We start from the raw sequence: 55,959 nt of genomic DNA on the forward strand, positions 1-55,959 counted from the left end.
CGGCAGCCCTGGAGACCCGTGACCGAGACGACCCTGCGCTACGACGCCCCGGCGTCGGCCTGGACCGAGGCCCTCCCGCTCGGGAACGGGCGGATCGGCGCGATGGTCTTCGGCGGCGTCGCGGTCGAGCGGCTCCAGCTCAACGACGACACGTGCTGGTCGGGTTCCCCCCGATCCCGGTCGGCGCCCGACGGCCCGGCCGCCCTGGCCGCCGCGCGCGGTGCGCTCGAGCGCGAGGACGTCCGCGAGGCCGGTCGTCAGGTGCAGCGGCTCCAGGGCGGCTTCGGGCAGGCGTACCAGCCACTCGTCGACCTCTGGATCGAGCAAGCCGCGCCCGCGGGGCTCGACGGCTACTCCCGGTGGCTCCACCTCGACGAGGGGGTCGCCGGGCACTCCTGGACGTCGGGCACGCAGGAGGCCTTCGTCAGCCACCCCGCCTCCGTGCTGGTGCTGCACCGCACCTGGTCCGCCGGGTCGGGCGACGTGCGCGTGAGCACCACCTCGGCACACCCCCTGGACGAGCCGGTCGGCGGCGACGCCCGCTGGTCGGCCACCCTGCGCATGCCGTCCGACTCGCCGCCCGACTACGTGCCCCGCGCGCGGGTCCTGCGCGACCGGACGCGGGGCGCGAGCGTCACGGCCGCGGTGGCGCTCGCGGTGCGGACCGACGGCACGGTCGACGCCGGACCGGACGGCCTGCGGCTGCGCGACGCCACCTGGGCAACCCTCGTCGTCGCCACCGCGACCGACTACGCCGGCGCCACGGCACCGCTGCACGGCGACGCCTCCCGGCTGCGCGCAGCGGCGACGGCGACGGCCGACGCGGCCGCGTCGCGAGGGTTCTCGACCCTGCGCGCCGAGCACGTCGCCGACCACGCCGGACTCGTCGACCGGGTGGCCCTCGACCTCGGGGCGTCCACCGCGTCCGGGCTGCCGACGGACGAGCGGCTGCGCCGGCACGCAGCCGGGCACCCCGACCCCGGCCTGGCGGCGCTGGCGTTCCACTACGGGCGGTACCTGATGGTCGCGGGCTCACGCCGCGGGACGCTGCCGCTCACGCTCCAGGGGATCTGGAACGACGCCGTGCAGCCTCCCTGGTCGTGCAGCTACACGGTCAACATCAACACCCAGATGAACTACTGGCCGGCGCTGAGCACCAACCTCGCCGAGTGCCACGAGCCCCTCGTGCGGTGGATCGGCGAGCTGGCGACGGCCGGCACCCGCACGGCCACCGAGCTCTACGGCCTGCGCGGCTGGACCGCCCACCACAACTCCGACGCGTGGGCGTTCACGGAACCGGTCGGCGACGGCACCAGCGACCCGTCCTGGAGCTTCTGGCCGTTCGGCGGCGTGTGGCTCACCCGGCACCTGGTCGACCACCACGACTTCACCGGCGAGCCCCCCGACCTGGCGGTCCTGCTGGGCGCAGCGCGCTTCGTCCTGGACTGGCTGGTCGAGCTCCCCGACGGCACCCTCGGCACGCGCCCCTCGACCTCGCCGGAGAACACCTTCGTCGCCCCCGACGGCCTGCCCGCCGCGCTGACGACGTCGACCACCGCGGACCTGGCGATGGCACGCGACCTGCTGGAGAACGTGGTCCGGCTCGGTGGCCCGTCCGACCTCGTCGCGGAGGCGTCGGCGGCCCTCGACCGCCTTCCCGTGGAGCGGGTGGACCGCGACGGACGGGTGGCGGAGTGGCGCGACGACGTCCCCGAGGCCGAGCCCGCCCACCGCCACCAGAGCCACCTGTTCCGTGTGCACCCGGGCACGTCGATCGACCCCGACCAAGCACCGGACCTGGCGCGCGGGGCGCTGGGCACGCTCGACGCGCGCGGGCCGGAGTCGACGGGATGGTCCCTCGCCTGGCGGCTCAACCTCCGAGCCCGCCTGCGCGACCCCGCGGGCGCCGCCACGATGATCGACGCGTTCCTGCGGCCGGTCGGTCCGGGCCACCACGGCGGAGGCGTCTACCCGAACCTGTTCTGCGCCCATCCCCCGTTCCAGATCGACGGGAACTTCGGGTTCACGGCCGGCGTCGCCGAGCTGCTGCTCCAGTCGCACGCCGTGACGGACGGCCTGCGCGAGGTCCACCTCCTCCCGACGCTGCCGGCGTCGTGGCCCTCCGGGTCGGTGCGCGGCCTGCGCGCGCGCGGTGGGCTCACCGTCGACCTGACGTGGGACCGGCACGTGCTCACGACCGCGCGGCTGGTGGCCGACCAGGACGTCTCGGTCCTGGTCCGCCACGGTGCCGCACGGGACCGCACCGACCTCTGCGCCGGGCAGGCCTGGTCGCTCACCCCCTGACGGCGGCCGGCACCCGGGCACCGGCCGACACGGCGACAACCTGTCGGACCAGGGTCGCGTCCTCGACGGCCTCCGCGAGGACCCACCCGACCTGCGCGCGCGAGACGCGCACCTCCTCGATCTCCCCGCCGGTCGAGGTCACGGGCGGACCCGCCCACGGCTCGTCGGTGAGGGTGACCGGCTGGACCTCGACCCAGTCGAGCCCGCTCGCGCGCAGCTCGGCGCCCTGCCGCTCCGTGTCCGCGATCTGTGGGCGCAGCAGCAGCGCGAAGATCAGCCGGTTGACCAGCGGGAGGCCGACGCTCGTCGGTCCGGTGCCGTAGGACGTCTGCACGACGACCCGGCGTACCCCATGGCGACGCATCGCGGTCAGCACCGTGCGCGTGCCCCGCGAGCGGATGTCGAGCGGGGTGCGCGACGGGCCACGCAGGCGCACGCGGACCGCGCTCTCGCTGATCCCCAGCGTGACGACGACGGCGTCCTGGCCCTCGACGAGCCTCCCGACCAGTGCGGCGTCGGTGGCGTCTCCGTCGATCCCCCGGACCCCCGGCAGCGACGACGCGTGGCGCGAGAGCGCGGTGACGTCGTGCCCACGGTTGACCAGCTCGGTGACGGCGGCACGGCCGGAGCCGCCCGTCGCTCCGACGACGAGAACCTTCATGATCTGTCTCCTTCGGTGCGGTGTGGATTCCTGTGGTTCCCACCTCACCAGCGGCATGCTGGACGGTCTATGATGAGTCGTCGCCAATTCATGGCAGATCATCCAGGAGGTCTCGTGACCGTCGTCGATCTTCCGTGGACCCCGATCGACCCCGTCGGCGAGGCCTTGCACCACCTGCGCGTCACGGGCGTCTTCTACAGCCGCACCGAGGCGGACGGCCCCTGGGCGGTCGACATGCCCGCGTTCGGCGACTGCGTGAGCTTCCACGTGGTGACCGTCGGCGAGGCGTGGGTCGAGGTCGAGGGAGCGCCGCCCGTCCGGCTGGTCCCGGGCGACCTCGCGCTCGTCCCGCACGGACGCGGCCACCTGTTGCGCAGCGCGCCGGGGGTGCCGTCGCTGGGCCGCGTCGACGAGCTGCCGCAGGAGTTCCTCAGCCCGAACTACTCGGTCCTGCGCCACCGGGGCGCCGGAACCAGGGTGGAGCTGATCTGCGGCGTGCTCTCGGTCGACGGGGCCTCGTCCCGGCTCCTGCTGGACCTGCTGCCCTCGGTCGTGCACGTCGACGGCGAGCAGGGCGGGGCGTGGATGGCGGCGACGCTCGCCCTCACCACCGAGGAGCTGACCCACGCCCGGCCGGGTGGCGAGGCCGTCACCACCCGGCTGGCCGACATCCTCGTGATCCAGTCGATCCGCGCCTGGCTGGACGCCCAGCAGGTCACCACCGGCTGGCTCGGTGCCTTGCGCGATCCGCAGCTCGGCACCGCGATCGCTGCCGTGCACCGCGCGCCGGGTCGGCCCTGGACCGTCGCGACGATGGCGCACGAGGCCGCGATGTCCCGGTCCGCGTTCTCCGCGCGCTTCACGGAGGTCGTCGGCGAGCCCGCGATGCAGTACGTCACCCGGGTCCGCATGCACGTCGCCGCCGACCGGCTCGGCTACGGCCGCGCCACCGTGCGCGAGGTTGCCTCCGAGCTCGGGTACGACTCCGAGGCGTCCTTCAGCCGCGCCTACAAACGCGAGGTCGGCGTCTCCCCCGGCCGCGCGCGGCGGTCACCGAGCCTGCCCGCACCCGGCTGAGTCCCGGACCGTCACCGCGACGACGGAAGTCGTCCGTCGAAACCCTCAACCACGTGCGTCGCCTGCCGATCAGGCGGGCAGATGACCCCATGCTCGTGCGGCGGATGGGCCTCATACCGTGGCGAGTCCTGCGCCAGTCGGGAAGCAGTCGCAGACGAGAAAGCCATTCCACGTGAGCTCCAGCCTCGGCCGGAAGAGCGCTGCGGCGCTAGGTGCGTTGACGATCGTCCTGGCGGGGGTGGACGGGTTCGTGCTGCAGCAGGCGACGAGCTCCGCCGCCACCGTGACCGACTTCCGCGCGTACACGAGTGCGATGCAGACCGCCGTGTCCCACATGCGCAGCGACTTCTTCGCCTACGACGGCGCCAACAACATGTACGTGCTGGTCGCGGCCACGGGCGGCGACGAGGGCTATGACCTGTGGAACACGACGTACGACCAGGCTGTGGAGTGGTCGGCCGCGCTCGAGGCTGAGCTCGACACGGCGGACGCACTGGCGTCAGGAACCGACCTCGCCCCGGTCTTCGCCGAGCTGCGCGCCTCGATCAACGGCTACGACGCCTTCTTCGCCGAGGGTCACGACCAGGTGCTGACAGGCGACTTCACGGCTGCGGCCGCCTCGGTCACGACCCGCAACGTCGAGGTCAGCGACGCCATCGGAGCCGACCTCGACGCCGTCCAGGCCGAGGTGGACGCGACGACGAGTGTGCAGCTCGCCGCGGTGCAGGCCCATCAGCAGACCCTGCAGCGCGTCGCCGGCTCCGTGCTGGCGCTGACGCTGCTCGTCCTGGGCGCCCTGTGGGTGATGTTCTCTCGCGGCGTGCTCGCACCGATCGGGCGGCTGCGTCGGCAGATCGAGGAGGTCGACGGTGATCTGACCGCGCGCGTCGGGATCGAGCACGACGACGAGATCGGCGCCCTGGCGACCGCGTTCAACTCGTTCATGGACGACCTGCACGGTGTGGTGCGTCGCGTCGCCGCGAGCGCCGACGAGCTCGGTGTCGTCTCGACCGAGCTGACCGGCGCCAACGCGCGGATCGAGCGGAACGCCCTGAGCTCCTCGAGCCAGGCGGAGGTGGTCGCGGCGGCGGCGGAGGAGGTCTCCCGGGAGGTGCAGTCGGTGTCCACCGGCGCCGAGCAGATGGGCTCGTCCATCCGCGAGATCGCCCACAGCACGGGTGAGGCCTCCCGGGTCACCCTGCACGCCGTCGAGGTCACCGAGGCCACGACCCTCCTGGTCGCACGCCTCGGGGCCTCGAGCCTTGAGGTCGGCGAGGTGGTCAAGGTCATCACGTCCGTCGCTGAGCAGACCAACCTGCTCGCCCTCAACGCCACCATCGAGGCAGCTCGCGCGGGCGACGCGGGCAGGGGGTTCGCCGTCGTCGCGAACGAGGTCAAGGAGCTCGCGCGCAAGACCGCACAGGCCACCGGGGACATCACCGCACGCATCGAGGCCATCCAGGCCGACACCGCGGGTGCAGTCGCGGGGATCGGCGAGATCGGCGATGTCGTGCGCCGGATCAACGACTACCAGACCACCGTCGCCAGTGCGATCGAGGAGCAGACCTCCGTGACGCAGGAGATGAGTCGTTCGGTGACCGAGGTGGCGGCCGGCTCGAGCGAGATCGCCTCCACGATCGTCGACGTCGCGGCCGCGGCGACCCAGACCTCGGTCGCGGTCGTCGAGAGCGAGGCCGCCGGCGCGGACCTGGCGCGGGTGAGCGGAGAGCTGCGCAGCCTCGTCGGCCAGTTCCGGATCTGAGGCGCGTCGGCGCACCTGCTGCACCAGAGAAGCCGCACCGCAGACCATGGCGGGCGGCGGGTGCCCGGCGTAGCGTCGTCCGGATCAGTGACCGGGCGACCACGAGGGGCGAACGACGATGAGCATGATGGCCGACATGATGAAGTCCATGCCGATGGCGGAGACCACGGGCATGGACATGTCGATGATGCAGGGGTGCATCGAGGCGTGCTCCGCGGCGTCGATGGCCGCGACGATGTGCGCGGACGCCGACGGCGCCGAGAACATGGGCCGATGTGCGTCCATGTGCATGAACACCGCGGACGTCGCCATGACGATGATGCGGATGATGATGCGCCCGAACGGCTACGACATGGGCTGCATGACCTCGATGATGACGGCCTGCATGACCATGGGCGAGGCCTGCGCGGCCGAGTGCATGATGCACGCCGAGATGTCCGAGCACTGCCGCATCTGCGCGTCGGCGTGCACGGCCATGGTCGAGGCGTGCCGCTCGGCGATGGCCTCGATGTCTAGCTGACGACGGGGCGCGCGGAGTACCACGCACCGCCGAGGGCGACGACCTCCGCGACCAGGTGCACAGCGACGGGCTCGCCCGTCGCGGGCACCGCGCTGGTCGCCAGCACGGACACGCCGCCGTCCAGCAGGGCCACGGTGATCGTGCCGGGCTCCTGGGCTGCCACCAGCCCGTCGCGCCAGGCGCTGGGCGAGGCCGCGGCGACGGCCTCCTGGATCGGCAACAGGTTGATGCGGGTGCGGTTCGGCACGGTCTGCTCCATCGGTGGTCTCGCGAGGTGTGTCCGGGTGGTCCGGGACCGACGCCGCAGGGTTGACCTGGAACGTTCGATCACGGGCTGCGCCGCGGTGCGGCACGGGGGTCCCCCTGGCGAGCTCGTCAGAGCTGCGGGGACCGCGACGACTGGGTCGTCAGCGACACATTCGACAGAGACACCGGCGCATCGAGGGCACGGCGACGGATCCCGCGTGGAGCGGGGTCACGGGCACGGGCCGGGCGACGGGCATGCGACGAGTGTGAGACGACGTCCACATGCTGTCAAGGCATCTCACCTGGCGGACGCTCCCTGTCTCGCCGCTCATCCGGACGCAGAACGTCCGGAACCGGTCCTACGGTCGGGAGCATGACGACGACGATCCCCTGGGAACCGCCCCTCGCAAGCACCGAGCTCGACCACCTCGTCGGCGCGCTCGACCGGCTGCGCACGACGTTCCGCTGGAAGGCCGACGGCCTCGACAGCGCCGGCCTCGCCCAGCACGTGGGGGCCTCGGCCCTCACCCTCGGCGGGCTCCTGAAGCACCTCGCCGCGGTCGAGGACACCACGTTCAGCTGGAAGCTCGCCGGGCAGCACCCCGGACCGATGTGGGACCCCGCGAGCTGGGCAGAGAACGAGACCGAGATCCTCTCGGCCGTGCACGACACGCCCGAGCAGCTCTACGCGGCATGGGACGACGCCGTCGCACGGTCGCGTGCCCGGCTCGACGCCGCGCTGGCCGAGGGCGGCCTGGACCAGGACGTCAACGACGGCGACGACCGCGGGAACCATGCCAGCCTGCGCCGCCTGCTCTTCGACCTGATCGAGGAGTACGGCCGGCACACCGGGCACGCCGACCTGCTGCGCGAGGTGGTCGACGGTCGCGTCGGCGAGGACCCGCCGAACGACTGGCGCCCGGTCTCCGGCTCCCCGCTCACCTGGATCAGGCGGAGCTGACCTCGTCGGTCGCCGCGAGCATGCGCCGGCCGAGGGTGCGCACGCACGCGCGCAGCTCGGGGCCGCCGAGCACCCGGAAGTCGACTGGGATCACCGCGAGCCTCTCCGCGTACCAGGGCGGGTTGCTCGTCGACCCCACCAGCCGCGACGTCGACCCGTCGACCGGCTCCACCCGGCCCAGGTCGTGCGGCAGCCACTGCTGCGCCCGGTGCGCCGGCACCTGCAGGAGCACCTCGACCTCGTACTCCCAGCCGACGGCCAGGTGCGCCTCGAGCTCCGCCACCGGGTCGAGGTCCTCGGGCGGCGTGAACGTCTCGTCGAGCAGCTCGACGCCCTCGACCCGGTCCACCCGGTACGCGCGGCGGGCGTCGGACGACAGCGAGTGGCACAGCAGGTACCAGCGGCCGTGCCGCACGACCACCGCCCACGGGTCCACCACGGTCTGCCACGCGTTGCCGCCCTCCGACCGGTACGCCACCCGGACGCGCCGATGGGCGGAGCAGGCCTGCACCAGCGTCGTCGCCGTCGTCGGGTCCGGCCGGGCAGCTCCGCGGTCGGGGGCCGGCGCGGTGGTCTCCCGGACCGCCTGCACGGGACCGGCCACCGCCGCAGGCAGCGACCGCACGATCTTGCTCAGGGCGGTACCCACCGGCTGCTCCGGGTCGTCGGCGTCGTGGTGCCCGTCCAGCACCGCCATGACCAGCGCCAACGCCTCGGCCGCCGTGAGCATGAGCGGCGGCGGCCGCAGCCCCCGGCCGATCCGGTAGCCCCCGTACGGTCCGCGCACCGACTCGATGGGGATCTCCGCCTCGCGCAGAGTGGCGACGTAGCGTCGCGCGGCGCGGTCCGAGACGCCGAGCCTGTCGGCCAGCCGGTCGGCGGTGATGCCGGGGCTGGCCTGGATGAGCCCGAGCGTCAGCAGTGCGCGGGCCGTGGGGTTCTGGTCGCCGCTCATGCGAAGCCTCTGGTTCCGGACTGGTTCCGGACGGCCTTCGTCCGGAACCGAAACCTAGCGCGCCTAGACCCGCCGGCCGAGCCGGGACCGCCATCCGCCACGGCCCGGAGCAGCGTCACCGTCGGGTGCGTGCCCGTCGACGGTCACCTCCGGCCCCGACGCGGGAGTCTCGGGCCCGGGCAGGGCGTCGTTCGAGCCACCCGACGAGGGGATCCGGCGGATCAGCTGCCGGGCCATGGAGTGCACGAGGTCGGGGTCCTGCGTGAGCACGATCTCCACCTCACGGCCCGGGTCTGCACGGTCGGACCGGGCGAGCACCGCGAACGCGCCCGCCTCGCTGAGCACGATGAGGAAGCGGTCGGCGGCCAACGGGTCGTCACGGCGCACCCGGACCCCGCGCAACCCCGGCAGCGGCTCCTGCGGCAGGCCGGTGCCGAACAGCACGAGGAGCAGCGGCATCGTCGCGGGCGCGGGAAAACCCTCCGCCGACGACTCGTCGGGCTGGTCGCTGCGTCCGCCACCCGCGAGGATCACGGGCGCTGCGCCCGGGGTCAGTGCGGTCCGGTAGACCGCCTGCATGAGCCGGCTCAGGTTCGCCTCCGACGCCCGCCGGTTCGGGGCGTCGGCCACGAGGTCGAACGGCGAGGCGAACGGCGCGTCCACGTCGGCGCGCGCGAGCATCGGCACGACCGTCCGCGGCGCGGGGAGACGCTCCGTGATCGCGGTCGCGTCGCCGAGATGGGAGCCGCGGCCGTACGTCGCGCCGAGCGCGCGCGCCCACTGGAGGTCGGCCTCGCTCTCCACGCCCTCGACCAGCAGCGCCGCTCCCGTGAGCTCGACCTGCTGAAGCACGGCGAGGGTGATGGCCGCGGCGTCGTCGTCGGTGCGCTGGACCAGGAGGCGCAGGTCGAGGGTGATCAGGTCGGCACCGACCACCGGGAGCAGGGCGAGCGGCGCGCGACTCGCCCCCACGTCCTCGATCGCGATGCCCCACCCGACGTTGACGGCGCGGTCGGCGGCGGCGAGGAGCCCGCCGGGGTCGAGGGCCAGCTCGCGCTCGTTGATCCCGACGAAGACCCGCAGCCGTGACTCGGCGACCGACACGATGCCCGCCAGGTCGAGCGGGCACGGGACCGCGAGCGCCTCGGGCTCCATCGTGACGAACAGCGACATCGAGGGAGGAAGCTCGGCCGCGAGGAAGGCGCGGAAGGCCATGGCCCGGCACACCCAGTCGAGCTCCCCGGTCCGGCCGTCGACAGCAGCGGCCGCGAACAGGTCCGCCGGCAGGTGCAACGGCGAGCCGTCCGGGCCGTGCGCGGAGGCCTTCAGCCCCACGACGTCGCCGGTGGCGAGCTCGATCACCGGGTGGAACCGCACCGTGACGGCACGATCGTCGAGGATGCGCGCGAGCTCGGCGGAGAGGTCGCAGGAGCCGTCGCCCGCGGTGTGCGCACGGGGACTCGCCGAGGTGCTCGACTGCATGGGGGCTCCCTGATCGGCCGCGTCCGAAAGGAGGCGTCACAGGACCTCATCGGCTCGGACCAGCGATTCGTGAGCGCGTGACGGAAGTCCAGGGCTCCTCGTCGTGGTCAGTGGTCCCACTCGGCGGGCAGGAGGCTGAGCTCGGCGTCACCGCTCGTGATGAGGGCGAGGATTCCCTCAGCGACGTGCTCGGCGGTGTGGGGGGTGGGCCGCCATCCGGAGCTCTCCTCGTGAGGTGCGGCGCCCCGCATGTTCTCGTAGAGCTCGGTGTCGGTCACGAACGGGTAGATCGTGGAGACCGTGATGCCGTCATCCTTGAGCTCGTTGCGGGCGACCGCGGACAGCTGGTTCAGGCCCGACTTGCTCGACGAGTACGTCGCGGAGCCGGGAACGGCCATCAGTGTCACGCCGGAGCTGACGTTGACGATGGCGCTCTCGCCCTGCTCACGCAGCACGGGGATGGACGCCTGCATGACGATCAGAGGTGCGACCATGTTCAGGTCGACGATCGCGCGGAAGTCCTCCACGTCGACGTCCGCGATCGCTCCCGTCATCGCCTGTCCGGCGTTGTTGATCAGCACGTCGATCCCACCGAACGCTTCGACTGCGGTGTCGACCGCGTGACGCACCTGCGCCGCGTCGGTGACGTCCGCGCGGACGGCGATCGCCACGTCCCCGAGCTCACCGGCGAGAGCGGTGATGCGGTCCTCACGCCGCGCGACCAGCACCACCTTCGCGCCCGCCGCGGCGGCCGCGCGGGCGGTGGCGGCGCCGATCCCTGAGGACGCTCCGGTGACGAGGACGACCTTGCCGTTGATGTCCATCTCGTACTGCTTCCTGTAGTCAGTGGATGCGTGGTGGCTGTGGAGGGCCTAGGCCGGTGGTCGCGTGCCGTCGATGAGCATCTGCGCGTATCTCTCCCAGAGCGCCGGCTGGGTGTCGCGGGTCAGGTCGGCGACCGAGCCGACCATCGCTGACAGCAGGCACAGGTCCTGGATCGTGAACCCGTCGCGCAGGGAGCCCGCAGCCTGTGCGGACACGATCAGCGGCTGGACTCTCGGGCCCAGCTGGGCGGCGAGCTCCTCGGCGAACCGCGCGCTCTGGTTCGCGCGCATGAGCACCGGCACCACTCCCCTGTCCGTGGCGTGAGCCTCCATGACCGAGTACAGGTACGTGTCGAACGCCGCCGGCGCGTCGCCGATGCCCGCGGCGTGGTCGGCGAGCTCGATCAGCTGGTCGAGCTTTGCCTGGAACAGGGCATCCAGCAGAGCGTCGCGGTTGGGGAAGTTCCGATAGACGGTCGCGACGCCCACCCCCGCGGCGTGGGCGACGTCGTTCAGGGTCGCTTCGACGCCCTGCTCGGAGAGCAGGCGGGCGCCTGCGATGAGGACGCGCTGCCGGTTGAACGCAGCATCCGAACGCATCGTCGGCGCGGGCGAAGGTGAGGAAGCCATGCTGGGACCGTAGCACGAAGCGGATGTGGAACTCCGCTTCCGGTTGTGCAGCCGCTCCGGCTTCGGTGGGGACCGACCTGCGGCCGCGGAGGCACGCAGCACGCTTGAATGGGTCATGGCCCCGGAACACTCACCCGCCGTGGAGCTCGAGGTCGGGTCCCGCACCGTGCGGATCTCCAACCCCGACCGCGTCTACTTCCCCGCCAGCGGGGCGACCAAGCTCGACCTCGCCCACTACTACCTCGCCGTGGGTGACGGGATCGTGCGCGCGCTGCGGGAACGCCCGTGCATGCTGCACCGCTACCCGACGGGCGTCGCCGGGGAGAAGGTGCACCAGAAGCGGCTGCCGCGGGGCGCACCGCCGTGGATGGAGACGGTAGAGGTCTACTTCCCGCGCTACGGCCGCACGGCCGACGAGCTGTGCGTGACCGAGCTGGCCCACGTGATCTGGGCGGTGCAGATGTCGACCGTCGAGTTCCACCCGTGGAACAGTCGCCGGGCCGCCACCGAGCACCCTGACGAGTGGCGCATCGACCTGGACCCGATGCCGGACTGCCCCTTCGACCGGGTGCGGCGAGTAGCGCACGTGGCTCGGGAGGTCCTGGACGAGCTGGGCGCAGTCGGCTGGCCGAAGACCTCGGGCGGCTCAGGCCTGCACGTCTACGTCCGGATCGCGCCCGAGCACGAGTTCGCGGACGTGAGACGAGCAGCGCTCGCCTTCGCGCGGGAGGTGGAGCGCCGAGCACCGGGAGACGTCACCACCACGTGGTGGCGGCGCGACCGGGACCCCTCGCTCGTGTTCGTCGACTACAACCAGAACGCCCGCGACCACACGATCGCCTCGGCCTACTCGGTGCGCGGAACACCGGAGGCCACCGTCTCGACGCCTCTGCGCTGGGACGAGATCGACGACGTCGATCCCCGCGACTGCACGCTGCGCACGGTCCCCGCACGCTATGCCGAGCTCGGCGATCTCCATGCCGGGATCGATGACGCGGTGTTCGACCTGGCGCCGCTGCTGCGCTGGGCCGAGCGCGATGAACGCGAGGGCGCCCCGGAACCTCCAGACGACGGCGGGTGAGCTCGGACGCGGACCCGTCTCCGCCGACGGTCGATCGGCCACATGACGAAGGCCCGGACCATCAGGTCCGGGCCTTCGTCTTCTGTGTAGCGGGGGCAGGATTTGAACCTGCGACCTCTGGGTTATGAGCCGGGCGCAAGGGTGGTAGCGCCGCAGATCACGTAGGATGCAAGAATGCATCCGTGCAGGTCAGATGCCTTTTCTTGTTCGACGACGTCCGTCCAGGGTCGGGGTCGTCCGGCAACGTCTGCCCACATTCTGCCCACATCGGGGTGGCCATGGCGTGGGTGACCGAGCGGCTCGCGGACGACGGATCAACCCGGTACCAAGGGCGGTATCGCGACCCGTTCGGGCTCAAGCAGACCGTCGGCACGTTCACGACGGAGCGAACCGCCTTGCGTGCAGCCACGAAGGCAGAAGGCTCTGTCGCGGACGGCTCGTGGATCGACCCGCGCGCCGGTCGGATCACGTTTGCCGAGTACGCCATGGACGTCTGGCTGCCGGCCCGGCATCTCGAGGTGACGACGCGAGCCGGCTATCTCTCCTACCTTCGAAACCACTTCGTACCGTTCTTCGGGGCCATGCCCATCTCGCGGATCATGCCGTCGACCGTGCAGGCGTGGATCAGCGTCGCCGTCGACAAGGGCTTGTCCCCGAGGTCGATCGGCAAGTATCACGTGATGCTGCACTCGGTCTTCGCCCGCGCTGTGCGCGACCGCCTGCTCGCATTCAACCCGTGCGAGGACACCGAGCTGCCGAAGGTCGTCGCGAGGAAGGGGCGCACCCTCACGCCCGAGGAGTTCGCCTCGGTGCTTGACGAGATCCCGTCGCGGTTTCGAGCGCTCGTCATGACGGACATCGAAACCGGCCTCCGGTGGGGCGAGCTCGTCGCGCTGCGGCCCCGACACCTCAACTTCTTGCGCAAGACCGTGACCGTTGAGGAGACCATCGTCGAGGTGTCGCGGAAGGACTCGCCGACCGGCGAGCGGATGATCGTGAAGCCGTACCCGAAGAACGACGTGTCGCGAACGCTGCGTGTATCGCAGGACCTCTTGGACGTTCTGGCCGAGCGGATCGCGGAGCTCGGGCTCGGGCGGGACGACCTGCTCTTCCCATCTCGGGAGATCGCCGGGGGGCAGCCGTTGTCGCGTGCGACCTTCAACACGCGCTACTGGCGACCCGCCGTCCAGCGATCCGGCGTGGACTTCAACGTCCGGATGCACGACCTGCGACACGCGCACGCTTCGTGGCTACTAGCGGGCGGCGCGGACCTCAAGTCCGTGATGGAGCGGATGGGACACGCGCAGATCATGACGACTCAGAAGTACCTGCACACGCTGCCGGACGCGGATGACAAGGCGCTGGCTGCGTTCGAGTCGATTCGGTCGAGACCCGCTCGATAGCAGCCATGCACCCGGCCTTGCTGCCGCGACCACCTACCGCCCCTAGCTCTCGCAGACCACGCCGTCGCCGTCGCGGTCCTGGTACCAGTCGTACTCCGGGTCGACGCCCTGCGAGTAGTTCCCGTAACCGGCTGCGACCGCTTCCTTGCATGTCCCGAACTGCGGGTCGGCCGCCGGCACCGGAGGCACAACGGGCGCAGGCTCTTCGGCTGCAGGAGCCTCAGCCGGCAGCTCGACGACTGGGACCGGCTCGGCCTCGGCCGGCTGGGTCTGGATCGGCTCCGGCGCCGCGACGGTCTCCTCAACCACGGGGGCCGGGGTTGGCTCGTCGACAGGGCTTTCCTCGCATCCGGCGAGCAGCACTGCACACACCGCTAGCGCGAGACTCGCAGCCCTTGTCCTCATGGCTCTGCATCGCCACGGACGACCGCCGACTTGAGAGATTCGACCCGCGCCGCTGCGGGACTACCTATCCGTTCCGTCAGCGCGCCGTTGCGTGGAGGCGGTAGCGCCTGTACTGCTCGGTCTGGAATCTGCGCGGGTCCTAGCGACGAACGTCTCGAGTGCGTCGATTGGCACCTTGTGGAGTCGGCCGATATGGATGGACTCAACCTGGCCGGATCCAAGGAGCTCGTACATGAGGCTGCGGCCAACGCCGAGGCGCCTGGCGGCCTCGACGACCGTCAGCAGGATGCGGTCATCGGGCTCCATGCTCACGTTGATGACGTGCTCCTCCACGGTCGCCTTCCGACCGCGACGACTGCTCGCAGCAGCTACGCGGACGAGTTGCGTGGGTGCGGACATCTGCGGACCTCCTCGTTCGTGCTGGGATGCCAACGGTCCTCCCTTCCGATAGACCGCTTGATGACGGGCTGCCTGACCTCGGCACTTACTGCGCTCTACATCGCGATGACGCCGCAGTAACGGGTACGCCGCGCGGAAGCAGAGCTGCTGCGTCCGCTGACGCGACGGTGACGTCGCCACCCCGTCCGGGTCGTCATCGCCATGTCTATCGCTCGTGAGGAACGTCGCCGGTGATCCAGGACATCGGAGGCGATGATGACGGCCAACAAGAGCGATCCCGGCGAGCAGGCCGAGCCGGTTAGGCGAACGAAGGCGTGCCTCCTGCGCATGCTGGAGTCGATTGACCAAGAAGGGTGGGACGGTCCGACGGGGACGCAACTGCTGCAGTTCGTCCGTGTCGACCTCGCCCGTCCGCTCGCAATCGATGCCGGGCTGCGCGGGCTGGCCGCCTCTCAGGGCGAAGCGTCGGCGTGGCAGGCAGCGTGGATCGCGATGACGCGACCCGGGCTGCGCGACGCGAAGTCTCCATGGGGCGTCATCTGGCGCGCCGCCCAGCGCGCGGCACTGGGCGAGGTCCTGTCGGCGAGGTATGGAAAGGACGAGCGCCGCGCGTTGGAAGTCTGGGCCGCCCACGCCGACCGACGGACGCTCGCGCCGGTGAGTCTCGACTCTCTCAGGACAACCGGGTGGGACTCGACGGCCCTACTTTCGCCTGCGGAGTCGGTCGATCTAGACGACGTCATCGCATCGGCTGGACACGCCCTGGTCGACGTCGGTTGGTCGAAGCAGGATGCGGTGCGAATAGTCGCGGCCGTGACCGAGCTCCCCGACGCGGCCACGGATCCGCGTAGCGGAGCCCTTGGATGGCGAAGGATGGCGACCACGCTCGGCGTTCCTCCGTGGCAAGCCCGCCGGCTCTGCGTTGTTCTGCGGGGGACGACGTCGTGGCGCGGTTTGTTCGCCAGGATCATCACCGAGGGTCCCGGAGCTAGCCGCTCTCCGGCGATGCTCGCGGCCCTCCGGTCGACTCGCGTCCGCAACCATCGCTCGCCCGTCCTGGCTGCTGAACGTGCTGTTGCCACCCAGGCTCATCAACAGCACGCTCCACGCTGAAGTCTGTCCACAGATCACACGGTGACGGCACGCGTCTTGCTCCATATCGTGCATACCTGCATGTATGGGCGATGTCAGAGTCACGAAGTGCGCGCACAGAAGGGGGTGCGCAGTTGACTCGTCTGGGTGTCCAATGGGCGTTCCGACGCTGTCGTCGAGCGGTTCTCGCGTGAGCGGGCGCCGCACAGGGGCGGGTGTTTGCCGATGAGAAGTCGACAGATCACCAAGGGGGCCGCGACTGCCGCAGGGCTGATCGTCGTCGCGACCCTTCTCGGCGCGTGCACGGAGCCCGACCAGACTCAGACGCCCAAGCCGTCGAACTCCTCTGTCGCGCCGACCCTGACACCAAGTTCCACCCCGTCGGTCGACCCGACGATCGCTGCGGCGGAGGCCGCGATTCTCGAGGCGTACCAGGGCTACTGGGACGCGAAGGTGGCGGCGTTCGCCGATCCGACGAAGGACCCGGGTCCAGAGCTCGAGCAGTTCGCCGTCGACAAGGCATTCGCCGACGTAGCCTCAAGCGTCTTCACGTTCCGCGACTCAGCTATCCACGTCAACGGCCGACCGGTTCTGACGCCGACCGTCTCGAACATCGTCGTCGGGAGCGAAGGCACCGCCACGATCACCGATTGCGTCGACGGCACGAACTGGCAGCCCGTGTACACGTCGACTGGCGAGTCGGCCGCGGCGCCGGGTCAGGCACAGAAGCTGCTGACCACGTCGACCGCCTACTTCTACGTCGACCATTGGACGATCCGAACCTCCAACGTCGACCGGAGTGCGCCGTGCTGACGGCTCTCGTCGGTCTTGCCATCCTCGGCACCAGCGTCGGCGGGATGCCCGGCGGAGTGACCTGTGCACCCAACACGACGTTCTGCGTGATCGAAGTCCAGAACCCGGGTCAGCCCGGCACTCCGACCGACCCCGGCGGGGTGGGCAGTTCGGTCCGTCACTGCACTGTGTCGAGCACCGGCAGGGAGGTCCCGTGCCAGGGGCCACTGGGGTGGTTCAACGACGGCGACGACTGCTACTGGCGCAAGCTCGAGCACCAGCCGGCCGAGACCGACGTCATCTGGGGAGGGCGCTATCCGGAAGGCGCCATCTACGCGGTCTCGTGCGCCGCCACCCATCCAGGCGGGACCGACGGTTGGGTGTGGGCCCCAACCGAGCCGCCCGGTTACGGCAGCACGGCCGTCTCGCCCGCTCAGCTGGCGCAGGAGGCGGTAGCGCACCTCGGTCTGACCGGGCCGGCGATCCGGATGACGATCGAGGGCGACGAGATGGGCTTGGTCGGGGTTCCGTTGTGGTTGTGGACCGAGGTCGGTCCGACGACGTGGGGCCCGAACTCGGCGACCGCCTCGGTCCCGGGGTTGTCCGTGACGGCCACGGCGCAGGCCCGGCAGATCGTCTGGGACATGGGCGACGGACGTACTGAGACTTGCAAGAACGCTGGCACGCCGTACTACACGGGCGGAGTCACGTCGCCTACGTGCCAGCACATCTACGAGCAGTCCTCTGCCGGGCAGGCCCATGAGGCATTCCCGGTCACCGCAACGACGACGTGGGACGTGACGTGGACCGGCGGTGGCGCCTCGGGTGCACTGACGGTCACACGGCAGTCGACGGCGAGCGTGCGCATCGGCGAGATGCAGGTGCTCATCACCCAGGAGTAGTTACCGGCGGCGCGCCCGCCTGCAGGGGGAGGTTGCCATGACGGCAACGAGTGAGACGACCAAGCTCAATGGATCGCCGGCACGCGCCGAGCTGCGGGCTCCGAACGTTGCCCCTCCTCGGGGGAGGCGCCGTCCGGCGTTCGTGATCGCGGGTATCGCGATGGTGGTGATCGGTGCCCTCGCGGCCGTCTGGTTGGTCTCCAGTACGGGACACCGCACCGACGTGGTCGCACTGGCACGAGACGTTCCCTACGGGGCGACGATCACCGCCGACGACCTGACGACGACGGCCGTCTCAGTCGACTCGACCGTGCCAACTGTCCCTGCCAGTGAGGCTCGCGACGTCGTCGGTCAGATCGCCGGACGCGCGCTGTCGGAAGGGTCGCTCCTTGCTCGGTCAGACGTCACGTCGGACGGCATCGTGGGACCTGGGGAAGTACTGGTCCCGCTGCCACTGACGGTAGAACGGGTGCCAGCGGGCGGGCTGGCGGCGGGTGAGGACGTGCTGGTCGTCGATGCTCCACCTCAGGGCGCCGATCCGGTGGTCGGCACGCCCCAGTCGTTCCGGGCCACGGTCGCGCGGGTGGGAGTACCGGACATCAACGGCCTCATCGTGGCAGATCTGGTCGCCGACGCCGCGGACGGGCGGGCCCTCGCTACCCGGGCCGCGACCGGCCGGTTCGCCATCGTCGTGCTCCCCGCCGAGGAGTCGAAGTGAGCATGCTCGCGGTGTGCTCCGCGCACGGCGCACCTGGGGCAACGACTACGGCGCTCGCGATGGCGTGGTCGTGGCCACTCGCCCATCCCAGTCGCCGCGTTCTGCTCGTGGACGCGGATCCCGCCGGGTCGGGGCTGCTCACCGGACTTTTTCAGGCTGGAGTGGCACACACGGTGGGGATCCTCGCGATCGCCGCGCGACGGGCACCGGTGACCGCCGAGTACGTCGTCGAGTGCGCCGTGGCGCTCGACGCGAACTCCGCACGGATGGTCGTCCCCGGCATCGCCGAACCGCTGCAGGGCCGGCCACTGGCCGGCACCTGGAACGCGCTCCGAGAGGCAGCCCGCGAGCTCGGCCAGCTCGGCGTCGACGTGGTGGTCGACATCGGGCGGCTGGGTCACCGGTACGAGCCCACACCCATGATCGACGAGGCCGACCTCGTCGCCGTCGTCCTGCGCGGTGATCTCGCCTCAGTAGTGCCGGCCGCGGCAGCCGTGCGCGCGTTGCGCGCAGCTCGCTCGGGTCGAGTGGCTCCCGTGGCGCTCGTGATCGGTGGCGGCTACTCCCCCGCCGAGATCAGCGAAGCTCTTGACGTGTCGAGCACCCTGTCGGTGGCGCGCGACGATTGGGCAGCAACCGCCCTCAGTTCTGGCGTCGCCAGCGGGTGGCGCTTCGACCGCTCACCCCTGCTGCGCTCGGCGCGCAGCGTCGTCGAGCGCCTCTCGCAACTCGCACCAGACCCCCGGCCGGCGGTGCTCTCGTGACCGGCCTCGGCGAGTCCACCCGAGAGTGGGTTCCGCACACCCGGTCGAACGGGTTCGGCCCGTCGGGAATTCACCTGGGTACCGCCACCGGCCCTGTGCTGCCCGCACCCGATCTGGTGATCGTTCGGGAGGTACGCCGGGCTGTCGCGGATCGCCTGGCCGAACGCCTCCAGGCGCAGCACGTCGACTCCCCCGACGCCCGACGCGAGCTGGCCCGTTCCCTTGTCGCGGCGGAGTTGTCTGAGCGTGGACGGGAACGGGTGCGTCGCGGGGAAGACCCGTGGTCGATCGATCTGGAGATGGTCACCTCACGCGCTGTGATGGCCGCGCTCTTCGGGTTGGGCCGTCTCCAGCCGCTGATCGACGACCCGACCGTGGAGAACATCGAGGTCGACGGGCACGACAGCGTCTGGGTGTCCTACGCCGACGGCCGTGACGAACGCGTCCCGCCCGTCGCGGACTCAGACTCCGAGCTCATCGAGATCCTGCAGCTGCTCGCCGCCCGCACTGGCAACGCCGAGCGAACCTTCTCCTCTGCCCACCCGGCCCTGCATCTGCGACTCGAGGACGGGTCACGGCTCGCGGCGGTGGCGTGGACGACCCCGAAGCCCCATGTCGTGATCCGTCGCCACCGGGTCCGCGACATCGACCTCGACGACCTCATCGACCTGGGCACCCTCGACACCGTGCTCGCGCAGTTCCTGCGGGCGGCCGTCCGAGCGGGCAAGAACATCGTGGTCACCGGGTTGCAGAACGCGGGCAAGACGACCTTGATCCGCGCCTTGGCCAACGAGTTCGCCCCGATGGAGCGGTTCGCCACCATCGAGAAGGAGTACGAGCTCCACCTGCACGACCTCCCCGATCGCCACCCCCGCGTGGTCGCTCTGGAAGCGCGGGAAGGGTCCGCTGAGAAGGACACCGCCGGCCGGCGGGCAGGAGAGATCACCTTGTCGGATCTCGTCGTAGATGCGCTGCGGCTGAACCTGCGGCGAATCATCGTCGGCGAGGTCCGCGGCCCCGAGGTCCTGCCGATGCTCGAGGCGATGTCGACGGGGGACGGATCGCTGTGCACACTGCACTCACGCTCAGCCCAGCACGCCGTCGACCGGATAGTCACTCTGTGCCTGTCGGCGGGGGTCTCGATGACCGACGCATTCGCCTACCGGCTCCTGGCCGGGTCGGTCGACCTGTTCGTCCATATCGAGCTCGTCGACGAGACAGCGACAGGCGGGCGCCGACAGCGGTTCGTGTCTCAGGTCGTGGAGATCGCCGGCCTCGGTGAGGGCAACCGGCCGGCGACCACCACGGTGTTCGGCCCCGGCCCCGACGGGCGTGCAGTACCCCAGCATCGCGCGCAATGCCTCCCCGATCTGGCGCGGGCCGGGTTCGACCCGTCGCTGCTGGACTACCGAGCTGGCACGTGGGCAGACCTGCGGGACGGAGGACGGCGATGACCCCGATGCTCGCTGCCCTCATCGGCGCGCTCGTGGTCGGCGGCGTGCTCGTCGCGGCGATGGGGCTGCGTCGCTCGCAGCCCGCACAGCCGAAGCCCAAGCACCCTCGGAGCCGCCCCGTGGAGGGCTGGTGGGGACGGTGGCGGTGGCTGGTCGCCGCTGCAGCCGGACTGCTTGCCTGGGCGATCACCCGCTGGCCCGTGGCCGCCGTGATCGTGCTCGCGGCGGTCGTCGGTCTGCCCTACCTGCTTGGGTCGGCGAAGGTCGCGGCCCGAGCGATCGACCGGGTCGAGGCCATCGAAGAATGGACCCGGCGCCTCGCCGATGTGCTGGCCACAGGCGTTGGCCTCGAGCAGGGCCTTCTCGTCTCGGCCAGCACCTGCCCGCCACAACTGACCAAAGAAGTGGGTGCGTTGGTGGCGCGGATCTCCGCACGCTGGCCGACCGACCAGGCGCTGCGGGCGTTCGCCTCTGACCTGAACGACGCGGCTGGCGACTTCGTCGTCGCGTCCCTGCTGCTCGCGTCCCGGCGCCGAGGACCCGGGCTGAGCGGTGCGCTCACGGCTGTGGCTGGGTCCGTGGCTGATGAGGTGGGTGCGCGGCGCAAGGTCGAAGCCGAACGTGCGCGACCCCGTTCCACCGCCCGCCTGGTCACGCTCATCACGCTCGGCGTCGCCGGGTTGTTGATGCTGAACGGTTCCTTTCTGCAGCCCTACGGGGACGGGCTGGGCCAGCTCGTTCTCGCGGCGATCGCGGCCGCATTCGCCGGGTGCCTGCTGTGGGTTCGGGCGCTGACCCTGACCCCGCCGGTGCCCCGGTTCCTGACTGCGCCTGAATCCGGGGGCGCGTTATGACGGTGTGGGTTGTGCTGCTCGTCGGGGCGATGGTCGGCGCCGGACTCGTCGTCATCGCGGCCGGGCTCGCACCAGCCCGCCCCGACCTCGCAGCGGCGGTCGAGAGGCTTCTTCCCTCCGCGGGTGGGAGTCGCGCCAGCGACCCGACCCGCTTCGCGGGGCGGTGGGGCGCTGCCGGGCGAACGGTGCTGCCCCAGGCTGTGCAGACGTTCGGGCTGCGCCGCTACGCCGCCGACCTGCACATGCTTGCCCAGCAGCCCGAGGACCTCGCCGCCCGCAAGATCGGGTACGGACTCATCGGACTGCTCTTCCCGGCCATGCTGTCCGCACTCCCTCTTGCCGGCGGCACACAGCTGCCGCTCGCCGTTCCTGCTGTCGCGGGGCTGGCCCTGGGTGGCGTGCTCTTCATGCTCCCGGACCTCAACCTGCGTACCGAGGCAGCCGCGGCCCGGGCATCCATGCGCGCGGCAACATGCGTATTCCTCGAGTTGGTCGCGATGGAGCGCATCGCCGACGCCGGACCCACCGAAGCTCTCGACCGCGCAGCCGCCATCGGCGGATCCGCCGAGTTCGCTCGCATCCGCGACGCACTCCTGCGTGCCGAGCTGGCCGGCGAACCCTCCTGGACCGGACTGAACCACCTCGCTCAGACCACGGGCGTCACCGAGCTCGGCGACGTGGCCGACATCATGCGCATCGCCGGTCAGGACGGCGCCGCCGTCTACGCCACGCTCCGCGCCCGTGCCTCGTCACTGCGCACGCAGCTGCTCACCACCGCGACCGCGAAGGCCAACGCCGCCTCCGAACACATGGTTGTGCCCGTCTCCTTGCTCGGCCTGTGCTTCATGGCCCTGCTCGGCTACCCCGCCTTCGTGCGGATCCTTCTGAGCTGAACGCCCTGACGATCGGAGAACGACATGGACACCCTCGTGATGCTGACCTTCCTCAACGGCTACATCACCAGCGCCCGACACCGGATTCGCGACCACTCCGGCGGCGACGCCGGAGCGTCCACCCTCGAGCTCGTCATCATCATCCTGGGCCTGATCGCCGTCGCCGGGGTCCTCGTCGTTGCCGTCACCGCGGCAGTGCAGCGCCGCGTCGACCAGATCACCTGACCATGCGTGACCATCGGGACACCGGATCGGCCAGCATCGAACTGGTCATCCTCTTCCCAGCCCTTCTGTTGCTGATCACCGCGATGATCCAGTACGCCCTCTGGTTCCACGCCCGATCCCTCGCACTGGCCGCAGCCCAAGAGGGCGTCGCGATCGCTCGCTCCTACGGCGCTAGCCCCGAGGCAGGCCGGGAGACCGCGCTGGCGTTCATCCGTGACCACGGTGCCGACACCCTGACCGAGGCGACCGCGGTCGCGTCTATCCCTGGCCCCGAACACGTGCAGGTCGTCGTATCCGGGCGGTCATTGTCGGTGCTTCCTGGTGCAGCGGGGATCCGGGTGACGCAGTCGGCCGACGGCCCGCTGGAACGCTTCACCACGGCAGGCGCCCCATGAATTGGTCGTGGCTGCGTGCCGACGAGCGTGGATCGATCACCGTCGAGCTCGCGATCCTCACCCCGGTCCTGATCCTGTTGCTTGGTGCCCTCGTGCTCGCCGGGCGGATCCAGACCTCGGCGAGCAGTGTCGAGCAGGCGGCCAGGTCGGCCGCCCGCGACGCGTCACTCGCCCGCACCCCCGACGCGGCTCGGGCGGCGGCTGTCGCCGCGGCCGCCCGCGAGTTGGCGACGACGGCCTGTGCCGCAACCACTGTCGACGTGGACACCTCCGGTTTCTCGACCCGTATCGGTCAGGACGGAATCGTGACCGCGACCGTCAGCTGCACCGTGAGCATCGCCGACCTCGCGGTCCCCGGACTGCCCGGCGCACGCACGATCACCGCGCAGGCGACCTCACCACTGGACAGGTACCGCACCCGATGAACGCCCTCATCCACCGCCTACGAACACCCGCACCGACCGACCCGGAGTCGGGCTCGGTCACCGTGTTCGTCGCGATCAGCGTGCTCGGACTCCTTCTCCTGATCGGCCTCGTGGCAGACGGTGGCGCGAAGCTGCGCGCCACCCAACGCGCCGACTCGATCGCCGCCGAAGCCGCCCGCGCAGGCGGGCAAGCCCTCGACCTGCCCGGCGCCATCGCCGGATCCGGCGTGCGAGTGGACCGCAGCATCGCCGTCGCCGCCGCGACCACGTACCTACGCCAGAGCGGGCGGGACGGGACCGTGACGGTCAGTGACGACCGGACCCGCCTGGTCGTCACCGTCACCGCGACAGCCCCGACCGCGTTCCTCTCCCTCATCGGCATCACCAACCTGACCGTGACCGGGCACGCCGAAGCCTCACTCATCGAAGGCATCACCGGAGGTGGCACATGACCACAACCCGCACCCGCACCCACCGGGCCGCTGACCTGCTTCGCGCTCTGGGGGCTGCCGTCGTCCTGGTCCTCTTCGTCGTGGGCGCACCGATCGCGCTGATCGGCCTGGCACCGGTCCATCTGCCCGACGCCGTCCCGACCCTCGGCGAGCTCGGGGATGCCCTGACGTCTCCCGATGACGGATCGCTCCTCTTCGCGACGCTGGCCGTCATCGGCTGGGTCGCCTGGGCCGCGTTCACCCTCAGCGTCGTCATCGAAGTCGTCGCCGGTATGCGACGAATGACGGCGCCGTCGATCCCGCTGCTCGGGACGGCGCAACGTGCGGCGTCCGGGCTCCTGACCACCGCGGCGCTCCTCGTCACCCTCACGTCGACCACCGCCGGAGCATCACCCGCAGCAGCCGCGTCCTTCACCGTCGCCTCCGCGCAGCGGGCGGACGACGACGCCCCGATGACGAGCCGCACCCAGCAAGCAATGACGCCCCGCGTCACGCCCGACCTCGTTCAAGCCAATGACCCGGCGATGACGGACCACGCCACAACGCCACCAGCGGCCCCCCAACGCACGCCGTCCGTCACCGTGCAGCGCGGCGACACCCTGTGGGACCTCGCCGAGCGTCACCTCGGATCAGGAACCCGCTTCGCGGAGATCCGCGACCTCAACCTCGGACGACCCCAGGTGGACGGGCGCGCCCTGCAGGATGCCGACTGGATCTACCCGGGCTGGACCCTGCTCCTGCCCGCCGACGCCACCGGCACACCAGCACCCGACGCACCCACGACACCCGAACCATCCTCAACGACGGTCATCGTGCAACCCGGGGACTCCCTGTGGAGCATCGCAGGCCAGCACCTCGGTGACGGCGGACGCTTCACCGAACTCGCCGCCCTCAACCTCGGCCGAACCCAACCCGACGGGGCGACCATGACCGACCCGAACCTGATCCACGCCGGCTGGCACATCATCCTGCCCGGCGCCAGCAATGAGCCGAGCCTGACCGCCCCCGCCCCTTCGGCCGCGCCGTCACCGGCGCCGGCTCTCGTCGAGGATGTCGCGCCCTCTCCTAGCGAGTCGCTCACAGAGGTGACCCCGCAGCCCGGGCCTGAGCGAGAGGCGGCGGTCATACCTGTCCCGAAGACCGCCGAGCCGCGACCCTCCGGAGTGCACGCCGAGCGCAACACCAACCCCGCTTCGTACTTCGCCGGGTTCACCGCCCTCGCCGCGGCCGGCGTGATCGGCGAGATCACCCGCCGTCGGCACCTGCAACGCCGTGCCCGCCGCGTCGGCGAGTCGATACCGCTGCCCGAACCGGGGTCGCCCGAAGCGAGCACCGAAAGAGCACTGCGCTCGGCCCCAACCCCCGTCACCATCCCCCACATCCAGACCGCGCTGACCAACCTCGGATGCCGCTGCTACCAAGCAGAACGTGACCTGCCCCGCATGGGCGCGCTCACCCTCGACGAGCACACCGTGACCCTGCACCTGCTCGAGGACGACGCCGAGCCAGTCGCGCCGTTCACCACTCGCGGCGCGCGCACCTGGAGCGCCACCACGTCCGACATCGCAGCAGAAGCGCCGATCGAGGACAGCGAGCTGTGCGTCCCCTACCCCGCACTCGTCACCCTCGGGCACACCGAGGACGCCACCCTCATCCTCAACCTCGAAGCGGCCGGAACTCTGGCGATCGTGGGCGACCACGAGCAAGCCGAAGCCGTGCTGCGCGCCATGGTTGTGGAACTGGCGACGAGCGACCTCTCCGGCCAGCTTTGCGTTGAAGCCGACGAACGGTTCACCCAGCTCGCGGAGGCGTTCGACTTCGTCCGCCTGCACACCACCGACGACCCTGGTCCCGCGCGCTCTCGACACACCAGGCAGGTCGCCGACGTCATCGCCGACTCCGGGATCGACGACACCCTCCAGGCCCGCTCCGACCGCCTCCTCGAAGACACCTGGCTGCCCGTCATCTATGTCGAACACGAACCTAGGGCCTCGGCTCCCGCCACGCCTTGGTCCGCCACCATCCTCATCACCCGTGCACCTGTCGACGGAGCCTGGACGCTGGAACTCGATAGCCGTGGAACAGCAAGGCTGTCGCCACTCGGCATCAAGGTTCAGCCGCAACGGCTCGCGCCTGAGCAACTCGAGGTGATGCGCTCCCTACTCCTGACGTCTCTTCCTCCCTCGCTCGACGCGTCGCACCACCAGCAGCCCGATGCGACGGCCGACATCGCGGCGATGGCAGCGGTACGTCAGCCTGACGTCGTAGAGACGGACGGCGACACCGAACCGACGCTCCACATCAACGTGCTCGGCCCGATCCAGATAACCGGGCTCACCAATCCCCGTGCACCACTGAGTCCGCGCATGCAGGAGCTTCTCGTCTACCTCGCGCTGCGCGGACCAGCGTCCGGACCCGCACTAGACGAAGTGCTCTGGGCCGGAGCACGCGTGGCCCCCACGACACGCAACGCACTCATCTATCGGACGCGTGGTCGCGTCGGAGAGGACGTTCTACCTCGCCTCGAGGGCGAGTCAACATTTGCCCTGGGACCAGGAGCATCCACGGACTGGCTCCAGTTCCAGCGACGCCTGACCCGAGCACTCAATGGCCCGGATACCGAGCGCATCGACGCCCTCAGTTCAGCGCTCGAGCTCGTGCGCGACCGGCCGTTCCTCGGCATCGGCGGCGCCGACTACACCTGGGCTGATCACGACATCCAACAGATGATCTCCACCATCGCCGACGCCGCCCACGTCCTCGCCCGACTCCAGCTCGACGCCGGTCGACCCCGCGACGCTCTCCACACGGCGACTCTCGGACTCCTGGTCGAGCCCTACTCCGAGCAACTGCAGGACGACGCGATCAACGCCACGGAAGCCAGCGCCGGAGCGCAAGCAGCCCGGCACCTCCGTGAGCGCTTCAACGAACAACTAGTGCGCCTCGATCCTGAACTGTCCGCATAGCAGGGCTTGCTGCCGGAGCGGCGTCTCGCTGGGTTGCCGATTGCGGACGCCGCCCTGGCGGGTGGAGGTCTGGCGCGGCCACCACCCTCCCGGCCTCGGAGGTTTGCCGGTACGAGCGGCCTTCCCACTCGGAACCGGCGAAAGGGTCGCGCAAGCGCGCGGCACAACAATCCGACCGCTTCACCCACGGTCCACTCGATCCACGCCGCGCTGAGAACGACCGTCCGCGACCACCAGCTGCAGGACCGCACAAACCTCCAAGAGTGTGGATTCACGCTTACGGGGGTTCTTCGTCGCGGTGCGGCCTGCCAGCTCCGCAGCGCGCTACGGTCGAAAGAGGCACAACGTCGTGTCGAAGGCAACCGAGGAGTATCGCGATGCCGTACTACTGCGTAAATCGGAACGCCCAAAGCGGTACCGGGGACCACGAGGTGCACGACGTCAACTCGACAAAGGGGTGCCTACCCGACGTGGCTAGCAGGCTAGACCTCGGATTCCAGACGTCGTGTCGCGGGGCGGTTGTGGAGGCGAGGCGGCACTACGACGACGTCAATGGTTGCTACTGGTGCGCGAACGACTGCCACACAACTTAAGCAAGAGCGCTCGGGACGACCTAGATCACGTTGACGTCGCTGGACCGCTACGAGGCGATCGGCCAAACACCCCGAGTGTCCTCTGCCGCTGGGTCCAGAGCGGCGTCAGACGCAAACTGCTTCCACCCAGCGCGTGTGCGGCCTGCTCGGGTGCCGGTGAAACACATCCGGTGGTCCGTCCGGAGTCTTGACCCGACATAAGGGCAAGCCGGCGAGCATCTACGGGTCCACATTGCCCAGGAGCATCTTCGTCAGCGGGGTCCCGGCGCCGAAGAGAGCAGCGCCGAGAAGAGGTCAGCCCGGACTTCGGGGTTGCTCCATGCTTTGAGATTCACGATCCCAGTCTCCCGCCGCCCGCGCTTGCGGGCGCATCGCGCCGGATCAGGTGCGGGGTGCGTACATGATGACGGCGACGCCGAGCAGGCAGATGGCGGCGCCGATGACGTCCCAGCGGTCGGGCTGGAACTTGTCGACGGCCATTCCCCAGGCCAGCGAACCGGCCACGAAGATGCCCCCATATGCGGCCAGGATGCGCCCGAAGTTCGCGTCCGGCTGCAGAGTCGCGACGAACCCGTAGGCACCGAGCGCGACCACGCCGGCACCGATCCAGAGCACGCCGCGGTGCTCGCGCACGCCTTGCCAGATCAGCCAGGCGCCACCGATCTCGGCGACGGCTGCCACAGCGAACAGGAGCAGTGAGCGCAGCACGGTCATGGGAGCAGTCTCGCGCGCCGGGTCAGCTGGCGTCCGCGGTGCGCTCCACCGGCAGGCCCGCGGCGAACCAGTCCGCCTTCCCTCCGACGTAGACGCGGACGTCTGTGTAGCCGGCGCGGGTCAGCGCCGCGGCGGTCACCGTCGAGCGGCTGCACCCAGGCCCGGAGCAGTAGACGACCACGGTGCGGTGCAGGTCGGGGGCGATGCGGCCGGCGTCCCGGGCGGTGAGCTCGCCAGGGACGTTGACGGCGCCGGGCAAGTGCTCGGCGGCGTAGTGCGCGGCGGGCAAGGCCTCGAGGAGGGTGATGGTGCCCTCGCGCATCGCACGCACCAGCTCCTCGCGAGTGATGACGATGCTCATGGTCGGCCTCTCGGTGGGCTCGCGTGGGGTGCGGGTGGTGGCGGTCAGCAGCCGCCGCCGCACCCGCAGCCGGTGCCGCAACCGGTCGTCGCCGCCGCGGCCCGACGTCGGCGCACCCACATCGCGGCGCCGACCAGCACTGCGGCGACCGCGACCACGCCCAGGGCGACGGCCTCTCCGCCGGCAAGGAACGCCCCGACCCCTGCCGCGAGGCCGCCGGCGGCGATCAGCGGCAGGGAACACGCCACGGCACAGGCCACCGCGATGCCGATCCCGGCAAGGACGCCCTTCTTCGCCGGTGCCTTCGTGCTCGTCGCGTGGTGGTCGTGGATGGTCGGGGTGTTCATGGCTTCTCCTGGTGGTGTTCGAGCAGAGGGGATCCCGGCCGGAACCGTTTGAGGTGCCGGTCGAAGGGCGAGCAGTTTTCAGCCGGCGGTGCCGAACATGGCCGCGACGATGTCGGCGGCGTCCTCGGGTGCTCGGACCTCGAGGCGGACCTGCCCGGTGGTCATCTGCACGGTGAAGGTGAAGAAGGTGCAGCAGTCCTGCTCGGCAGCAGCGAGTCGAACAGCTTCCGCAATGAGCTCGGGCGAGGCCACGAACTGCAGAGCCATGCCGCCGGTGATCGGCTCGCGCCTCACCGCCCGGGCGACCAGGGCCCGCCAGTCGGAGATCCGGCCCGGCACCGAGCCGGCGTCCAGCGAGCACGCGAGTACCGGAACATCCGGCGCGGCGACGAGCGGAGCGCGGGTCAGCGGGACGAACGTGCGCCGGTCCGCCAGCGGTGCCGGCGCCGCAGTCGCGCACGGGCACCCCTCCCCGCACGGGCCCGAGGTCGGGGCGTCAGCAAGCCGCGCCGAGACGCCCTGCAGCTGGGCGGCGAGCGCCACGAGTTCGCCGATGCGCGTCTGGGTCTCGGCTAGACGCACGGCGACCATCTCCACGACCTGGTGCGCGACGCTCGAGCAGTCCTCGACGTCGTAGGCCTTCACCAGCTCGGCGACGTCGGTCAGCGGGATGCCGAGGTTCTTGGTCGCGGTGATGAACCGCAGCCGAGCGAGATCGGCGTCTTCGTAGGACCGGTACCCGTTGCCCCCTCGGGCGGGCTGCTCGACCAGGCCTATGTCCTCGTAGTAGCGCAGCGTCGTAGCCGGCACCCCGACCAGCTCGGCGACCTCAGCGATGCGGTAGCTCATACCGGGACCGTAAACCTTCGACTCGAGTCGAAGGTCAAGCCCTCGAGCACGCCCCCAAGCGGATCCCTGCCTGCCCGCGTGCGACCCCGGGCGGTGTCGAACTGCTGGCTGGATTGGCTGCAGTTGAGCGTCCCGCTTTGACCGAGTGCCCTCGACAGGACCTACGGGTCGAAGGACGGATGAGTGGTGCTGCGCCGTCGCAGAGCCGCTTCATGGTCTTCGACCGTGGTGGCGCGGTCGCGCTAAGTGGCGCCATAGCTTGACGGCAGAGAGCAGCAACAGCACCGCGAGGGCGGGGATCAGGACCAGGTGGGAACGATCCCGAGAAGCAGGGGCCCTACCAGCGCGCAGCGCAGTGATGACCACAGCCAGGCTGATCGCCTTGTTCATTATGACGGCCTGCAGAGTCAAGAATCCGAACAGACCGATCAACAGCGGCAACCGGAACTCTGCGCCACCCAGCTCGATCATCCCGCCAGGCAGACCGACCCCAGCTCCCGCCCCGAACGCCGCCGAGACCGATCGGCGCCAGCGGCCCACCCCTACCGAGCTGGACGCGTAGCCGGCACGGCCCGTAGTGGGCGGGGTCAGCGCTTGTCACGGCGTAACGGTAGCCGGGACACCCAGGACGCGTGCCGGCCGGACGAAGGTGGCAAGTCTGCCATCCTGCGCGGCGATGTGAGTCGTATCCGTGCGGCTAGGGGACGTTTCGCTACGGGGCCGTAGCGTATGATCAGTCGATGACCACCTCGTCCTTTGCTGTGCAGCGCGTCATCCCGCCGGTCGCTCCCTTCGACCTGATGAACCGGACGATGCGTTGGCTCCTGTCCTCTCCGCGCCGCGCCCGCCGGGTTGGAGAGCACCTGCTGGTGCTGCACCTCACGGGCCGCAGGTCCGGCCGCGTCCTCGACGTCCCGGTGGCTTACCGGCCGCAGGACGACGGTCGGCTGCTGGTGCTGACCAGCTCGGTGTGGCGGCTGAACCTGCGTGACACCTCTGCGGTCGAGGTGACGTGGCGGGCGCAGCGCAGGTCCGCGACCGCCGAGCTGGTCGAGGACCCGCAGTCGGTCGCAGAGGTCTACGCGACGCTGATCGACAGCGTCGGACGGGGCAAGGCGGCGCGCCAGCTGGGGGTGCGGGTCAACGTCGACCGGGCGCCATCGCATGACGAGCTCATTCAGGCGGTCGTGCGCGATGGGTTGTCGCTGGTGTATCTGCGTGTGGGCGAGGTTCGCTGATGTCGGGGCCGGTGCTGGTGGTCGGGGCGAGCGGCAATATCGGGGGGTCAGTCGCTCGGGCCTTGATCCATGCCGGGATCCCCGTGCGGGCGGCCGGCACCGACCCCGCCGCTGTTGCACGAGCGCTGCCGGGCGCGCAGAGCGTCCACCTTGACCTGCTCGACCCGACCACGTTCGCGCCGGCTCTCCAGGGCGCCGATGGCTTGTTCCTGGTCCGCCCGCCGGCGATCGCGAAGGTCGGCCCGACGCTCAACGCGCTGCTCGACGCGGCCGCGCGGGCACAGGTCGGACACGTCGTGTTCTCCTCGGTCACGGGCGCGGACACCAACCGGGTGGTGCCGCACCACCGGGTCGAGACGCACCTGGCGGGCTCGAGCCTGTCCTGGACGATCCTGCGGCCCGGGTTCTTCGCGCAGAACCTCGCCGACGCGTACCGCACCGACATCGTGCGCGACGACCGAATCATCCTGCCGTCTGGGCAGGGCCGGGCCGCGTTCATCGACGTGCGCGACATCGGCGACGTCGCCGCGCTGGTCTTCGCGGACCCTGTCACCCACCGCGGTGCCGGGTACACGCTGACCGGCCCGCAGGCACTGGACTTCGAGCAGGTCGCGGCGCTGCTGAGCGACGAGCTGGGTCGACGCATCCGCTACGAGCCGACAACCGCCCTTCGCTATCTTCGGCACGTGCACTCCCAGGGAAGGCCATGGGTGCAGGCAGTGGTGCAGACCGTCCTGCACACCGGTCTGCGCCGCGGCCAGGCCGAGAGGGTCGACCCCACACTCGAGCGACTGCTCGGCCGCTCGGGTCGCACCCTGACCCAGTACGTCCACGACAACCGCGACCTGTGGGCGACCGCGTCATGACCACAGCCGCGGCGGCCGCTCCCCGGCTCGATCCCCGCGTCGCCCGCTCGCGGGCGGCCGTCCTGACAGCCACGGTCCAGCTCCTGATCGAGCGCGGCATCGCCGGCGCGACCGTGGAGGCCGTCGCCGCACGGTCCGGCGTCGCCAAGACCACGATCTATCGGCAGTGGCCCGACCAGCCGTCGCTCGTGCTCGACGCGTTCTCCAGCCTGCTCGCCGCCCAGGAACCACCAGATACCGGCACCTTGCGAGAGGACCTGCTGCAGATGCTGCGTGGCCTGGCTGCCGCACTGACGACCAGCCCCGCCGCCGCACTCATGCCGGCGCTCATCGATGCCGCCGAACGCCAGCCCGCCTACCGGGCCCTGCACCATCGCGAGGCCGAAGCACGCCACAGCTCCCTCCGCACCGTCCTGGGACGCGGTATCGAGCGCGGCGAGCTACCGCCCGGCACCGAGGTCGACCTGCTCGTCGACCTGCTCGCAGGCCCCCTCTTTCACCGGCGCTGGGTCTCCGACCGCGTCCTCGACGACCACTTCGCGACCGCGGTCGTCGACACGGTCCTCCTAGGCACGCATCGAAGTCCCCACTCCAATCCGCGAACCGGCGGCCCGCGCTGCTAGGTAAGAGCTGCCCTGTGACGGACTGGCCGCCCCGACTGCATGCACCCGCGAGGCGACCATGCCTCGCAGCGACCGTCGTTGACTCTGCTCGAGCTGAGCCTGCCCGAAGGTCAACGGTCGCAAGGTGCTCGAGCAGATCCAGTTGAAACTTGATGGCGACGCTCGGTGCGCGCCTGCCGCGGTGATTCCCTCAGCCCGGGCGATGGCCATAACCATCACATCTAGCCGACCCTGAGACATGGACGCCATCAGCCCTGACCACGCCGCCGGTCCCGACTGGGACGCCATCGATCTCTTGGCCGCGCGCCGGGTCGCCGCAGGTGCCGGAACGACGCACGCTGCTGGTCTGGTGATCACGGCTCAGGCCGCTGGGTGCGCCCTGGCCCTGGTCCGAGATGAGGCCACCGGATGGCTGGTTGTCGTCGTCACCAACACGTCATCCGGTGCCACGTTCGTACCCACCGTCATCGACCCGTCCGAAGAGACGCGCATGCTGGGCTCCGTCGCCCCCGCTCACGGAGTGGGGCCGCGACTTCACTACGCACTCGCAAAGGCCAAGAGCGTGGGTGGAATTCGGGTTCGAGTGACCGGCGGCCAGTGGACCACGTGCAACGTCGAGCGCTCAGAGTGGGCGGCCATCTGCCTCGCGCAAGACGATTTCTTCGCAATCCTCCACGTCGAGCTGCTCGATGATGACGCCTGGGACAGGTTGGTCTAGCAGACCTCGGTCAGGCGCCACCAGGCCACCAGGAAGGTCTCGGAGACGACCTCCTGAGCGGTGTCGGGGCTGACGTTCCGCATCGCATCCGCATGCACTGGGGGCGCGTGAGGGGACCACAAGCCCTGGAAGTGCTCAGCGGCGGAATCACGGATCTCCCGGTTCGCTCCGCGTCTTGCAGCGATCTCCGCCTACCTGCTCCTAGAAGGGTGTGTCGCCGGGACATGCTCGCTGGATCGCGGGGGCACACATGACCTTCCAATCGGTACTCGTTGGCAGACTCGCTTCGGCTGATCCTGGGATCTCTCCAAACGAGGATGGCCTTCCTGGTCTGGCGGTCGTGAAGAGCATCGTGGGCGCCCTCATGACGTGGGGCCTCGTCGCGTGCGTCGCTGGCTTGGTGGTCTCGGTGATCGTGTGGGCGGTCGCCCGGCAGCAGGGCAACTACGGCTACGCGTCCGGTGGCAAGACCGGCGTCCTGATCGCCGCCGGCGGTGCGCTACTGATCGGTGGAGCGAACGCGATCGTGGCGTTCTTCTCCGGTCTGGGTGCGGCGATCTGAGATGGCCGACGTCTGCATCGGCCCGGCCGCGTTCGTCTGCAACCTCAGCTCCGGCGCGGCCGGCGCCGCACAAGGCGCGGCCTCCGACTATGTGCTCGGCGGCCTGGGTGGGTCGTTCATCAGTGGCGCGGCACAGCTCGGCGAGATGGCGTTGGCCGCGTTGGACGCGACCACGTCGATCGACCTGGGAGCGTCGTGGTTCAGCGCAAATGTGGCCGTCGTGGCTGCGATCACGTTGCCCGTGCTGGTCGGCCTGTTTGTCATCCAGGTGCTGACCTCGGTCCTCCGGCACGAGCCTGGTGGCCTGGTCCGGGCGGTGGTCGGCGTCGGTAAGGCGGTTCTGGGAGCAACGATCGCGCTGGGTGTCACGCAGCTTGTGCTGACGGCCGTCGATGAGATCTGCCGGTACATCGCGGCCGCAGCGGGGATGACGGTGGCTGAGGCCGCGGCGCGATTCTTCGACTTTGCCGCGCTGGCGCAGATCGCCCCGGCATTGCAGTTGCTGCTCGGGCTGGCGCTGATGCTGGGGTTCATCTTGTTGTGGGGGGTGCTGCTCTTCCGCAAGGCGGCACTCATCTTGATCGTCGTGTTCGCGCCGATCGCGTTCGCCGGGTCGGCGTGGGATCAGACCCGGGTTTGGACGCGGCGGTGGCTGGAGCTGGTCGCGGCGCTGGTGTTCAGCAAGGTCGTGATCGTCGTGGCGTTCGTCATCGGCGCCTCTGCGTTCACCGGCACAGGCCCGACCGTCCCCGGACACGCGGAGCCTGCGGCGGGTGCCGGTGGGCTGGCAGGGCTGTCCGATGCGTTGGTCGGGCTGTTGCTGCTGGCGATTGCGATCTGGGCGCCGTGGCTGACCTGGCGGTTCGTGCACTGGTCCGGCATGGAAGCCGCCGCCACGATGCACAGCGCGGTCGCGGCGAATCCGATCAGCAAGGTCGCCCGCGGCACCGCGACGACCGGGCGGTACGCGGCTCAGCAGGCCGTGATGTCCAGTGTGCTAGGCCCTGGCGCCGCCGCCGCAGGGGCAGCACGCGGTGCGGCCGGGAGCGGGGCTGCTAGTGGAGCGGCGGCGGCGAATGTCGCCCACCTGCCGACTCCCCGCCCAGCCACCCGGGCGGTTCCGCCGGCCGGATCGGCCAAGGAGCAGCGATGAGCACCGCGCCCCTGCCCGAGGCCGTCGTTTCGCCGGCACGGTTCGGTCGCCTGGAGCACCGCGGCGTCCTGTTGGGTTTGAGTGTCACGCAGCTGGTCGTGGTGGGTGTTGCGACGTTCGTCGCCGTGACCGGCGTGTACTCGGCAGGCGCTTCGGGACTGTTGGTCGCGGCACCGCTGTGGGTGACCCTGCTGGTGGCGGGAACGGTGAGCGTCGCCGGTCGCCCGGTCGTGGCCTGGTTGCCATTGCTGGCCCAATGGCGGGTTCGACGCGCGACGGGATCGCAGACGTCGGTCACCTCGGCGCGAGCTCGCTCGATTGGCGACGGGCTCGTGCTGCCGGGCATCGCCGGGCGACTCGCGATCGTCGGCTGCGATGCGCTGGGCGGTGCGCTGATCGCCGATCGCCGCGCGGGCACCGTGACTGCTGTCCTGCGTGTGCACGGATCCGGGTTCGTGCTCGATGAGGTCGGCGCGCAGGAGCACAAGGTAGCCGCGTGGGGTCGCGTGTTGGGCGGCCTGTGCCAGCAGCCGTCGATCGTGCGCGTGCAGCTGCTGATGCGCATCGTCCCCGGTGGCCTGTCCCCCGCCCGGGCGTGGTGGCGCGAGCACTGCACAAGAACTACGGGTGTGTCCGCAGCCCTCGCGTCGATGCTTGACGACGGGTTCGTCGTGCCGCACGTGCGCGAGACTCTCTTGGCGGTCGCCGTGCGCAGCCCGCAAGGGCACCGCGCCCTCAGCGCCGACGGGACCGCGACCGTGGCCAAGCAGCTGCAGGCCGTCGCGACGTCGCTCAGCGGAGCGGCGCTCAGTGTCCAGGGTTGGCTCGACCGTGCGGCGCTCGCCCGCACGATGCGCTCGGCGTACGACCCCGACGCTGCCGCACCCGCCGACGAGACGGCCGCGGCGCTGGTGGGGCCGATGGGTATCGACGAGCACTGGGACCACGTGCGACTCGACACGTCCGTGCACGCGACGTACTGGGTGTCGGAGTGGCCGCGCAGCGACGTCCACCCGGCATTTCTCCAGCCAATGCTGCTCGGCGAGACCACGGCGCGGACGGCCACGGTGATCGCCGAACCGTTGAGCATCACCAAGGCGCTCCGCGAGATCCGCCGGGCCAAGGTCGAGCACATCGCCGATGCAGCGCAACGGGCCAGGATCGGCCAGGTCGAGGCTGAGGCCACTCGAGCTGAGGTCGCCGATCTGGATCGCCGCGAGGCCGAGCTGGTCGCGGGACACGGCGACCTGCGATTCACCGGTCTGTTCACCGTCAGCGCGCCCGACCTGCCTACCCTCGAGCAGCGGTGTGTGGCGCTGGAGACCGCTGCCGCGCAGAGCATGTGCGAGGTCCGTCGCCTCGTCGGCCAGCAAGGCCTCGCCCACCTGGCTGCTGCGGTGCCGTTGGCCCGGGGTGTTCTGTGAACGCCACATCGCGGACCACGGTCTTCCGGCGCACTGCCGGGCGGTACGCGGGAGGTCCGCGGCTTCACCTGCCGGCGCATCGGGCGTCCTCAGCGACGCTCGCTGGGGCGTATCCGTTCCTGGCGGGGGCTCCGTGCGACGTCGGAGTGCCGATCGGGACGGACGCTCTCACGGGTGCGCCGTTCTGCTTCGACCCGTGGGCGCTGTACGCCGGCGGGGACCTCACCAATCCAAACGTGCTGCTCGCAGGTGTCATCGGGCAGGGCAAGTCCGCCCTGGCCAAATCCATCGCGCTGCGATCGATCGCCGCCGGGCGACGCGTCTACGTCCCTGGCGACCCGAAGGGCGAGTGGGCGGCCGTCGCCCACGCCGCCGGCGGCACCGTGCTTCGCCTGGGGGCCGGAGAAGCGACCCGGCTCAACCCGCTCGAGGTGACCGGCGACGGACCCCACGCACACGCCGCCCGAACTCGGCTCTTGGCGGCAGTGACGGCGCTGTCCATCCATCGCGACCTCGTTGCCGCTGAGCAGGGCGCCCTGGACGCCGCCCTCGCACAGTCCGAGCTCGCGCAGCACTCCCCCACGATCAGCGACGTCTTGGATCGGCTCGCCACACCGGATCCGACGGCTGCTCGACGCGACGGGGTCCGGGTCGCCGATCGGCTAAGGGACGGGCGCGATGTCGCCCACGGGCTGCGCCGCCTGGTCCGCGGCGACCTAGCCGGCCACTTCGACGGCACCTCGACTCACACCCTCGACGCCGCCGCGCCGATGGTGGTCCTCGACCTGTCCGGTCTGGGGTCAGACGAGGACGCCTTGGCGGTTGCCATGACGTGCGCGTCAGCCTGGCTCGAAGGGGCGCTCGCCGCCTCGAGTGCGAAGCGGTGGGTGATCTACGACGAGGCATGGCGGGTGCTGCGGCAGGTCGCCCTGGTGCGGCGCATGCAGTCCCAGTGGAAGCTGTCCCGCGCCTACGGGGTCGCCAACCTCATGGTCCTGCACCGGTTGTCCGACCTGGACGCCATCGGCCAGCAAGGCTCCGAAGCGCGCGCCCTGGCCGCGGGGCTGCTGGCCGACTGCTCGACCCGGATCATCTACAGGCAAGAGGCCGACCAGCTCACCGGCACCACCAGTGCCCTCGGCCTGACTCGCCCGGAACGAGACCTTCTGCCGCTGCTGCCCCGCGGAACCGGGCTGTGGAAGATGCCCCACCGCACCCACGTCGTGCACCACCTGCTGCACCCCGTCGAGGTGCCGGTCGTCGACACGGACGCCGCGATGCGGGACGACGAATCGTCCACGGATTGGGAGGCGTTGTGATGCGCCGCGACGACGTCGTCCAACTGGCCGAACAAGCCACCCTCGGCGCCCTCCTCCTGGAACCAGCACGCCTGGGCGAGGTCCAGAAGTGGTTGCGCGCAGGCGACTTCGCCGATCTGTGGCATGCGCAGCTCTTCACCACGCTGCTCGAGCACCACGCGGCCCACGACCCCATCGCCCCGCAGACTGTCGCTCGCGCTCTGGTGGACCGGGTCGGGTCACGGCAGGCGAACATGCCCCGTTTCGCCGACCTGCTCCACGTCACACCGCCGCATCCGGACGCCATCGGTTACGCCCGGCTCGTCCTGGACAGCGGCCTGCGCCACGAGATCGCCGGCCAAGGCGTGCTCCTGCGCGCTGCAGCCCTGCAATCCGCGCTCGACGGCGTCCCGCAGCCGATCCTCTCGACCTGCAATCTGGTCGACGCCGGCCTCGACGTCGCCGCCGCCCGCTGGGCCGCCGGCCACGGACTGCCCCACGACACTGTCGTCGTCCCCCTCGCGCTGCGACCCGCCCTACGGAACACCGAAGCTCGGATGGGCGCGGACAAGTACCTGACCGCCCACCCCGCGCGTGACCTGCTCACCGAACGACGCCACACCGTCGAGCTCATCGGGGCGCTCATCGCGAGCCCCGACCACGTCGCCGTGGTTGCCACCTGGTTGACGCCAGCGAGGATCCACGACCCCGCCTGGCGCGCCATCTATGCCACTCTCGTCGAGCTCGCCGACCTGGGGCAGCACGTCGATCTGGTCACCGTCGCGTGGGAGGCGCGCAAGCACGCCCAGCACGGGCCCGCCCTACCCGGCCTGAACGAGCTGCGCGCAGCGGTCGACGACGGCTGGCACACCCAGGTGCACTCCGCGGAGCGCTCCGTGGCCGGGGATCAGATCCGACACCTGGCCGACACCGGCGCCGACCAGCTTCTCGCCGGCGCCGCCAACCCCGGCGTCCTGGTCACCGACCTTGTCGACACCGGCCACCTCATCGCCGACGCCTTGCGCCGCACCGCGACCGGACTGTCCCGACCGGTCGACACGGCCGCACCTCAACGACAGCTCACGGCCGTCCACACGCACCAGCAGGTCGCCCGATGAGCCAGTACCGGCCACCGATCCGCCGCCGACCCACCGAGCCCGGAGGCCCCGACCTGACGGACTGGGCGCTAGCCGTCGGCGGCGCCATCCTCGCGGCCGGCATCGTCCTACGCGCCGGCGCGGCCCTCGCAGCATGGCTCACCGGCCACTCCAGGCTCGACGGCGGACTTCTGCCCGCCCTGAGCGCCGCAACCCACCCCGATGACCCCGCCGCCGCCTGGCCGAACCCGGATCAACTCCCGGGACCTGGCACCTACTGGGCCTGCACGGCTCTGGTCATCGCGGTCGTAGTGGGGATCGGTGTCGGCGCCGTCGCGCTGCGCCGCCGCCTCGCCCGTGGGCGCCGCTCGGATGTCGACACCCTGCGAAATCTGCCCGGCATGGCCGCCCCGGCCGACGTCCACTCGATTGCCGGTGGACGAGCCGTGCGCAAGCACGCGCCGGTCGTTCGCCCATCCCTGGACCACAAGGCCGCTCCGGCACAGGTCGGCTACCGGCTCGGCCGACTGCGCGGCAAAGACCTGTGGTGCACCGTCGAGGACTCCTCCCTGCTGATCGGCCCACCCCGCATGGGCAAAGGCCTGCACGTCGTCATCCCCTGGATCCTGGACGCGCCCGGCCCGGTCGTCGCCACCTCCACCCGTCCCGACACCCTGGCCGTGACTATGCGCGCCCGACGCGCCCTCGGACCAGTGGCGATCTTCGACCCGCAACGCCTCGCTGGCCTCCCCGGCGGACTGGCCTGGTCCCCCGTGCGCGGCTGCGAGACACCCCGCACCGCCCTGGTCCGCGCCCGCGGCCTGGCCGCCGGCGCCGGCTTCGGCCGGACGGTTTCGGACTCCGACTTCTGGGCCGGACAGACCGAGACCGCCCTGCGCTGCCTCCTGCACGCCGCCGCCCTGGACAACCGCCGCGCCGTCGACCTGTACCGGTGGTCGCTGAACCCCGTGCTGGCCGAAGACGCTGTGACCATCCTGAACCGGCACCGCGAGTCCGCCGACGGATGGGCCGACGCCCTCGAAGCCTCCATCCACTCCGACGCCCGCACCCGCGACTCCATCTGGCTCGGCGTCCGCCAATCCCTCGCAGCCCTGGCCGACCCCGACGTCCTGGCCGCCGTCGACCCGGCACCCGGCCACGTGTTCGACCCCACCACGTTCCTGCGCGACTCCGGCACCCTCTACCTACTTGCCTCCGCCGTCGCCTCCGGCTCCTGCGCACCCCTGGTCGCAGCCTTCGTCGAAGACATCACCGAGACCGCACGTGCCATGGCCGCCCGCTCCCCCGGCGCCCGCCTCGACCCACCACTACTCCTAGCCCTCGACGAGATCGCCAACCTCACCCCACTGCCCTCACTGCCCTCACTGATGGCCGAGGGCGGCGGCTCCGGCATCACCACCCTGGCCGTCCTGCAGTCCCTGGCCCAGGCCCGCGCCCGGTGGGGTGAGCACGCCGCCGACGCCATCTGGGACGCCGCCACGGTCAAGATCGTCCTGGGCGGCCTGGCCAAGTACCGGGACCTGGACGACGTGGCCCGACTCATCGGCGAGATCGACGAACTCACGGAGACCCGATCCCGCGGCCGCGCGGGAGAACGATCGTCCTCGACGTCTGTGCGCACCGTTCCCGTGATGCCTGCCTCGGTCCTGCGGACCTTGCCGTTCGGCACCGGGATCCTCCTGCTTCGGCAGACCAAGCCGACCGTCATCGACCTCACCGCCTGGACCGGACGACGAGATGTCGACCGGCTGCGCGCCGACCGAGCGGCCGTCGAGACCGCCACCGCCACCGGTACGGCGATCCCCACATGATCAAGATTGCTCTCGGAGCTCTTAGCTTCCTCGCGATCCCCGCCATCGCAGTCCTCGCCACCATCGCCGTGGGGGGAACCGCCAGCGCGTGCATCGCGACCTCGGCCGGCGGGTCGCTCGCCGAGGATGCACCGGTACCCGCAGCGGCGCGGGCATGGGTCGCCGAGACTAGGGCTGCATGCCCGGAACTGCCTGAGACCTGGATCGCCGCCGTCATGGCGCAAGAGTCGGGTTTCCGTCCCGACGCGCACGCTGACGACTCCAACGGCGGCACCCGGGGACTCCTCCAGATGAACGCCTCCGTTTGGCAGGCCAGCTACGGCCAACCCTGGACCGCTGATCTCAACGCCAACGGGACACCCGACATCGAGGACCCCGACATCCACGCCCGCGTCGGCGGCGCGTACCTGTGCACCCGACTCGTCGGCGTCCGCACTATCCGGCAACAGCACCCGGACTGGGCCTCCTCGACCATCCCTGTTCTCGACGCCCTCGTCATCGCCCACAACGCCGGCGAATCACGCCTCGGCAGTTACCCGGCCATCCCTGCTACCACTACCGCCTTCATCCGCAATGTGAACGAGCGCATCACTTGGTGGGCCGCCGACTCCGCGCCGCCCAACTCTGCCGCCGACGATGCTTCCGCCGCTGCAGCGCTGGCAAGCGACGCGTTGCAGCGCAACTCCAGCCAGAACAACTCTTCGCGCGACCCGGTTGCCGCCGCGCAGATCACCGCCTCCTCGAGCCCGCCGACCGCGTGCGTTCCTGTTGACGTCTCCGCAAACGCGCAACAACTCGCCGCGGCTCTCGTCGAGCGCCTGGAGACCGGTGCACTGGTTGCCGGGACCGGCGCCACCCTCCAGCTTCGTGGCATGGCGGGCGGCACACCAGAGCCAGGATGCGCCGTGAACCTGCGCATATTGCAGGTCATCACGGTCGCCGCGAACACCTTCGACCAGGTCGGCATCTCCTCGCTCAACCGGTTCTGCACGCGGACCATTGCCGGCACCGGCACAGCGTCGCGGCACTGGATCCACGGCGGAGGTCATGCCGTCGACTTCTTCACTCTCAACGGCCGCCCGACCAACGGCGCCGACCCGAACGCACTACGCCTGATCGCCGTCCTCGACCCCCTCATGCCTGAGGCGTCGGAGGTCGGGCAGAAGAACTGCCGGGCGGTCGCTGGGTCCACCGCCAACACCGTCCACATGCTCCAGATCGACGACGGCTGCAACCACCTACACATCGATGTCGACCCCACCAACCCGCAATTACTCGACTCGGAGAAGCCGTGACGTCGGGCAAGAGTCAAGACAACCGGCGCGGAGGCAACGAGCTGGGCGAGTACGCGTCTCCTCGCGGGCTGATTGGCTCCGACGCGCACGATGTAGGCCATGGTGGGTGGTGCTCGCACCGGGGCGCGAGAGGGGCGGAGCCATCGCACAGCGCCCGACCATCCTGATGGACTGCGACCTCGAGTGCAGAAGCAACCCGGGAGAAGCGCAGGACCTCTAGTTCGTTACCGGCCCCGACGTGGGCACGCCGACGACGACGGCCCGACGCGGTCCACGTGAACGCGCGACGCGCAGATTCCAGCTGATGCGAACGTCGTGCGTCAGCTGAGCGGCTTGACCAAATCTTGAGCCTGCTCGCCCGGTCGGGTTGAGGAGCTGCACGCAGAGTTGGTCTTGTCAGCAGGACGCTAGATCGAAGAAGAGGAGTACGCCGTGATGGGATACGGATGGGGAATGGGGGCCGGTGGCTGGATCGCCATGGCTATCTTCTGGGTTGCGCTCATCGCCCTGGTCGCGTGGCTGATTGCGCGAGCACTGCCCAGTGGACGCGAAGCCGATCGTGGCCAGCCAACGGGCATCGAGACTCCTGAGCAGGTCCTCGACCGGCGGTACGCGGCTGGGGAGATCGACAGCGACACCTATCAGGTGATGCGCGTCAACCTCGCCTCGAGCCGCACGAGTGGTCAGGCGGAGGCACGATGAGGCGGGCTGTGCGTTCATGGTGGATCCCGATGCTGGCCACCGTTGCGCTGGTGGGGTCTGGCCTGTCGATGCTCCTCGGCCAGAGTGGCGGGGCCCGGGAACTGGTGGTGCGTGATGGCGCGTCGAACAGCTCCTACGGCTCGATGATGGACGGCCAGCGCCACCGCTCGATAGACGGCCAACGCCACGGCTCGGTGATGGGCGGCCAGGACTCGATGATGGACGGCCAGCGCGGCGGCTCGATGATGGACGGCCAGAGCGAGGACTCGGTGATGGACGGCCAGGACTCGATGATGGACTGCCAGGACTCGATGATGGACGGCCAGAGCGACAGCTCGATGATGGACCGCCAGGACTCGATGATGGACGGCCAGCGCCACGGCTCGATGATGGACGGATGATGCTGGTCGAGGACTCCCGGCTCAGCGGTGAGAGCCCCGTACGAGCGACGGTGACGGGGAAGTGATGTCGCGCCCGCCAGCTGAGACCTCGGAGCCCGTCGGCGTCTCCCCGTCACGGGGTCGGCGCGGGCGGGTGCTCGTCGTGGAGGACGATCCTGCTATCGCGCACCTGGTCGAGGAGTACCTCAGGCATGAGGGCTTCGGCGTCGACGTGGCCATGGACGGCGAACGAGGGGTCGAGCTGGCCCGGGACGCCCGACCCGACGTGATCATCTTGGATTTGATGCTGCCCGGGATCGACGGGATCGAGGTGTGTCGACGGGTGCGGGCGTTCTCCGACGCCTACATCCTCATCCTGACGGCCCGAGGCGACGAGGTCGATCGTGTAATCGGCCTGTCGGTGGGCGCCGATGACTACGTCGTCAAGCCCTTCTCCCCGCGCGAGCTGAGTGCCCGGGTGCAGGCGCTGCTGCGCCGGCCACGTCAGGGACGCGAGGACGAGCAGCCGCTCCGGCGGTTCGGTGCGCTGTTGATCGACTCGGGTGCGCGTGAGGTCACTCTCGACGGCGTCCCGGTGGATCTGACGCGGACCGAGTTCGACATCATCGACACCTTGTCGGCGCGGCCACGGACGGTCTTCGAACGTCTGCAGCTCCTCCGGTCGGTCTGGGGCAGCGACTGGTACGGGGACGACCACGTGATCGACGTTCATGTCGCGAACCTTCGGCGCAAGCTCGCGGACGACCCGGGCGCTTCGCGGTACATCCGCACCGTGCGCGGAGTCGGCTACCGGATGGGTGACGGGGCATGAGCCGGGTCTCGCGGGGCGGTGGTCTGGGTGCTCGTCTGCTGCTCTCCCAGCTCCTTGTCGTTCTCGTCGGCGGGGCCACGCTCCTGACCGTCGCGCTCGGCCTTGCTCCTGCACTTTTCCGCTCCCACCTGGAGGAGGTGGCCGACACCCTCCCTCCGGAACTCGCGAGCCATGTCGACATGGCGTTCGCGCGAGCGACCCTGGTCTCTTTGACGGTGGCTGTCACCGCCGCGACCCTCACCGCCCTCGTGGTGGCCGTCCTGGTCACCCGTCGAGCCGTTCGACCGATTCGCGAGATGTCGGTGGCCGCCACCGCGGTCGCTCACGGCGACTACTCCGTGCGGGTCCAGGAGAAGGGGTTCGGTTCGGAGCTGGTCACGCTGAGTCAGGCGTTCAACGGCATGGCCCAGCACATCGCGAGCACCGAGCGGACCCGCGGGGAGATGTTGCGCGACCTCGCGCACGAGTTGCGCACACCGCTGACCAGTGTGCGGGGATACCACGAGGCGATCGCCGACGGCGTGCTGCCGGCTGACCGTGCGACGTTCGACCGCGTCGATGCCGAGCTGTCGCGGATCGAGCGGCTCGTGGATGACCTGGCCGCCGTCTCGCGCGCGGAGGAGCGAGGCAGCGACCTGCGTCTGCGCCCCGTTCAGGTGGCCGAGCTCCTGGCGGGCGCCGCGCGCTCCGCTTCCCTGGCGTTCCACGGCACCGGCGTTACCGTCCAGGTGGAAGGGGGCGAGGGCGGTTCATGGGTCCTGGTCGACTCGGACCGTCTGCACGAAGCACTGATGAACCTGATCTCCAACGCGGTCCGGTACACGCCCCCCGGGGGGACGGTTTCACTGCGGAGCCGCGCCGTGTCCTCGACCGTGAAGCTCGAGGTCCAGGACACCGGTGAGGGGATCGCGGCTGAGCACCTACAGCGAGTCTTCGAGCGGTTCTACCGCGTGGACCATGCGCGCTCGCGCAGTACCGGTGGCAGCGGCATCGGACTGACGATCACGCGGGCACTGATCCACGCCCACGGCGGGCGCATCCACGCGCAGAGCACCGGCGTGGGCCACGGCACCACCTTCGTCATCACGCTGCCTCGCTGCGCGCCGGCGTCGGGCAACGTCTGACCTGCGCCGATGTTTCCGTCAGCAGCACCGGGCCCGCGGTCCGGTGCCACATCGTCGGCATGCGCGCACCGCGCAGATGAACGGTTGCGGCCGGCGCCGCCATCCGGCCCCTGGGTCGGCGAGCTCTTCTTCACGCGCGTGGTCGCCCCGCTCGGCGTCCGCAGGATCCTGTCTGCGGGTTGGGAGCGAGCGTTCCCAGATCGGGCCGGGTTCAGGGTTCACGCCGCGCAGTTCGCCGTCCATCTGACGCCGGCTCGCTGGTCGTGACCAGCGTCCGTTGCGAACATGAGACCGCCTGCCGCGTGCTTCCGGGCCCGTGGCATCGGTGCCGAACCGACCTTCGCCGCGCCGATCGCCATCCAGCGGCGAAAGCCACACCCGGCACGCACGGCCGAGGATGGCCAGACCTTTGCGGCCGACCGGCACGACCGGCGCCGCTGGCGGCGAACCAATCACCGGACTGAGGATCGCTTACAACGGAGGCCGGTGCGCGTCAGGCCGACATCCCGTTCGTGCGACCCAGTCTCCGAACCGGATCCGCGCCATGGCGAAGCGCTCGTGCCAGGTCAATGCGGCGTCGGCTGGTGAGGTGGACGCGTAGGCGACCTGCCAGGCGAGGTGCAGGGCGGAGAGTTCCTCGACGAGCTCGCTGTGCTGTGCCCAGCACTCGGGCACGACCCGGTGGTCAAGCCGGTACCGATCCTTGAGCCAGGACACCCAGTCCGCGAGCGCTTCCAGCAGTCCTCGCTGGTCGGCGTCCGTGTGCGCGCACCACAGGATCGGCATGGGCGGACCGAATGGTTGGGTCAGAGAAGGTGGTGAACCGTGGCGCATCCTCGGCGCTCCCCTCGTCAGATGCTCAGCGCTGCAGAGTCGGCCGGTGTCGGTGAGATGCCTCGCACGCGCGACGTCGGCGCGAGATGGTCGAGGTGAGCGGCCGTTGCTCCGACTTGCGCGATCCACGCGTCGCGCGCCTCGGGCGCCTCGGGTTCTGGACCGAGTCGCGCGAGCCAGTCGGGCCTGTCTGTCAGCGCCGACGCCGTCAGGGCTTTGGTGCGCTGGGCGATGAGCCCATCGATCTCGGCGAGCAGGGCAAGGCCCTCGGTGCCTAGCCCGCCACCATGGCCGGCTGGTGGGACGTCGCGGGAGTCCGGCGCACGCAGCTGCAGCCACGATGACGCGGAGCGAGCCAACGTGTCGACCAACCCGGGCCCGGAGGCTTCTGCGCTGCTGACTAGCAAACGGAGCACCGGGGCAGGATCTCGGGTGAGGAGAGTGATCCGGTCGAGCGTCGCGAAGAGCTGCCCGGCGGAGGCTGATCGTTCGACGGAGCGCAACTGTTCTGCGCTTAGTCCTGCGTCAGCGAGCGCTGTGGTCCATCGAGCATGGGCGGCGTCGGCGAGCAAGGTGCGTCGGATGGGCTCGAGCCGGCGAAGAGAGAGTGCTTCGTCTTGCCGGGCCACGATCGTCGCCGTAGCGGACAGCTCGGCGCCCGCCGTGGCCAGAACGGTGCGCAGGATGTCGTACGCGTCGAGGGCGGCATGGGAGTCCGGGAGCCCGTCGCAGTCCACCGCGATGTCCTCGACCGCGACGTAGACGTGGTTTTCGTGGCGGCCGCGGGTCATTGCGACGTAGAGGTTCTCTCGGGTCATACCCGCGTGGGCGAGCACGTGCGCGTGCTCGACGGTGATCCCTTGGGCGCGGTGTGTAGTGGTCGCGTAGCCAAGGTCGACGTGGTTGTCGACGTAGTCCGCAGGCAGGACAACGGTGCCCGTCAATCCGTCGTCGTGGCGCGTCTCGGCCTTGGTGCCGATTGCGTAATCGCTGCGGCGCACGACGAGTGCTCCATCGGCCCGGGTGGAGAGCACATCCCACAGGTCGCCGTTGCGCACATAGTGCTCCGGCGCATCGCCGTCGGCTCGCAGCCGGCGGTCGTTGGCTCGGGTCACGATGCGGTCCCCCGTTCCAACGGACACGCCGGATTTCGTGGCGATGCCCTCTGCCTGGACGAGCCCGTCGGCGACACGGTCGTTGTGGGCGCGCTCGTTCAATGCGGCCACGGTCCGGCTGTCCGGGGCGACCAGGATCGCGGCGTGGCCGTCGTCGATGTCGGAAGCCCACGCCGTGTAGGCGTCCTCGAGCATCGCTTCACTGGCGCCGGAGTGGACGCGGCCCTGGTCGATGTAGGTGTCCAGGACGCGGGAGTCGCCGAGTCGAAGGCCGGCGCTGGAAGCGGCTTCCCAGGGCTTGGAGAACCGCCAGAGGGTGCGCAGGTGTGTGGCGCCGGCGCGTTCGGCGAGCAGCGCGAACGCTCCGCCCGCATCGACCGCGGACAGTTGGGCGTGGTCGCCGACCAGGAGCGCTTTGGCACCTGCATCGGTGACTTGCCCGATGAGGGTGTCGAGGGCGAGGGTGCCGGCGAGGGACGCCTCATCGATGATGACGAGCTGACCTGGGTGCAGGCCCCATCGACGCTGTTGTGCGGTCAGCGCGGTGAGCGCCGTGTCGACCGCGCGCAGAGTCGCGCGCTGGATGGGTCCCGCCAGTGCGGTTCGGCGCGCCATGAGTCGGGTGAGCATGTTGCCGCGGTGGACGGCGCCGGCTCCGGCTGACTCGTGCAGCCATTTCGCGGTGTTCTCGCAGTTGATGCCGAGCGCCGCGGCCAGTGTGGCGGCCGCGCTCGAGGAGGGGGCGATCCCGATGACGCTTCCCTGGCCGTGCGTCCGCTCCCAGGTGGTGCGCAGCCCGAGCAGTGTGGTGGTCTTGCCGGCGCCGGCCGGGCCGACCACCACGTCGACGCGCCTTGCCGAGCATGCGACTGTGCGCACCGCGTCGAGCTGATCGTCGGACAGGTCGATGGGCTCCTTCGTCGGTCCGCGAATCGCGCGCGCGTCGCCCAGGACGAGGGCCGTCGGAGCGTCGTGGTCGTCGGCTGCGGCGAGGAGACGTCGTTCGGCATCCAGAATCACCTGGTCGGTGAACCGTGACTCACGAGACCGGTCAAAGACCGAACTTCCATCCGGCCGCGCGTATCGGCCGACCGAGTCGAAGACACGTGGCGCCTCGAGGCAGATGCAGCCGTCAAGGACGGAGTCCGCTACGGCGTTGAGCAGTCCAAGGCGGTCGTCCGGTGTCGCCATGACTAGGCCCTTGGTGACACGGGCCGCTTCGGCCAGCACGTTCCACCTGGTCCAGGTCGAGCGGCGCTCCCGCACCCCGACCAGCACCTGTGCCGCGATGTGCTCCCGGACCGGTGCAGTGATCTCCGCAAGTGTGCGAGCCCGCACCTGCGAGTCGTGAAGGGCCGCGGCGGTCAACGCTTCGGGGGTATGCCCGAAGCGTGTGGTGGCCCGCTGGCGCCAGGACTCGATGAGCTGGCCGAGGGGGTGGACCTGCTTGTGCGGACGTGTGGCCCGGGTGACCTGCTGCCGAAGCCGGGTCACCTCGATGCGGTTCGGTGTTCGTCCGTGGCTGGCACAGAACGCTGCCACGACCTCGGTCATTGCCTCATCGATCTGCGAGGACCGGGCGGAGAACTCCGCGAGCAGCGGATCCTCGACCCCGTCGAGCTCGAACGCGACCGACCGACGCGGACCGCGGTCCCGCCACCCCCAGCGCACCGGCAGCCGACGGACCATCTCGTCGACGAACAACGCCTCGTACGTCTCGGACACCGCCACGACTGCGTGATGCAGGGCGCGCGAGTCCACCGACCGCCAAGCACCGTCCAGGCCTTGCACCTTGTTCGAGACGACCACGTGGGTGTGCAAGTTGGGATCGCCGGCACGTGAGTCCCAGTGATCGAACGCGGCGGCCAGGACTCCCCTCGTCCGCTCCTGGCGGCATCCCGCGTGCCCGGTCCGCGTGAACAGCGCGCTTGTCTCGATCATGTCCATCGCCTGCCCGACAGCAGCGCGGTGGGCATCCAGGATCGCCTGCTGCGTCCGCGGGTCCCCGAGGGCCCACAGAGCCGACGCGGACTTCATCACCGTGAACGTCAGATCGAACCCGGCTATGGTCCGCGGCGAGTCTTTCGCCAGCTCGATCCGGGTAATCGTGTCGATCGCAGACCGTCGGGCGTCTGCGTCCATCGACTCTGGCAGCTCACGCTCACGAGCCGCGATCCGCTCTGCCGGATGCACCACTGTGGGGAACGGTCGCCCCAGCGGCTCCCCCGTCAGCGGGTCGCCGCCGTGCGCAAACAGTCGCGCCAGCGCGTCCTCGACCACCACGGTCCCCGCGGCGATACCTGGGGCCACGCCGTTGCCGTCGGCCCGCCCGAGCCCAGCGAGTCCCGTGCCGAGCCACCGTCCCGGCGGGTTCCCCGACTCCGTGTAGTACGCGATGAGTGGGGTTGCCGAGGTGCGCGCGCAGTCGCCCGAGGCGATGTTCTTCATCAGATATCGATAGCCGGCCCCCGCAGTCAGCCGGTGCATCGTCATCACCACGGGCGATCACCGACCGCCGGTCCGGACTCACCTCGCGTTGCAGGGTTCACACCAGCAGGTAGGCAAAACCGGCTCCAAGACGCGTCATTCAGCCGAGGGACCGACCCGTGGTGCCAGACGAGTCATGGCCCATTTCCTTCCTCACGACCGCCGGCAAGGGGGTAATGAGGGCGCCCCGCGTACGGCCGACGCCAGCACGGTGACCGACATCCGAGCTCGACAGATCGCCCTCGCTCGTGTCGCCGACCTGGCGGACGCCCTCCTCTCGGTCGAGATGACCCTGACTCTTCATGCCGGTCACTCGGGTCCGCGCGAGAGGGGGCCGTCTCAGTCAGGTCGTCGCGGCCGCGCTGGACCTAACGACCGGCAGCTGCTACTCCACCGTGAGGGAGATGGAGTGCTGACCGGTTGCTCCGTCGGGCACGGTGTCGAGCCGTTCGGCCGTCTGCACCTCTCCGGTGGCGTCCGTCGCGCGGACCGTCAGCTGATGTGTGCCCGGAGTGGCGTCCCAGAAGAACGACCACTGCCGCCAGGTGTCGACGGAGGCTTCCATCGCGAGTGTCGCCGGAGCCCAGTCGCCGTCGTCCACCTGCACCTCGACGGCCGTGATACCGCGCTGCTGGGCCCACGCGGTGCCCCCGATCGCGACCTGACCGGCGGGGACCCGGGCGAACGGGCCGGGGACCTCGATGCGCGACGCCGTCTTGATCGGCCCCTTCTCCGACCATCCCCGGTCGGTCCAGTACGCGCGGGCGTCGGCGTACCGGGTCACCTCGAGGTCGACGACCCACTTGGTGGCGGAGACGAACCCGTACAGCCCGGGAACGACCATGCGCACGGGATACCCGTGGACGGCGGGGAGGGGCTCGTCGTTCATCCCGATCGCCAGCAGGGCGTCGCGGTCGTCCATGAGCGCTGCGAGCGGGGTCGAGGCGGTGAAACCGTCGATGCTGGTGGACAGCACCATGTCGGCGTCAGCGGTCGGCCGGGCCCGGGCCAAGAGGTCTCGGATCGGCAGCCCGAGCCACTTGGCGTTGCCGGCCAGGTCGCCGCCGACGACGTTGGACACGCACGTGAGCGTCACCCACGACTCGACCAGGTCGGCGTCAAGGAGGTCCTGGAAGGAGATCTCGACCTCTTCCTCGACGAGTCCGTGCACGCGCAGCCGCCACGAGTCGGCGTCGACCTGCGGGATGGCCAGTGCCGTGTCGATCCGGTAGAAACCGTCGTTGGGCGTCACGAACGGCTCGGAGCCCGAGACGCCGGACTCCACACCCGCCGGCAGCGCCGCCGCCTTGCGGAACGGGGCTGGGAGGCGCAGGACGCGGCGTGCCGCCTCGACGGTCTGCGTAGCGCTGGCGAGCAGTTGCGCCCCGACGCCAGCCGCGGCAGCGACCGCCGCGGCGAGCAGGGCCGCCGCGAGGAAAGAGCGTCGCCCCAGGCCATGATCAGAGGAGTCGCGGTCAGAGGGCTGCGGCGCGCGTCGACCGGGCAGCCGGGACAGGAGGATCCGCAGGGCGACCAGCCCCACCGCGCCGCCGACGATGCTCGGCACGACGGCGAACGGGCTGGCGCTGGGCCGAGTTGCCGCGGCCGCCGCACCCACCGCCGCCAGGACCAGGACGATGCCGGCTCCGAGCACCCACCGTCGGCGCGCGAGCACTCCCGCGACGGCAGCGACCACCGCGATAACCACGGTCATGCTGATGAGGAGGGCGAGCTTGTCGTTCGTGCCGAAGGTGGCAATCGCGAAGTCCTTCAGCGCCGGCGGCGTCGCATCGATGAAGGCCCCACCGACGGCGATGAGCGGCGCTGCCTGCGGCGAGACGACGACCGCGACGAGCTGCGCGACGGCGAGGGTGGTCGCAGCAGCCAGAATCCCCGACAGGGCAGCCAACAGCGCCGAGATAACCCAGGTTCGTCTCACCGCGCTCATCCGCGGCACCCGCCGTCGACGGGCTGGCTGGTCGCACGGACGGCGGCGCCGCCAGACGAGACGAGCGCGACCTCGAGAGGCGTACCCACAAAAACTCCGTTCCGGGCCGGCCTCACAGGCGCCTCATGTCGGGATGCTGCTGACACCGGGAGTTCGGAACGCGGCTTCGCCCGGATGGGTCCAGATGGACTATTTCCTCGACCTGGCGCGGAGCCTGGCCATCACTGACCGAAGGCCCGTCACCCAAGGGCATCCATGCGGGAGACGAGGGCGACCGCTCCTGGGCCGAACTTCCGCTGCTTGACAACGTTTCGGCGCGTCGGGGCGGCCCGTGCTTACCCCCGGGAGCCGAACCGCGCGGCGCGTGCACGATCTCGGTATTGAGCCCGAGAGCGGCCGCTCGGACTCGCGTCCGCGTCCACCGCACTCTCCCCGGTTCTGCACTGCGGTGCGCTTCGCCGATATCGCTGCGCAATGGGGGTGCATGCCGTCGAGGTCCCGGTGCGGTTGGGGCGGCGAGGCGAGCGAAGGTGACACCCGTGTGCATGGATGACCGCGGGGCCGCGTCGCAGTGGCACACCATCAGCGCCAACCGTCATCCAGAAGACCAACGGGGCGCCCGTCGGGGCTCGTTGCAGGGTCTGGGCTCGCCCTCCTGGCAATGCGGCGGTGGTGAGCGCAACGCGGACGAGAGCGAGTTGTCGAGCTCGGCTCGCCTCGAAGCTATCGCCCTGACAAGACCGCGGTCGTGGGGATGGTGGACCGCTTCGAGTGTTCGACGGCGACCAGCGGGAGAAGTGCGAGCGCGATCACTCCACCACCGAGCGCCAGAGCCGAGTAGCTCGCACCGGCCACGACCAGTCCGGACACAGCCCCGCCTGTTGCCCCGGCGAGGGCGATCAGGACGTCGACCCTCCCCTGCGTCCTGGCACGGTTGGCCGGCGGGACTGCACCCGTGATGATGGCCGTCCCCGCGACCAGCCCGAAGCTCCAGCCGAGACCGAGCAGTCCTAGGGCGACGGCGAGCCCGGCGACCGAGCTGGCGGGGACGAATGCCGCCAGGAGTCCGGCAATGAGCAGCGTCGCGGCGCCGAGCCCGGCGACCACGGCCGAGCCGTATCGGTCGACGAGCCAGCCGGACAGCGGCGACGGCAGGTACATCGAGCCGATGTGCACGGCGATGACCACCCCGGCGGAGGCCAGGCTGTGACCGTGGTGGGCCATGTGGATCGGGGTCATCGTCATGATCGCGACCATCACCAGTTGAGAGATCACCATGACGCTCGCGCCAAAGGCGACGTCCCGTGAGAAGCGGGTCTGCGGAGCATCTGATGCGTCCACGAACGAGACGTACTCGGGTGTATCCGTCGCACGCCGCCGCGCCAGCAGAAGGGGGTCTGGGCGAAGGAGCACCCGAGCACGATGCTCGCCGCCCCGTACGCGGCCGCTGCAAGAATGAACGGGCCTGCCAGCATGGGGATCCCCCACACCATCGAGAGGTCGCCCATGACAGTGACGAGATTTGGCCCGACGACCGCGCCGAGCGTGGTGGCGACGAGCACGGTCGAGACGGCGCGGCCGCGTCGCGAAGGAGCGGCCAGATCCGCACCTGCGTAGCGGGCTTGCAGATTCGTCGCGGTTCCTGCGCCATAGACGAGCAGAGCGACGAACAGGAGCGCGACGTTGTCAAAGACTGCTGCGATCACGACGCCGACGCTGCCCACCGCACCGAAGGCGTACCCCGTCGCCAGGCCGACGCGCCTGCCGGACCGCTGCGACAGAGCGCCGACTGCCAGCGCGGCTCCCGCCGATCCCAGCGTGAATAGCGCACTCGGGAGCCCGGACAAGCTGGTGGTGCTCAGCATCTCCTGCGCAAGGAGCGCGCCGACAGTGATGCCCGCGGCCAGGCCGGCGCCGCTGAGGACCTGGGCGATTACGAGGATCGACAGGACCCGTTTCTGTTCTGGTGCGTCCTGCAGGAGCGGCAGGCTCGTAGGGAGCCTCACTGCGCACCGCCGGCGACGGTTTGCACGCCGTCGGAGCGCCACTCGAGCACTCCTTCGTCTAGGAGGCGCGCCGACAGGCCGGCGTCGCTGAGAAGGCGCACGGCGTCGTAGGACATGACGCAGTACCGACCCCGGCAGTACGCCACGACCTCCGCATCTGCAGGGATCTCGGCAAGCCGGTCTGGCAGCTCATCCACCGGGATCGATACGGCTCCCGGCAGGTGACCTGCCTCGTACTCGCCGCGGGGCCGCACGTCGAGGACGATGACACGCCCGTCTGCGGCAGCCTCCAGGAGCTCCACTCGGCTCATGAGCTCGACGTCGTCGGGCAGGTAGCGAGCCTTCGCGTCACGAACTTCGGGTCGGTGATGCTCGGCGACTCGGGACATCGCAGTCACCAGCTCCGCCACGTCATCGCCCGCCATGCGGTAGATGACTCGCGTGCCCGCGCGCCTGGAGACCACCAGCCCGGCGTCGCGCAGCACCTGAAGGTGTGCCGATGCCGTAGTCAGGTTCAGCCCGGCGACGGAGGCGAGCTCCTGCACAGCCCGCTCGCTCTGGGCGAGGAGCTCCAGCATCTCCAGGCGCTTGCCACTGGAGAGCGCCTTGCCGGTTCGCGCGAGTGCGTCGTAGAGCTCAGACTTGGTCACACTTCTCCAATATTCCAATGAATAGTGGAGGTTACCTCCTGGAGGTCAGCTCTGTCTCGATGTTGAGCGGGGCATCAGTGCATCATCAGCCAGTCGTCGAGGTACTCCCGCACTCCGGTCGGGTCACCGCCGCCGCGGTACGCGACGTACCCGTCGGGGCGGACCAGGAGGTGCCCGGACTTGGAGCCGTCGACCCCGAGAAGCCGGTGCGCCCACCCCGTGGCGTCGTGAAGGACGTGCGGGGCCGCGACCTTGCTCAGGCGGTGGATTGCGACCTCGCCGGGTCCGCCGCCCAGAGAGCGCTCGACGCCGAGGCGCGCGGCGTCGGCGGGCCCATGGACGATCAGGTGGAACCCACGACCTGCGGTGGCTTCGTGCAAGGTCGTCGGCCGGCCGTCGAGCGTCAGCGGCGCGTCCGGGAGGCGGTCGCCCGCGCGGACGGCGCGGCCGACGGCTCCGTGCCCGTCTACCGAGAGTGGGCTGCGCCGGTAGCGGATGGCAAGCTCGGAGATCGTCCGGAACGCCAGAGCGCGCCCCACGCGGATGCGCACCAGGAGCGGGAGCACCGCCGGGGCGATCCGGGTGCGGGCGAAGACGACGGCGGCGTGGGTGGACGTGGCGATGGTGAACGCGCGGTCGGTGAAGCGCAGCACCGTGCGGCCGATCGGTGCCCGCTCCGACTCGTAGGTGTCCAGCAGTGCGGGTGCGCCCCGTCCGGAGGTCACGAGTGCGAGCTTCCACGCGAGGTTCACCGCATCCTGGATCCCGGTGTTCATCCCTTGCGCACCCGCTGGGCTGTGCACGTGCGCGGCGTCACCGGCCACGAACGCTCGACCGGCGCGGTACTGGGAGGCTCCGCGGTTGTGCAGTCGGAAGTTCGTCATCCACATGGGGTCGCGCAACCGGACTCCGCCACTCGTGTAGCGGTCGGCGAGAGCCTGAACCTCGCGCAGGTCGACGGTGTCACGGTCGCTCCCGGACTGACCAGGCGGGCGCATCGCCAGCATCCGCCAGGTCGAGGGGCTGCCGAGCGGGAAGAAGAAGAGCATGCCCTCCCCGCCGAGGAACGCGTGAGCCGCGCCCCGCTGGATCCCATCCGCCTCGAGGTCGGCCAGGACGAACGTCTGCGGGTAGGCGCTGCCGGTGAAGCTGATCCCGGCCTCGCGGCGCACCGCGCTGCGCGACCCGTCACACCCGACGACGTACTGCGCCTCGATGACCTCCTTGCGCCCGGACTCGTCGCGCACCGTGCACCTGACGGCATCGTCGCCGTCCTCGAACGAGACAAGCTCCACCCCGCGCTCGAGCGGGACACCGCGGGCGTCCAGGTCCTGACCGAGCACCGCCTCGGTCTCCGCCTGCGAGAGGAAGAGGAGGAACGGGTATCGCGTGTCCGTGGCTCCGATGCCGAACAGCGGCACGCGCACGACCTTGCGGGGGAAGTGGATCTGCACGTCAACCGCGGGGTTGCCGCGCCGGAGCAGCTCGTCGGTCACGCCCAACGGGGCGAGGACCTCCAGGGTCCGCGGCTGGATCGCCAGCGCCCGGGACTCGTGTACACGGTCGTGCCGGCGGTCGACGATCCGTACCCGGACGTCCCGACGGGCCAGCTCCGCCGCCAGGGTGAGTCCGGTCGGACCCGCCCCGACCACCAGCACGTCGACGGCAGCCGACCGTGGCGGTGCGCTCACTCTCGAAACCTAGCGCGGCCCACCTGAGATGTGACTGATAGTCCCTCGTCGTCGATCCCCGACAGTCATCAGCGGGCGGCTGAATCCGGCAGCTCGAGGCGCCGTTTGAGCAGCTGGAGGTTCGCCGGCATCTCGGCCGCGGCCTGGCGTCGAACGACGAGCGGAACCAGCAGCCGTCCGATGCCGTGCCCTTCGAAGTCGACGTTGATCGTTAGTCGAGTCAACGCCGGCGCCAGGGGTTCCACCGTCAGGTCGACAACGGCTCGGATGGGACCGTCGATCCCGCGCACTCCCCAGTGCTCGGCGGGGCGGATGTGCGTGACCTCGGACGTGCTGTCGCGAGTCGCGCCGCCGATGCGCCGGGCCGTCCGACATCTCGCTCCCACCTCCGGGATGCCGGGCTGCTCCAGCTCGCCGCTGACGACACCTTGCTGCCACTCGTAGAAGCGGGTCGGATCGGTCGCGTAGTCGAACACGTCGGGCGCGCTCCGCTCGACCTCGACGGAGACGGTGATGGCGGACATGTCAGCGTCCTCCCGCGAGCAGGTCGGTGAACCGGGTCAGGTACACGGGCCAGC

57 protein-coding genes and 1 pseudogene (1 of these 58 only partly in view) are annotated in these 55,959 nt (G+C 70.3%); 36 read left to right on the forward strand and 22 right to left on the reverse strand.

From position 1 onward, the window contains the following. Window positions 1–18 precede the first annotated feature (18 nt). Entirely contained in the window at window positions 19–2,304 is a 2,286-nt protein-coding gene (locus tag HP550_RS00835; protein ID WP_175345708.1) for a glycosyl hydrolase family 95 catalytic domain-containing protein, read from the forward strand. Here the strand turns inward: HP550_RS00835 and HP550_RS00840 are convergent. After that, window positions 2,294–2,965: an NAD(P)-dependent oxidoreductase gene (locus HP550_RS00840; RefSeq protein ID WP_175345709.1), complete on the reverse strand. Its 672-nt coding sequence runs from the start codon at window positions 2,963–2,965 to the stop codon at window positions 2,294–2,296. The genes HP550_RS00835 and HP550_RS00840 overlap by 11 nt on opposite strands. Before the next feature lie 90 nt (window positions 2,966–3,055). Here HP550_RS00840 and HP550_RS00845 point away from each other — a divergent pair, with 90 nt between their 5' ends. From HP550_RS00845 to HP550_RS00855, 3 genes are all read left to right on the forward strand, one after another. Further along, window positions 3,056–4,042, forward strand: a complete 987-nt coding sequence (locus HP550_RS00845) for an AraC family transcriptional regulator (protein WP_175345710.1) — start codon at window positions 3,056–3,058, stop codon at window positions 4,040–4,042. Between the two features lie 217 nt (window positions 4,043–4,259). Continuing rightward, window positions 4,260–5,804: a methyl-accepting chemotaxis protein gene (locus tag HP550_RS00850; protein WP_175345711.1), complete on the forward strand. Its 1,545-nt coding sequence runs from the start codon at window positions 4,260–4,262 to the stop codon at window positions 5,802–5,804. Window positions 5,805–5,922: 118 nt separating this feature from the next. Further along, entirely contained in the window at window positions 5,923–6,324 is a 402-nt protein-coding gene (locus HP550_RS00855; RefSeq protein WP_175345712.1) for a four-helix bundle copper-binding protein, read from the forward strand. Here HP550_RS00855 and HP550_RS00860 read toward each other — a convergent pair. Next, window positions 6,317–6,571: a nuclease gene (locus tag HP550_RS00860; RefSeq protein ID WP_343047890.1), complete on the reverse strand. Its 255-nt coding sequence runs from the start codon at window positions 6,569–6,571 to the stop codon at window positions 6,317–6,319. The two genes, HP550_RS00855 and HP550_RS00860, sit on opposite strands and share 8 nt — an antisense overlap. 372 nt (window positions 6,572–6,943) lie before the next feature. Here HP550_RS00860 and HP550_RS00865 point away from each other — a divergent pair, with 372 nt between their 5' ends. Then, window positions 6,944–7,531 carry a mycothiol transferase gene (locus HP550_RS00865; RefSeq protein WP_175345714.1) on the forward strand — a complete coding sequence of 196 codons (588 nt, stop codon included), beginning with the start codon at window positions 6,944–6,946 and terminating at the stop codon, window positions 7,529–7,531. Here the strand turns inward: HP550_RS00865 and HP550_RS00870 are convergent. The 4 genes from HP550_RS00870 to HP550_RS00885 all read right to left on the reverse strand — a co-directional run bounded on the left by HP550_RS00870 (window position 7,518) and on the right by HP550_RS00885 (window position 11,422). Next, complete coding sequence (locus HP550_RS00870) at window positions 7,518–8,486, reverse strand: helix-turn-helix transcriptional regulator (RefSeq protein ID WP_175345715.1); 969 nt, start codon at window positions 8,484–8,486, stop codon at window positions 7,518–7,520. The genes HP550_RS00865 and HP550_RS00870 overlap by 14 nt on opposite strands. Before the next feature lie 63 nt (window positions 8,487–8,549). Beyond that, window positions 8,550–9,968, reverse strand: coding sequence for an EAL domain-containing protein (locus tag HP550_RS00875; protein WP_175345716.1), 1,419 nt, complete (start codon window positions 9,966–9,968; stop codon window positions 8,550–8,552). 107 nt (window positions 9,969–10,075) lie between these two features. Next, window positions 10,076–10,792 carry an SDR family oxidoreductase gene (locus HP550_RS00880; RefSeq protein WP_175345717.1) on the reverse strand — a complete coding sequence of 239 codons (717 nt, stop codon included), beginning with the start codon at window positions 10,790–10,792 and terminating at the stop codon, window positions 10,076–10,078. A 48-nt stretch (window positions 10,793–10,840) separates the two neighbouring features. Then, window positions 10,841–11,422: a TetR/AcrR family transcriptional regulator gene (locus HP550_RS00885; RefSeq protein WP_175345718.1), complete on the reverse strand. Its 582-nt coding sequence runs from the start codon at window positions 11,420–11,422 to the stop codon at window positions 10,841–10,843. 115 nt (window positions 11,423–11,537) lie between these two features. Between HP550_RS00885 and ligD the strand changes: the two genes are divergently transcribed. Both ligD and HP550_RS00895 read left to right on the forward strand, forming a co-directional pair. Continuing rightward, a complete protein-coding gene (gene ligD, locus HP550_RS00890; RefSeq protein WP_175345719.1) occupies window positions 11,538–12,503 on the forward strand; it encodes a non-homologous end-joining DNA ligase in 966 nt (321 codons plus the stop codon). Between the two features lie 278 nt (window positions 12,504–12,781). Then, window positions 12,782–13,906, forward strand: coding sequence for a tyrosine-type recombinase/integrase (locus HP550_RS00895; protein WP_175345720.1), 1,125 nt, complete (start codon window positions 12,782–12,784; stop codon window positions 13,904–13,906). 42 nt (window positions 13,907–13,948) lie between these two features. Here HP550_RS00895 and HP550_RS21880 read toward each other — a convergent pair whose 3' ends face one another. Continuing rightward, complete coding sequence (locus HP550_RS21880; protein WP_210767502.1) at window positions 13,949–14,215, reverse strand: excalibur calcium-binding domain-containing protein; 267 nt, start codon at window positions 14,213–14,215, stop codon at window positions 13,949–13,951. Between the two features lie 156 nt (window positions 14,216–14,371). After that, entirely contained in the window at window positions 14,372–14,710 is a 339-nt protein-coding gene (locus tag HP550_RS00905; RefSeq protein ID WP_210767503.1) for an excisionase family DNA-binding protein, read from the reverse strand. 255 nt (window positions 14,711–14,965) lie between these two features. Here HP550_RS00905 and HP550_RS00910 point away from each other — a divergent pair, with 255 nt between their 5' ends. From HP550_RS00910 to HP550_RS00970, 14 genes and pseudogenes are all read left to right on the forward strand, one after another. Continuing rightward, window positions 14,966–15,823 (forward strand): hypothetical protein, encoded by an 858-nt coding sequence (locus HP550_RS00910; protein ID WP_175345721.1) that lies wholly within the window; start codon window positions 14,966–14,968, stop codon window positions 15,821–15,823. Between the two features lie 432 nt (window positions 15,824–16,255). Further along, entirely contained in the window at window positions 16,256–16,615 is a 360-nt protein-coding gene (locus HP550_RS21885) for a hypothetical protein (protein ID WP_210767504.1), read from the forward strand. After that, window positions 16,609–17,496: a hypothetical protein gene (locus tag HP550_RS00920; RefSeq protein WP_175345723.1), complete on the forward strand. Its 888-nt coding sequence runs from the start codon at window positions 16,609–16,611 to the stop codon at window positions 17,494–17,496. The genes HP550_RS21885 and HP550_RS00920 overlap by 7 nt, the downstream gene beginning before the upstream one ends. Window positions 17,497–17,656: 160 nt before the next feature. Further along, window positions 17,657–17,890 (forward strand): annotated as a pseudogene (locus HP550_RS23185) (SAF domain-containing protein); the annotation flags it as partial. Between the two features lie 75 nt (window positions 17,891–17,965). Continuing rightward, window positions 17,966–18,214, forward strand: a complete 249-nt coding sequence (locus tag HP550_RS22040; RefSeq protein ID WP_246280364.1) for a hypothetical protein — start codon at window positions 17,966–17,968, stop codon at window positions 18,212–18,214. A gap of 161 nt (window positions 18,215–18,375) precedes the next feature. Further along, window positions 18,376–18,978 carry a hypothetical protein gene (locus HP550_RS00930; protein WP_175345725.1) on the forward strand — a complete coding sequence of 201 codons (603 nt, stop codon included), beginning with the start codon at window positions 18,376–18,378 and terminating at the stop codon, window positions 18,976–18,978. 299 nt (window positions 18,979–19,277) lie between these two features. Further along, window positions 19,278–20,432, forward strand: coding sequence for a TadA family conjugal transfer-associated ATPase (locus tag HP550_RS00935; RefSeq protein ID WP_210767505.1), 1,155 nt, complete (start codon window positions 19,278–19,280; stop codon window positions 20,430–20,432). Then, the gene (locus tag HP550_RS00940; RefSeq protein WP_175345726.1) at window positions 20,429–21,286 is read left to right on the forward strand and encodes a type II secretion system F family protein; all 858 of its coding nucleotides are present in this window, start codon (window positions 20,429–20,431) and stop codon (window positions 21,284–21,286) included. The genes HP550_RS00935 and HP550_RS00940 overlap by 4 nt, the downstream gene beginning before the upstream one ends. Beyond that, window positions 21,283–22,179 (forward strand): type II secretion system F family protein, encoded by an 897-nt coding sequence (locus HP550_RS00945; RefSeq protein ID WP_175345727.1) that lies wholly within the window; start codon window positions 21,283–21,285, stop codon window positions 22,177–22,179. The genes HP550_RS00940 and HP550_RS00945 overlap by 4 nt, the downstream gene beginning before the upstream one ends. A gap of 24 nt (window positions 22,180–22,203) precedes the next feature. Beyond that, window positions 22,204–22,404 (forward strand): hypothetical protein, encoded by a 201-nt coding sequence (locus HP550_RS00950; RefSeq protein WP_175345728.1) that lies wholly within the window; start codon window positions 22,204–22,206, stop codon window positions 22,402–22,404. A gap of 2 nt (window positions 22,405–22,406) precedes the next feature. Further along, window positions 22,407–22,799, forward strand: coding sequence for a TadE/TadG family type IV pilus assembly protein (locus tag HP550_RS00955; RefSeq protein WP_210767506.1), 393 nt, complete (start codon window positions 22,407–22,409; stop codon window positions 22,797–22,799). After that, window positions 22,796–23,224, forward strand: coding sequence for a TadE/TadG family type IV pilus assembly protein (locus HP550_RS00960; protein ID WP_175345729.1), 429 nt, complete (start codon window positions 22,796–22,798; stop codon window positions 23,222–23,224). Before HP550_RS00955 ends, HP550_RS00960 begins: the two co-directional genes overlap by 4 nt. Window positions 23,225–23,286: 62 nt before the next feature. Continuing rightward, window positions 23,287–23,676, forward strand: coding sequence for a pilus assembly protein TadG-related protein (locus tag HP550_RS00965; protein ID WP_210767507.1), 390 nt, complete (start codon window positions 23,287–23,289; stop codon window positions 23,674–23,676). After that, complete coding sequence (locus HP550_RS00970) at window positions 23,673–26,642, forward strand: LysM peptidoglycan-binding domain-containing protein (RefSeq protein WP_175345731.1); 2,970 nt, start codon at window positions 23,673–23,675, stop codon at window positions 26,640–26,642. The genes HP550_RS00965 and HP550_RS00970 overlap by 4 nt, the downstream gene beginning before the upstream one ends. A 974-nt stretch (window positions 26,643–27,616) precedes the next feature. On the opposite strand, the gene HP550_RS00975 is transcribed toward HP550_RS00970, so the two are convergent. The 5 genes from HP550_RS00975 to HP550_RS21890 form a co-directional block, all read right to left on the reverse strand. After that, window positions 27,617–27,949, reverse strand: a complete 333-nt coding sequence (locus HP550_RS00975; protein ID WP_175345732.1) for a YnfA family protein — start codon at window positions 27,947–27,949, stop codon at window positions 27,617–27,619. A 22-nt stretch (window positions 27,950–27,971) separates the two neighbouring features. Continuing rightward, window positions 27,972–28,310: a rhodanese-like domain-containing protein gene (locus HP550_RS00980; protein ID WP_175345733.1), complete on the reverse strand. Its 339-nt coding sequence runs from the start codon at window positions 28,308–28,310 to the stop codon at window positions 27,972–27,974. A 44-nt stretch (window positions 28,311–28,354) separates the two neighbouring features. Then, window positions 28,355–28,657, reverse strand: a complete 303-nt coding sequence (locus tag HP550_RS00985; protein ID WP_175345734.1) for a hypothetical protein — start codon at window positions 28,655–28,657, stop codon at window positions 28,355–28,357. A 78-nt stretch (window positions 28,658–28,735) separates the two neighbouring features. Continuing rightward, on the reverse strand, window positions 28,736–29,506 hold the full coding sequence (locus HP550_RS00990) for a MerR family transcriptional regulator (RefSeq protein ID WP_175345735.1): 771 nt from the start codon (window positions 29,504–29,506) through the stop codon (window positions 28,736–28,738). A gap of 210 nt (window positions 29,507–29,716) precedes the next feature. Next, window positions 29,717–29,977, reverse strand: a complete 261-nt coding sequence (locus HP550_RS21890; RefSeq protein ID WP_210767508.1) for a hypothetical protein — start codon at window positions 29,975–29,977, stop codon at window positions 29,717–29,719. Window positions 29,978–30,246: 269 nt separating this feature from the next. Here HP550_RS21890 and HP550_RS01000 point away from each other — a divergent pair, with 269 nt between their 5' ends. The 15 genes from HP550_RS01000 to HP550_RS01070 all read left to right on the forward strand — a co-directional run bounded on the left by HP550_RS01000 (window position 30,247) and on the right by HP550_RS01070 (window position 44,650). Continuing rightward, the gene (locus HP550_RS01000; RefSeq protein ID WP_175345736.1) at window positions 30,247–30,744 is read left to right on the forward strand and encodes a nitroreductase/quinone reductase family protein; all 498 of its coding nucleotides are present in this window, start codon (window positions 30,247–30,249) and stop codon (window positions 30,742–30,744) included. Further along, window positions 30,744–31,610, forward strand: coding sequence for an NmrA family NAD(P)-binding protein (locus HP550_RS01005; protein ID WP_210767509.1), 867 nt, complete (start codon window positions 30,744–30,746; stop codon window positions 31,608–31,610). The genes HP550_RS01000 and HP550_RS01005 overlap by 1 nt, the downstream gene beginning before the upstream one ends. Continuing rightward, the gene (locus HP550_RS01010; protein ID WP_175345737.1) at window positions 31,607–32,233 is read left to right on the forward strand and encodes a TetR/AcrR family transcriptional regulator; all 627 of its coding nucleotides are present in this window, start codon (window positions 31,607–31,609) and stop codon (window positions 32,231–32,233) included. The genes HP550_RS01005 and HP550_RS01010 overlap by 4 nt, the downstream gene beginning before the upstream one ends. A 238-nt stretch (window positions 32,234–32,471) precedes the next feature. Next, the gene (locus HP550_RS01015) at window positions 32,472–32,951 is read left to right on the forward strand and encodes a hypothetical protein (protein WP_175345738.1); all 480 of its coding nucleotides are present in this window, start codon (window positions 32,472–32,474) and stop codon (window positions 32,949–32,951) included. 250 nt (window positions 32,952–33,201) lie between these two features. Next, complete coding sequence (locus HP550_RS01020; protein ID WP_175345739.1) at window positions 33,202–33,513, forward strand: DUF6112 family protein; 312 nt, start codon at window positions 33,202–33,204, stop codon at window positions 33,511–33,513. 1 nt (window position 33,514) lies between these two features. Further along, window positions 33,515–34,666, forward strand: coding sequence for a type IV secretion system protein (locus HP550_RS01025; protein ID WP_175345740.1), 1,152 nt, complete (start codon window positions 33,515–33,517; stop codon window positions 34,664–34,666). After that, complete coding sequence (locus tag HP550_RS01030) at window positions 34,663–36,090, forward strand: SCO6880 family protein (protein ID WP_175345741.1); 1,428 nt, start codon at window positions 34,663–34,665, stop codon at window positions 36,088–36,090. The genes HP550_RS01025 and HP550_RS01030 overlap by 4 nt, the downstream gene beginning before the upstream one ends. Before the next feature lie 146 nt (window positions 36,091–36,236). Then, window positions 36,237–37,409 carry an ATP-binding protein gene (locus HP550_RS01035; protein ID WP_343047901.1) on the forward strand — a complete coding sequence of 391 codons (1,173 nt, stop codon included), beginning with the start codon at window positions 36,237–36,239 and terminating at the stop codon, window positions 37,407–37,409. Continuing rightward, window positions 37,409–38,506 carry a DnaB-like helicase N-terminal domain-containing protein gene (locus HP550_RS01040; protein ID WP_175345742.1) on the forward strand — a complete coding sequence of 366 codons (1,098 nt, stop codon included), beginning with the start codon at window positions 37,409–37,411 and terminating at the stop codon, window positions 38,504–38,506. The genes HP550_RS01035 and HP550_RS01040 overlap by 1 nt, the downstream gene beginning before the upstream one ends. Next, a complete protein-coding gene (locus tag HP550_RS01045) occupies window positions 38,503–40,317 on the forward strand; it encodes a type IV secretory system conjugative DNA transfer family protein (protein ID WP_175345743.1) in 1,815 nt (604 codons plus the stop codon). The genes HP550_RS01040 and HP550_RS01045 overlap by 4 nt, the downstream gene beginning before the upstream one ends. Continuing rightward, window positions 40,314–41,612 carry a lytic transglycosylase domain-containing protein gene (locus HP550_RS01050; RefSeq protein ID WP_175345744.1) on the forward strand — a complete coding sequence of 433 codons (1,299 nt, stop codon included), beginning with the start codon at window positions 40,314–40,316 and terminating at the stop codon, window positions 41,610–41,612. Before HP550_RS01045 ends, HP550_RS01050 begins: the two co-directional genes overlap by 4 nt. A gap of 432 nt (window positions 41,613–42,044) precedes the next feature. Further along, window positions 42,045–42,314, forward strand: a complete 270-nt coding sequence (locus HP550_RS01055) for an SHOCT domain-containing protein (RefSeq protein ID WP_175345745.1) — start codon at window positions 42,045–42,047, stop codon at window positions 42,312–42,314. Window positions 42,315–42,343: 29 nt separating this feature from the next. Then, window positions 42,344–42,715 carry a hypothetical protein gene (locus HP550_RS01060; RefSeq protein ID WP_175345746.1) on the forward strand — a complete coding sequence of 124 codons (372 nt, stop codon included), beginning with the start codon at window positions 42,344–42,346 and terminating at the stop codon, window positions 42,713–42,715. 142 nt (window positions 42,716–42,857) lie between these two features. Beyond that, on the forward strand, window positions 42,858–43,526 hold the full coding sequence (locus HP550_RS01065) for a response regulator (protein WP_425484405.1): 669 nt from the start codon (window positions 42,858–42,860) through the stop codon (window positions 43,524–43,526). Window positions 43,527–43,663: 137 nt separating this feature from the next. Continuing rightward, window positions 43,664–44,650, forward strand: a complete 987-nt coding sequence (locus tag HP550_RS01070; protein ID WP_210767510.1) for an ATP-binding protein — start codon at window positions 43,664–43,666, stop codon at window positions 44,648–44,650. A gap of 471 nt (window positions 44,651–45,121) precedes the next feature. On the opposite strand, the gene HP550_RS01075 is transcribed toward HP550_RS01070, so the two are convergent. The 9 genes from HP550_RS01075 to HP550_RS01110 form a co-directional block, all read right to left on the reverse strand. Next, window positions 45,122–45,436, reverse strand: coding sequence for a hypothetical protein (locus tag HP550_RS01075; protein ID WP_175345749.1), 315 nt, complete (start codon window positions 45,434–45,436; stop codon window positions 45,122–45,124). 65 nt (window positions 45,437–45,501) lie between these two features. Continuing rightward, entirely contained in the window at window positions 45,502–49,092 is a 3,591-nt protein-coding gene (mobF, locus tag HP550_RS01080; protein ID WP_343047920.1) for a MobF family relaxase, read from the reverse strand. A 379-nt stretch (window positions 49,093–49,471) separates the two neighbouring features. Next, complete coding sequence (locus HP550_RS01085; RefSeq protein ID WP_175345751.1) at window positions 49,472–51,034, reverse strand: molybdopterin-dependent oxidoreductase; 1,563 nt, start codon at window positions 51,032–51,034, stop codon at window positions 49,472–49,474. 723 nt (window positions 51,035–51,757) lie between these two features. After that, on the reverse strand, window positions 51,758–52,279 hold the full coding sequence (locus tag HP550_RS22045) for an MFS transporter (RefSeq protein WP_246280369.1): 522 nt from the start codon (window positions 52,277–52,279) through the stop codon (window positions 51,758–51,760). A gap of 26 nt (window positions 52,280–52,305) precedes the next feature. Then, window positions 52,306–53,040, reverse strand: coding sequence for an MFS transporter (locus HP550_RS22050; RefSeq protein WP_343047909.1), 735 nt, complete (start codon window positions 53,038–53,040; stop codon window positions 52,306–52,308). After that, window positions 53,037–53,690, reverse strand: coding sequence for a metalloregulator ArsR/SmtB family transcription factor (locus tag HP550_RS01095; RefSeq protein ID WP_175345752.1), 654 nt, complete (start codon window positions 53,688–53,690; stop codon window positions 53,037–53,039). Before HP550_RS01095 ends, HP550_RS22050 begins: the two co-directional genes overlap by 4 nt. Before the next feature lie 74 nt (window positions 53,691–53,764). Next, window positions 53,765–55,381: an FAD-dependent monooxygenase gene (locus HP550_RS01100; RefSeq protein ID WP_175345753.1), complete on the reverse strand. Its 1,617-nt coding sequence runs from the start codon at window positions 55,379–55,381 to the stop codon at window positions 53,765–53,767. A 68-nt stretch (window positions 55,382–55,449) separates the two neighbouring features. Then, window positions 55,450–55,905 (reverse strand): SRPBCC family protein, encoded by a 456-nt coding sequence (locus HP550_RS01105; protein WP_175345754.1) that lies wholly within the window; start codon window positions 55,903–55,905, stop codon window positions 55,450–55,452. Window position 55,906: 1 nt separating this feature from the next. Next, a protein-coding gene (locus HP550_RS01110) for an SRPBCC family protein (RefSeq protein WP_175345755.1) crosses the window boundary here: on the reverse strand, window positions 55,907–55,959 show its 3' portion. Its footprint extends 430 nt past the window's final position; 53 of the gene's 483 nt are visible here — the last part of the coding sequence; its start codon lies off the right edge, out of view; it ends in the stop codon at window positions 55,907–55,909.

It is taken from the genome of Cellulomonas humilata (assembly GCF_013359775.1).
GTDB classification, from domain to species: Bacteria; Actinomycetota; Actinomycetes; order Actinomycetales; family Cellulomonadaceae; genus Cellulomonas; species Cellulomonas humilata.

What these genes read in the sequence shown, in the direction of transcription:
- HP550_RS00840 (WP_175345709.1), bottom strand. Translation starts at nt 2,965, where the DNA reads ATGAAGGTTCTCGTCGTCGGAGCGACGGGCGGCTCCGGCCGTGCCGCC.
- HP550_RS00845 (WP_175345710.1), top strand. Translation starts at nt 3,056, where the DNA reads ATGGCAGATCATCCAGGAGGTCTCGTGACCGTCGTCGATCTTCCGTGG.
- HP550_RS00855 (WP_175345712.1), top strand. Translation starts at nt 5,923, where the DNA reads ATGAGCATGATGGCCGACATGATGAAGTCCATGCCGATGGCGGAGACC.
- HP550_RS00865 (WP_175345714.1), top strand. Translation starts at nt 6,944, where the DNA reads ATGACGACGACGATCCCCTGGGAACCGCCCCTCGCAAGCACCGAGCTC.
- HP550_RS00870 (WP_175345715.1), bottom strand. Translation starts at nt 8,486, where the DNA reads ATGAGCGGCGACCAGAACCCCACGGCCCGCGCACTGCTGACGCTCGGG.
- HP550_RS00875 (WP_175345716.1), bottom strand. Translation starts at nt 9,968, where the DNA reads ATGCAGTCGAGCACCTCGGCGAGTCCCCGTGCGCACACCGCGGGCGAC.
- HP550_RS00880 (WP_175345717.1), bottom strand. Translation starts at nt 10,792, where the DNA reads ATGGACATCAACGGCAAGGTCGTCCTCGTCACCGGAGCGTCCTCAGGG.
- HP550_RS00885 (WP_175345718.1), bottom strand. Translation starts at nt 11,422, where the DNA reads ATGGCTTCCTCACCTTCGCCCGCGCCGACGATGCGTTCGGATGCTGCG.
- ligD (WP_175345719.1), top strand. Translation starts at nt 11,538, where the DNA reads ATGGCCCCGGAACACTCACCCGCCGTGGAGCTCGAGGTCGGGTCCCGC.
- HP550_RS00895 (WP_175345720.1), top strand. Translation starts at nt 12,782, where the DNA reads ATGGCGTGGGTGACCGAGCGGCTCGCGGACGACGGATCAACCCGGTAC.
- HP550_RS00905 (WP_210767503.1), bottom strand. Translation starts at nt 14,710, where the DNA reads ATGTCCGCACCCACGCAACTCGTCCGCGTAGCTGCTGCGAGCAGTCGT.
- HP550_RS00910 (WP_175345721.1), top strand. Translation starts at nt 14,966, where the DNA reads ATGACGGCCAACAAGAGCGATCCCGGCGAGCAGGCCGAGCCGGTTAGG.
- HP550_RS00935 (WP_210767505.1), top strand. Translation starts at nt 19,278, where the DNA reads ATGGTCACCTCACGCGCTGTGATGGCCGCGCTCTTCGGGTTGGGCCGT.
- HP550_RS00940 (WP_175345726.1), top strand. Translation starts at nt 20,429, where the DNA reads ATGACCCCGATGCTCGCTGCCCTCATCGGCGCGCTCGTGGTCGGCGGC.
- HP550_RS00945 (WP_175345727.1), top strand. Translation starts at nt 21,283, where the DNA reads ATGACGGTGTGGGTTGTGCTGCTCGTCGGGGCGATGGTCGGCGCCGGA.
- HP550_RS00950 (WP_175345728.1), top strand. Translation starts at nt 22,204, where the DNA reads ATGGACACCCTCGTGATGCTGACCTTCCTCAACGGCTACATCACCAGC.
- HP550_RS00955 (WP_210767506.1), top strand. Translation starts at nt 22,407, where the DNA reads ATGCGTGACCATCGGGACACCGGATCGGCCAGCATCGAACTGGTCATC.
- HP550_RS00960 (WP_175345729.1), top strand. Translation starts at nt 22,796, where the DNA reads ATGAATTGGTCGTGGCTGCGTGCCGACGAGCGTGGATCGATCACCGTC.
- HP550_RS00970 (WP_175345731.1), top strand. Translation starts at nt 23,673, where the DNA reads ATGACCACAACCCGCACCCGCACCCACCGGGCCGCTGACCTGCTTCGC.
- HP550_RS00975 (WP_175345732.1), bottom strand. Translation starts at nt 27,949, where the DNA reads ATGACCGTGCTGCGCTCACTGCTCCTGTTCGCTGTGGCAGCCGTCGCC.
- HP550_RS00980 (WP_175345733.1), bottom strand. Translation starts at nt 28,310, where the DNA reads ATGAGCATCGTCATCACTCGCGAGGAGCTGGTGCGTGCGATGCGCGAG.
- HP550_RS00985 (WP_175345734.1), bottom strand. Translation starts at nt 28,657, where the DNA reads ATGAACACCCCGACCATCCACGACCACCACGCGACGAGCACGAAGGCA.
- HP550_RS00990 (WP_175345735.1), bottom strand. Translation starts at nt 29,506, where the DNA reads ATGAGCTACCGCATCGCTGAGGTCGCCGAGCTGGTCGGGGTGCCGGCT.
- HP550_RS21890 (WP_210767508.1), bottom strand. Translation starts at nt 29,977, where the DNA reads ATGATCGAGCTGGGTGGCGCAGAGTTCCGGTTGCCGCTGTTGATCGGT.
- HP550_RS01000 (WP_175345736.1), top strand. Translation starts at nt 30,247, where the DNA reads ATGACCACCTCGTCCTTTGCTGTGCAGCGCGTCATCCCGCCGGTCGCT.
- HP550_RS01005 (WP_210767509.1), top strand. Translation starts at nt 30,744, where the DNA reads ATGTCGGGGCCGGTGCTGGTGGTCGGGGCGAGCGGCAATATCGGGGGG.
- HP550_RS01010 (WP_175345737.1), top strand. Translation starts at nt 31,607, where the DNA reads ATGACCACAGCCGCGGCGGCCGCTCCCCGGCTCGATCCCCGCGTCGCC.
- HP550_RS01015 (WP_175345738.1), top strand. Translation starts at nt 32,472, where the DNA reads ATGGACGCCATCAGCCCTGACCACGCCGCCGGTCCCGACTGGGACGCC.
- HP550_RS01020 (WP_175345739.1), top strand. Translation starts at nt 33,202, where the DNA reads ATGACCTTCCAATCGGTACTCGTTGGCAGACTCGCTTCGGCTGATCCT.
- HP550_RS01025 (WP_175345740.1), top strand. Translation starts at nt 33,515, where the DNA reads ATGGCCGACGTCTGCATCGGCCCGGCCGCGTTCGTCTGCAACCTCAGC.
- HP550_RS01030 (WP_175345741.1), top strand. Translation starts at nt 34,663, where the DNA reads ATGAGCACCGCGCCCCTGCCCGAGGCCGTCGTTTCGCCGGCACGGTTC.
- HP550_RS01040 (WP_175345742.1), top strand. Translation starts at nt 37,409, where the DNA reads ATGCGCCGCGACGACGTCGTCCAACTGGCCGAACAAGCCACCCTCGGC.
- HP550_RS01045 (WP_175345743.1), top strand. Translation starts at nt 38,503, where the DNA reads ATGAGCCAGTACCGGCCACCGATCCGCCGCCGACCCACCGAGCCCGGA.
- HP550_RS01050 (WP_175345744.1), top strand. Translation starts at nt 40,314, where the DNA reads ATGATCAAGATTGCTCTCGGAGCTCTTAGCTTCCTCGCGATCCCCGCC.
- HP550_RS01060 (WP_175345746.1), top strand. Translation starts at nt 42,344, where the DNA reads ATGCTGGCCACCGTTGCGCTGGTGGGGTCTGGCCTGTCGATGCTCCTC.
- HP550_RS01075 (WP_175345749.1), bottom strand. Translation starts at nt 45,436, where the DNA reads ATGCCGATCCTGTGGTGCGCGCACACGGACGCCGACCAGCGAGGACTG.
- mobF (WP_343047920.1), bottom strand. Translation starts at nt 49,092, where the DNA reads ATGACGATGCACCGGCTGACTGCGGGGGCCGGCTATCGATATCTGATG.
- HP550_RS01085 (WP_175345751.1), bottom strand. Translation starts at nt 51,034, where the DNA reads ATGAGCGCGGTGAGACGAACCTGGGTTATCTCGGCGCTGTTGGCTGCC.
- HP550_RS22045 (WP_246280369.1), bottom strand. Translation starts at nt 52,279, where the DNA reads ATGACGATGACCCCGATCCACATGGCCCACCACGGTCACAGCCTGGCC.
- HP550_RS01105 (WP_175345754.1), bottom strand. Translation starts at nt 55,905, where the DNA reads ATGTCCGCCATCACCGTCTCCGTCGAGGTCGAGCGGAGCGCGCCCGAC.